Genomic DNA, 57,671 nt, shown 5'->3' on the forward strand with positions numbered 1-57,671 from the left:
CGAGGGACATGCGTGGTGCCTTCCAGAATGCGGTGGATCAAGCGATGACCTCACCGTAGAACAGCTTTAGGTTAAGTTTCAACTAATCGCCGGTGATCGTGGCGCGGGTCACACGGGGCGCCCGCGCCGCACCGGCCTCACGGGCTCTCAACGCTCCGAGGCCCCTTCCCCTTCCCGGTGGCCGAGGCGTACGTCTCCCAGACGCCCTGCGCGAGGGCGTTGCCGTTCTCCGCGGCGGGGCCGCCCACGTTCCGCATCGGCAGCAACTGCGGCACGTCGGGCTTGGTGCGGAAGGCGGTGACGGCGGTGGTCTGGTCGCCCGCCCGGCCGACGAACCACGCCGACTGCATGTTGTCGTCCTTGGCGGTACGGCCCACCGCGACGGGACCGAGCGCCTGCCGCTCCGCAGGCGTCAGCGAGGAGCGGGCCAGCGCGGCGCTGCCGATGTCGATCAGGGTGCTGTCCACCTCGCGGGCCAGCCGTGCGGCCAGGGCCGGGCGGCGTTCCGGTTTCCCGAAGCCGGGGATCTCGCGGCCGTCCCGCTCGACCCTGGTGACCGAGTACGGCTCGATGCTCTGCCCGTCGTTGCCGAAGGTGGTGTACGCGGACGCCATCCGGATGGCGCTGGGCGTGGACGTACCGCGCGGGAAGTCCGCCGCCTCGGGGTGCGGCATGCTCGCCTCGTGCAGACCGACGGCGACCGCCGTCTCCTTGATCTTCCCCGGCCCGATGTCCTTGCCGAGACGGGTGTACGTGACGTTGCCGCCGCCCTTGACGAGGGCGTCCCGCAGGGAGGTGCGGTCGGCCCGGTCGAGCGTCGCCCCGGGATCCAGCCTGAGCTGGGCCGGCAGCATGGGGTCGTCCGGATTGCGGATGCCGCTCTTGTCGTAGTAGCTGCTCGTGGTGATCACGTAGCCCTTGGCCGTGCCGTGCTTGAGGGCCGCGGCCAGCACGAACGGCTTGAAGGCGGAGCCCGCCGCGACGCCCGCCGTGTCGGCGTTGTTGCTGAAGCGCCGGACCGCGTCCTCACCGCCGTACGCCGCGGTCAGCGCCCCGTCGCTGGGCCGCACGGAGGCGGCGCCCAGTTCCACGTGCTGGTCCTGCGTCCGCTTCTTCAGGTCCAGGCTGCGGGCCCGTGCCTTCTTCACCGCCTTCTCCAACTCCCGCACCTTGTCCTTCTCGAAGGTGGTGCGGATGCGGTAGCCGCCGCGGGAGAGGTCCTTGTCGGTCAGCCCCGACGCCTTCTTGATGTGCTTGTTGGCGATGTCGACCAGATAGCCGGTCTGCCCGCCGAGACTGGTCGGCCTGGTCCGCTTCACCGGCTCGGGGAAGATCGTGTACGTGGCCCGCTGCGCCTGCGGCATCTTCCCGGTCTCCACCTGCCGGTCCAGGATCCACGCCCAGCGCTGCACGGCCCGCTCGTGGTTCTTGCCGCTGCCGGCCGGGTCGTACTCCTCGGCGCCCTTGAGCAGCGCGGCGAGCAGCGCGGCCTGGCTCGGGTCGAGGTCCTTGGCCGGAATCCCGTAGTAGGCACGGGCCGCGGCCTGGATCCCGTACGCGCCCCGCCCGAAGTAACTGGTGTTCAGATACCCCTGGAGGATCTCGTCCTTGCTCTTCTCCCTGCTCACCTTGATGGAGATGAAGAACTCCTTGGCCTTGCGGGTGAGCGTCTGCTCCTGGGAGAGATAGGTGTTCTTCACGTACTGCTGGGTGATGGTGGACCCGCCCTGCACCTCACCGCCGCTGACGGCGGCCGACAGGGCGCGGAAGACTCCGGCGACGGAGATGCCCAGGTCGTCGTAGAAGCTGTCGTTCTCGGCCGCGACGACGGCGTGCTCGACGGAGTCGGGAACCTCCGCGAGCGACACGTCGCGCCGGTGGATCGCCCCGACGCTGACCATGTGGCTTCCGTCGGCCCAGTAGTAGTCGGTCGACTGCTGCCGCGCCTCCGCGTTCTCCAGCGGAATGTCCACGCTCATATACCCGTACACGAACACGGCCACCAGCAGCGCGACCCCGCCCGCCCCCGCACCGAGCACCACCCGCCACGACGGCACCAACCGCCGCCACCCCACCCGCCCCACCCGCTTCCGCCGGCCACCCCGCCGCCCCGGCTCGGCCTTCCTCCGACGCAGGGAGACAACACGACGCACACGCCTGTGGGTGGGGGGAACCATGCTCCGGCGACTCCTCGTTCACGGCCCGCGACGCCGTGACGCGGCCATCTGAGGGGAGGTGTCGAAACGGTCTACAGGTTGTCTCGGGGAGGTCTCGAATCCTCATGGGAACCAAATATTCACAACGAAAACCGTGGCAGAGCGGTCAAGTTGAGGACATTTCGAACAGTGCTTTGCTCTGTCTGCGGAAGTTGGTCGTGATGGTGTAACAACTCTCAGGCAACGCAGCCCTGTTGTCGGATATGCTGGTGCGGCACCACCTGTCCCTTTTGGGAAGCGTGCGCGACGTAGGGTGCGGAGAGGCAAGCCTTTTCGGTTCGGTGAGGCGAATTCACGGTGTGTTCCCGGCGGGAGCCAACCGGCGCCGTCACCGGTTACAACCGAAGGGGACACATTCCTGTGACTGCTGTCGAGTACACGCCCAAGCGCCGCACGTGGGTCCGTGATGTCCTGGTGGGTGTCGCGGCGGGCTTCGGCTCGAACCTGATGTGGGCGTTGGCGCAGGTTGTGGTGCACTGCCTCGGCTGAGCTGGGGCGGGGGCGGGCCTCCAGGGGTCCGCCCCATCACGTTGTGGTCCGGGTTAATCTACGGATCGTCATTGCGGCCCGACGGGCTTCCGCTCCACTGTCGTGGAGTAACGAAGGACATGCCCCCACCCGCACGAATCTTTTCGTGCCTGGGGAATCTTCGTGCTTCTGCAACTGTCCGCAGCCGAAATCGGCCCCCTCGTTGTCGCCCAGGCGGGAGCGGTGCAACTTCCGCTCACCGCACTGCTCATGGAGCGGCATGTCGAGATCAAGGGCAGGGCTGCCGACCAAGGTGATGTCGCGGCGTGGAACAACAGCATCCCTGTAGTGGTCAATGCCTTGTTGGATCGGGGCCTCGGCGCAGTGGAGGTGCTGGTTGAAGTCGATCTGCCGCACACCAACTCGGCAGTCGATCTGGTGCTGTGCGGCCAGCACCCGGGGGTGGTGGAACAAAGGCATTCGTACCTCGCGGTTGAGCTGAAGCAGGTACGGCACGCCACTGTGGACCCCGAGTGCCCTGTAGCCGTTGATCTCGGCTTCGGGGACGGGAAGAACAAGCTGCATCCAGTGCGGCAGATCCAGCGCTATTGCGAGTACATGATGCGCTACCTGTCCCCTCTGCGTGAGATCGAGGACCAGTTGACCGGTGTTGCACTGCTCCACAACGCACGTGATGCGGATGTCGAGGCGCTGTTTGCGCTGCCGGAGACAGAGCACGGATTTCTCTACACGCTTGACGACTTGGAACGGTTCAGAAGAGCACTCACCGCGAAATTCTCGGCCGAGGTATCTGGTAAGGCCGCTGCCGCGGCCTTGGAGAAGGCGAATCAGGAACCCCTGCTCAAGGTCACCGATGTGGCTCGGCAACGGTCCGTTGTCGGCGGTGGCCTCGTCCTTCTCGACGAACAGTACATCGCGTTCGACCGGATCACCCGGCGGTTGGAGAAGGCCACACCCCGCACGGCCATGGACGTCGGCCTCTTCTACGATTCTGCTCACGCCACGGTTCACGATCACGGTGCCAAGCGCGTCTACATCCTGCGGGGCGGCCCCGGTAGTGGGAAAAGTGCAGTGGCCCTGGAACTGCAGCGCACGCTTTGCGTCGGTTCGCGCGAAGCTGTGCTGGCCAGCGGATCGCATGCCTACACGGAGACCCTGCGCGAGATCATGCGCAGCACCGCGCGTCCGGGGCAGGTGACGGACAAGAAGAGGGCGGCTGAAAAGCTCTACCGATATTTCAACAGCTTCAGCGACACCCCCGAGAATGATATCGACGTTCTCATCTGCGATGAGGCCCACCGGATGAGGCGTAGCTCGACCCACCGCTGGATGCCGAAGGAACTGCGGGACGACGACCGGCCACAAGCAGCCGAATTGATCCGCGCGGCGAAGGTGCCGATCTTCCTACTCGACGACCACCAGTCGATTCGCCCGGACGAGGTGGGCACCGCTGCCTACCTGGAGGAGCTTGCCAAGGAGAGCGGCTGCGAGGTCGAAGTATCGGAACTCGAGGGACTGTTCCGGTCGGGCGGCAGTACGCGGTACCAGCGTTGGGTGCAGCAACTACTGGGGCTGGGAGTCTCTGATCCGGTGGGCTGGAGACCGGACGGGCGGATGACACTCACAGTTGCCGACTCACCTGCCCAGATGGACGAGTTCATCCAGGAGCGTGCCAGGTTGGGTGCCACGGCACGTATCACGGCGGGTTTTTGCTGGCCGTGGAGCAATCCGGACTCGGGCCGACTGGTCGACGACGTGAGAATTGGGGAATGGTGCCGACCATGGAACGTGAAACCCGAACACAGTGTTCCGCACGCACCGAAGTCGGACTTCTGGTCCACCGATTCACGGGGTATCGGGCAGATCGGCTGCGTTTACACGGCGCAGACATTTGAGTACGACTGGAACGCCGTGATTATCGGCCCGGACCTGCTCTTCCGCGAGGGGAAATTCAAGGTCGACCGGGCCGCCTCCTGCGACCCTGCCTTCGATGCGAAGGTTGACGACGCGGTCGTTGACCGGTGTATCCGCAATGCGTACCACGTGCTCTTTACCCGCGGAGTCGTCGGCACTGTTGTATACGCCGTCGACCCGGCCACGCACAACGAACTCCGCAGGCTCATTCCCGGTTCCATCGGAATGCAGCACTTCGACGGTGCCCAACCGCAGCTCACCGCAGAAGGGCCACAACTGCCCCCTGCCCATCGCAGGCACCACGGGTAGCCTGGGCTCGTCGTAGTTGCGGCCCGCCGGGCTTCCACTCCGCCTGGCGGAGAGACCAAGGGACATGCCCCTACCCGCACGAGTTCCTTCGTGCTGCCCGGGAGCATTTCTTGTTGTTCCGCGACTCCGCTGCTGCGGTCGCCGCCGAGTGTCTGTCCGGCGCTCTTTTCTTCCGTCTGACGGAGCAGTTCGTGCACGTGCACGGCCACAGGCCGGGTTCGTCCGAGGTCCGTTCCTGGGAGCGGAGCATTCCGGTCCTGGCGAACGCGCTCAACGACGCGGGACTCGGCCAGGTGGAGATGCTGCTGGAGTACGGCCTGCCGCTGAACAGCAGGCGCGCGGACGCTGTGCTGACAGGGGTTCACCCCGAGACCGGTCTGCCTTCGTACGTCGTCGTGGAGCTGAAGCAGTGGAGTAGCGCCGAGCCTGACGACGACGACCCGTCTCTGTGCCGCATCGATGCGTACCCACGAGCCGTTCTGAACCCTGTCAACCAGGTCCGTGGCTACTGCGAGTACCTGATCTCCTTCAACGGCGCACTGGCTGAGTACCCTGAGCGTGTCAGTGGCGCCGCGTATCTGCACAACGCCACTGAGTTCGGTGTCAGCGGGCTTTTCGAGGCTGAGCAGGACCAGCACGGTCAGCTTTTCATCGGGTCCCGGCGGGGGGAGTTCATTGATTTCCTGCGCACGCGGCTGGCGCCGGTGGCCGGCGCCTCGGCTGCGGACGAACTCATCAGCGGCAAGATCGGCCCGTCCAGGCAACTGATGGCGGTGGCTGCTCGCGAGGTGCGCGAGAGGGAGCAGTTCGTGCTGCTGGACGCGCAACAGGTCGCATACCGGACGGTCCTCAACGCAGTCCGTCGCGCCAAGCGGGCCGACCACAAGGAGGTCGTGATCATCACCGGCGGGCCGGGCACCGGCAAGAGCGTCATTGCCCTGTCGCTCCTGGGGGAGATGTACAGGCAAGGGGCCACCGCGCTGCACGCGACGGGTTCCAGTTCGTTTACGACCACGATGCGTAAGGTTGCCGGTGCTCGCAAGCGTGAAGTGAAGGAACTCTTCAAGTACTTCAACGGGTTTATGACCGCTGAGCGAAATGCTCTTGACGTTCTGATCTGTGATGAAGCTCATCGCATGAGGGAGACCTCGGCCAACCGCTACACGCGGGCTGCGAACCGCACCGGAAAGCCCCAGGTCGAGGAGCTCATTGATGCGGCGAGGGTCCCGGTCTTCCTCTTGGACGAGCATCAGGTTGTTCGGCCCGGCGAAATGGGAACGGTGGCAGAGATCGAAGCGGCTGCCGCCCAGAAGGGCCTCAGCTGTCAGGTGGTGCCGCTAGACAGCCAGTTCCGATGCGGGGGCAGCGACGCCTATCTGCGCTGGGTGGTAAGGCTCCTGGGGCTGGAATCGGGTGGTCCCGAAGTGTGGGAACCCGATGACAAAATGCAACTCCTGCTCGCGGGCAGTCCGCAGGAGATGGAGGCTTTCCTCGAAGGCCGCCGAGCGGAGCATTACAGCGCGCGCATCTCTGCTGGCTATTGCTGGAAGTGGTCGAAGAAGGTGACACCAGGGCAGGCGCTGCCTGCAGACGTCGTTGTCGGAGAGTGGGAACGGCCTTGGAACGTGTTCGGTGACCGCGCCGTCGATGGTGCGCCTCCCTCCGCCCTGTGGGCAACCGACCCGGCCGGTTTCGGGCAGGTGGGCTGTGTGTACACGGCGCAGGGCTTCGAGTACGACTGGAGTGGCGTCATCATCGGGCCTGACCTGGTGTGGCGCAGAGACCGCTGGGTCACTGACCGGGCCGCTTCCAAGGACCCGGTCTTCAAGAAGTCGACCCCGGACGCCGATGTGGACCGGTTGATCCGGAATACCTACAAGGTGCTGCTGACACGGGGAATGATTGGCACTGTTGTCTACTCGACCGACGCGGAGACGCGAGAGAAGCTGCGGGAGCTCACTGGTGCTGTCAAGAGCTTCGCGGCCGTGTGACCCGTCGGCCGTACTCGCTGGTGGACGTCTGACCCGGCATCCCCAGGCTGTCCAAAGGTGCAAGGTCGTGGCACCGCTTCGGTGAGCGCTGTCGCACGAATGGACGTGGGGCCGACTTCCGTAGAAATCCGCCCCACGCCACCTCCGAACCAGACAGTGACTGTCCCGCTACACGTTGAAGCGGAACTCCACCACGTCCCCGTCCTGCATGACGTACTCCTTGCCCTCCATGCGGGCCTTGCCCTTGGCGCGGGCTTCGGCGACGGAGCCGGTTTCCACCAGGTCGGCGAAGGAGATGACCTCGGCCTTGATGAAGCCCTTCTGGAAGTCCGTGTGGATCACGCCGGCCGCCTCGGGGGCCGTGGCGCCCTTGGGGATGGTCCAGGCGCGGGTTTCCTTGGGGCCTGCCGTCAGGTAGGTCTGGAGGCCGAGGGTGTCGAAGCCGACGCGGCCCAGGGTGGCCAGGCCGGGCTCCTCCTGGCCCATGGACTGGAGGAGTTCGAGGGCCTCGTCGTCGTCGAGCTCGATGAGCTCCGACTCGATCTTGGCGTTGAGGAAGATCGCCTCGGCGGGGGCGACGATCGCGCGCTGCTCGTTCTTGAAGTCCTCGTCGACCAGCTCGTCCTCGTCCACGTTGAAGACGTAGAGGAACGGCTTGGTGGTGAGGAGGTGCAGCTCGTGGAGGAGGTCGCCCTGCTCCGTGCCCTTGGTGATGCCGGCGGAGAAGAGGGTCTGGCCGGTTTCGAGGATGGCCTTGGCCTTCTCGACGGCGGCGAGGACCGCGACCTTCTCCTTCTGGAGGCGGGACTCCTTCGTGAGGCGCGGCACCGCCTTCTCGACGGACTGGAGGTCGGCGAGGATCAGCTCGGTGTTGATCGTCTCGATGTCGTCCTTGGGGGACACCTTGCCGTCCACGTGGACGACGTTCTCGTCCTTGAAGGCCCGGATGACCTGGCAGATCGCGTCCGACTCGCGGATGTTCGCGAGGAACTTGTTGCCGAGGCCCTCGCCCTCCGAGGCGCCGCGGACGATGCCCGCGATGTCCACGAAGTCGACCGTGGCCGGGAGGATCTTCTGCGAGTCGAAGATCCCGGCCAGCACGGCGAGGCGGGGGTCCGGGACACCCACGACGCCCACGTTCGGCTCGATGGTGGCGAACGGGTAGTTGGCCGCCAGCACGTCGTTCTTGGTCAGGGCGTTGAACAGGGTCGACTTGCCGACATTCGGCAGACCGACGATTCCGATCGTGAGCGACACGTTGGCGACTTCCCGTAGCGGAGAGGGGGTGGGAACCGGCCCCGAGTGGACCGGCCGATCCCCCAGTTTACGGGCGGGCCGTGGGGGTGTCGTACGGGGCGGAGGGGGAGCGGCCCCCGGTGCCGTCCGGCGGCTCCGGGCGGGTTCTCGCCCGTACAGCGTCGAACTCAAGCCCAAGCTCGGCCAAAGGGCGTGTCCAAGCCCGGAATTCGTCCATCCGGCGGCCTACGTTGGTCCGGTGGAGCAACCCAGGACCCGTCCCCGCCCCCCGCAGCGCAGCTCGCACCACGTCGCCGCGCAAGGGGTCACCGCTGCGACCGTCGACCGGGCGGGTGTCCGGCCGGGGCGGCAGGTGGCACCCGTGGTGCTCGCCCTGCGGCGGCTGCCCAACCCCCGGCTGACCGGCCTCGGCAGCGGGCTGTTCGCCGCGGTCACCATGTTCCTGCTGGCCTGCCTGGACCAGTTGCTGTTCGACGGGTCGCCGGTCGTGTACGGCGTGCTGTTCCTGCCGGTGAGCCTGCTGACCGCGCTGTGGGTGCGGCCCGCCGACCTGGTGACCGCCCCGATCAGCGTGCCGATCGCCTTCGCCTGCGGACTGCTGCCCATCGCGGGCGGCAGCGACGGGATCGGCAGCCGGTTCATGGCCGTGGTCACCGCCCTCGCCGTGCAGGCCGGGTGGCTGTACGGGGGCACGCTGATCGCCGGGCTGATCGCGAGCGTACGGAAGATCCGGCAGATGGGGCGCAAGCGGCAGGCCATGGCGATGGCCCCGGCCGCCCCTGCCCCCGCCGCCGTACGCAGGCAGCGCCCGCAGAGTCAGTGAGGGAGTAGAGGGAGAGGGGGGTGGGGGCGGGCCTGTGCGTCCGTACCGCCTTCGCCCCCCGGCCCCGTACCGCCTCCGTCGCGGCTACTGCTTCGCCGCCGCCATCGCCGCGCCCACGATGCCCGCGTTGTTCTGCAGCTGGGCCGGGACGATCTCCGCGCGGATGCCCTTGATCAGCGGGATGAACTTCTCCGCCTTGCGGCTGACACCGCCGCCGATGATGAACAGGGACGGGGAGAAGAGCATCTCCACGTGCGCCAGGTACTTCGTGACGCGCTTGGCCCAGTGCTCCCAGCTCAGGTCCTCGTCCTCCTTGGCCTTCGTGGAGGCGTGCTTCTCGGCGTCGTGACCGTGCAGCTCCAGGTGGCCCAGCTCGGTGTTGGGGACCAGCTTGCCGTCCAGGAAGAGGGCGCTGCCGATCCCCGTACCGAAGGTGAGCAGGAAGACGGTGCCCCGGCGGCCCGCGCCCGCGCCGAACGTCATCTCGGCGACGCCCGCCGCGTCCGCGTCGTTGAGCACGGTGACCGGCAGGTCCAGCCGCTTGCCCAGCAGCTCCCGGGCGTCCAGGTCCACCCAGCCCTTGTCGACATTGGCGGCGGTACGGGTGATGCCGTCCGTGACCACGCCGGGGAAGGTGATGCCGACCGGGCCCGACCAGCCGAAGTGGTCGACGACCTCCTTCACGCCGTCGATCACGCTGTCCGGCGTGGCCGGGTGCGGGGTCAGTACCTTGTGCCTCGGTTCGGCAAGGTCGCCCCGCTCCAGGTCCACGGGAGCGCCCTTGATGCCGGAACCGCCGATGTCCACTCCGAACACGTTCATGGACCCCACGTTACGTCGGACCACCGACAACCACCGGGGAAGTGGTTCACAAGGGTCAGCAGGGTCCCGCGAAGCACCTGAAGAACACGAATCCCCGAAGCACCCGAGGCCCCCGAAGTGCCGTGGCCGCCTGCGGCCCCGGGCCCCGGCGGGGCCCGGCGCGTCCTACTTGCTGCCGAGCGCCGCCGCCTCCGCGCGCAGGTCGCGGCGCAGCTCCTTGGGGAGCGAGAAGGTGATCGACTCGTCGGCCGTCTTCACGGTCTCGACGTCGCCGTAGCCGCGCTCGGAGAGCCACTCCAGCACGCCGTCGACCAGCACGTCCGGGACGGAGGCGCCCGAGGTCAGGCCGACCGTGGTGACGCCCTCCAGCCAGGTCTCGTCGATCTCGCTCGCGAAGTCCACCAGGTGTGCGGCGGGGGCGCCGGCGTCCAGGGCGACCTCGACCATGCGGATGGAGTTCGAGGAGTTCTTGGAGCCGACGACGATGACCAGCTCGGCGTCCTCGGCCAGCTTCTTCACCGCGATCTGGCGGTTCTGGGTGGCGTAGCAGATGTCGTCGCTGGGCGGCGAGAGCAGGTTCGGGAACTTGCTCTTCAGGGCGTCGACCGTCTCCATCGTCTCGTCGACGGAGAGCGTGGTCTGGGAGAGCCAGACGACCTTCGACTCGTCGCGGACGGTGACGTTCGCGACGTCCTCGGGGCCGTCGACCAGGGTGATGTGGTCGGGGGCCTCGCCGGAGGTGCCGATGACCTCCTCGTGGCCCTCGTGGCCGATCAGGAGGATGTCGTAGTCGTCCTTGGCGTACCGGACGGCCTCCTTGTGCACCTTGGTGACCAGGGGGCAGGTCGCGTCGATCGTGGCGAGGTTCCGCTCGGCGGCCTCGGCGTGGACGGTCGGGGCGACGCCGTGCGCCGAGAACATCACGATGGAGCCCTCGGGGACCTCCGCCGTCTGCTCGACGAAGATCGCGCCCTTCTTCTCCAGGGTCTGTACGACGTACTTGTTGTGGACGATCTCGTGCCGTACGTAGATCGGCGCACCGTACTGCTCAAGGGCCTTCTCCACGGCGATGACGGCGCGGTCCACGCCCGCGCAGTAGCCGCGGGGGGCGGCCAGCAGCACTCGCTTGGCAGACGGGCGGGCAGGCGTAGAAGTCATGCCTCCCATCGTAAGGCCGTGCCCGACAGGCCAAAGATCGTGTACGGGGCAAGACTGGACGGACAGTCGACGAACGTGCGGAGGAACGATGGCCGGGACGGCTGACGGGACGGCGGGGGCCGGAGGCGCGAGCGGGGCGGGCGGAGCGGGTGCGACGGGCGGCGGCGCCGGCGGGGCGGGCGGCGCGGGAGGCCCGGCCGGGACGGGTGCGAGCGCCGCGGCTCCCGGGCTCAGGAGGAGTCTGGGCTTCCGGGACCTGGTCGTCTACGGGCTGCTGTTCATCGCGCCCATGGCGCCCGTCGGCGTCTTCGGCACCCTCGACGCCAAGTCGCACGGCGCCGTCGCACTCGTCTACCTGGTCGCCACGGTCGCGATGGCGTTCACCGCATTCAGCTACGCCCAGATGGTGCGGGTCGTCCCGCAGGCGGGCTCCGTCTTCGCCTACGCGCGCGTGGGGCTGGGCGAGGGGCCGGGCTTCGTCGCCGGGTGGATGGCGATGCTCGACTACCTGCTGATCCCGGCCGTCGCGTACCTCTTCTCCGGGATCGCCCTGCACGCGCTGATGCCGGCCCTGTCGCAGTGGGTGTGGACGGCCATCGCGGTCGTCGTGACCACCGCGCTCAACATGTGGGGAGTGCGGGCCGCCGCCCGCGTCGGCTTCGCGGTGCTCGCGCTGGAGATCGTCGTACTGGTGGTGTTCGTGGTCGCGGCGGTGGTGGTGCTGGCGCGCGACGGAGCCACCCGGGACTGGCTGTCGCCGCTGTCGGGCGACGGGTCGATGGGGTCGTTCTCGCTGGCCGCCGTGCTCGGCGCGGTCTCGGTGGCGGTGCTCTCCTACCTCGGGTTCGACGCCATCGCCTCCTTCGCCGAGGAGGTCACCGGCGGTTCCGCGAAGGTCGCCAGGGCGGTGCTGATCTGCCTCGCTCTGGTCGGTGTGCTCTTCGTCGTACAGACGTACCTGGTGGCGCTGCTCTCGCCCGGGTCGGCGGCCGATCTCGCCGCCGACCCGTCGAAGCAGGGGACCGCCTTCTACGACGCCGTGGACGGGGCCGTCGGGGACTGGCTGCACGACCTGGTGGCGGTGAGCAAGGCGATCGGCGCGGCCTTCGCGGCGCTGGCCGGGCAGGCGGCGGCGGGCCGGCTGCTGTTCGCGATGGCGCGCGAGCGGAGGCTGCCGAAGGTGCTGTCCAGGGTGGACGCGAGGTCCGGGGTGCCGAGGCTGGCGCTGGGGCTCGCGGCGCTGGTGACGCTGGTGGCGGCGGTCTGGGCGGCGCGCCGCGGCGACGGCATGGACCACCTGGTGTCCGTCGTCGACATCGGCGCGCTGACCGCGTTCGTGCTGCTGCACGCGTCGGTGGTCGGCTGGTTCGCGGTACGCCGCCGGGAGGGGCCGCCGGTGTGGTGGCGGCACGTACTGGTGCCGGTGATCGGCGCGGCCGTCGCGCTCGCGGTGATCTGGGAGGCGAGCCGGAGCGCGCAGGTGGTCGGAGCGGTGTGGCTGGTGGTGGGGCTGGCCGTGCTGTTCGCCCAGCGCGGGCGGCGGGGCCTGCCGGGCGGGGGAGCGGGCGGCAGTGCTGCCGCCGGGGCGGCCGGTGCCGGGGGCGGTGCGACCGGGGGCGGTGTCGGAGGGCGCGGCTAGCCTTCTCGCATGGCTCTCAACGCGACGTCAGCGGATGCTCCCCTGCCCGTCGGGCAGGTCTCACGGATGATCGGCGGGTGGATCGACAGGCTCGGCGCGATCTGGGTCGAGGGACAGATCACCCAGCTGTCGCGGCGGCCCGGGGCCGGTGTGGTCTTCCTGACGCTGCGCGACCCCTCGCACGACATCTCGGTGTCCGTGACCTGCTACCGGCAGGTCTTCGACGCGGTGGCCGACGTGGTCTCCGAGGGCGCGCGCGTCGTCGTCCACGCGAAGCCCGAGTGGTACGCGCCCCGGGGCCAGCTGTCGCTGCGGGCCGCCGAGATCAAGCCGGTGGGCATCGGTGAACTGCTCGCACGGCTGGAGCAGCTGAAGAAGTCGCTGGCCGCCGAGGGGCTCTTCGCGCTGGACCGCAAGCGGCAGCTGCCGTTCCTGCCGCAGCTCGTCGGCCTGGTCACCGGGCGGGCCTCCGCCGCCGAACGGGACGTCCTGGAGAACGCGCGCCGCCGCTGGCCCGCCGTCCGCTTCGAGGTGCGCAACGTGGCCGTCCAGGGCGTGCACGCGGTGCCGCAGGTCGTCCAGGCCGTGAAGGAACTGGACGCGCTGCCCGAGGTCGACGTGATCGTAGTGGCCCGCGGCGGGGGCAGCGTCGAGGACCTGCTGCCGTTCTCCGACGAGGAGCTGGTACGGGCCGTGGCGGCGGCCCGCACCCCCGTCGTCTCGGCGATCGGGCACGAGCCGGACTCGCCGCTGCTGGACCTCGTCGCCGACCTGCGGGCCTCGACACCCACCGACGCGGCCAAGAAGGTCGTGCCCGACGTGGGCGAGGAACTGGACCGGGTGCGGGGGCTGCGCGACCGGGCGCTGCGTACGGTACGGGCCCTGCTCGACCGGGAGGAGAGGGGGCTGGCCTCCGCGCTGGCCAGGCCGGTCATGGAGCGCCCGCAGCGGATGGTCGAGGAGCGGGAGGCGGAGGTGGACGCGCTCGTGGCGCGGAGCCGGCGCACGCTGGGGCACCTGCTGGACCGGGCCGACTCGGAGCTGTCGCACACCCGTGCGCGGGTGGTGGCGCTCTCGCCGGCGGCGACCCTGGAGCGGGGGTACGCGGTGCTCCAGAAGGAGGACGGCGCGGTGGTGCGGGCGGCGGACGAGGTGGCCGGCGGCGAGGAGCTGAGGGCGAGGGTGGCGGAGGGGGAGTTCGTGGTGCGGGTGGGGGAGTGAGCACGGCGGCGCGTCGGCCTCCCGGGAGTTCCGGGGCCCCGTGCCGGTGCTTTTCTGCAGGTGCTGTCGGACCTCGAACTTAAGGTGAATCGCATGGCCAAGACGGATGAAGCCGCCGGGACCGAAGTCGGTTACGAGCAGGCGCGGGACGAGTTGATCGAGGTCGTACGGCGGCTCGAAATGGGCGGTACGACGCTGGAGGAGTCGCTGGCCCTGTGGGAGCGGGGCGAGGAACTGGCGAAGGTGTGCCGGCGGTGGCTGGAGGGGGCCAGGGAACGGTTGAACGCGGCGCTGGACGAGGGGGCGGAGGAGGAGAGGGAGGAGTAGGGGCCGGGGGGTCGCGTGCCGCTCCCCGCCCCTTCCCTGAACCGCTCGCCGCGGGGCCGGGGCCTTTGCCGTGGGTCTGTGGTGGGTTGCTCGCCCAGTTCCCCCCCCCGCCCCTGACGGGGCCGGTCCCCGCGCCTCCGACGGGGCTTCTCAAGTTCGTCGCGTGATTTTTGTTATGTCCTTCTCCACGCCCGGTCTCCCATGTGGTGGAGCAAGATGCCGTACGGACCGAGCAGGCGGAGAAGGGGCGGGAGACCGTGAACAGGGAACACGGAGTCGCGACGATCTTGGCGGCGCAGAGCGGTGATCCGCAGGCACAGGACGCGCTCGTGGCCGCCTATCTGCCGCTCGTCTACAACATCGTCGGCCGCGCGCTCAACGGGCACGCCGATGTGGACGACGTCGTCCAGGACACCATGCTCCGGGCCCTCGACGGGCTCCCCGCCCTGCGGATACCGGAGAGCTTCCGGTCCTGGCTGGTGGCCATCGCCATGAACGAGGTGCGGCGGCACTGGCAGCGCGAGCAGCAGCCGCTCGGCGCGCCCATGCCGTCCGAGGGGCGCGAGGTCGCCGACCCCGACGCGGACTTCGTCGGGCTGACCATCGTCCGGATGGGGCTCTCCGGGCAGCGCAAGGAGACCGTCGAGGCGACCCGCTGGCTCGACGCCGACGACCGGGCCCTGCTGTCCCTGTGGTGGCTGGAGGCCGCCGGGGAGCTGACCCGGGCCGAGGTGGCCACCGCGCTGGAACTGGCGCCCGACCACACCGCCGTACGTGTGCAGCGCATGAAGTCGCAGCTGGAGGCCGCGCGGGTGGTGGTCAGGGCGCTGGCCGCGGTGCCGCTGTGCGGGCAGCTGCGGGAGGTGCTCGCCCCGTGGGACGGGGCGCCCTCCGCGCTCTGGCGGAAGCGAATATCGCGGCACGCCAAGGAGTGCGCGGTCTGCTCGGGTCACCGCAGCGGCCTGGTCCCGGCCGAGGGGCTGCTGGCCGGGTTCGGGCTGGTGCCGGTCGCGGGCCTGCTCGTGGAACTGGTGCGGCAGGCGGTACGGCAGGGGCCGGAGATGACCAGCACCGGGGCGACCGGGACCGTCTCCCACCCGCAGTTTCCCGCGGACGCCCACGGCGGGGTGCCCGCACACGACCACGGCACCGCCGCGCACCTCGCCGCGTCGTCCGGCCGTCCCACCCGTACCGACCTGCGCCGGCAGCGCGCCCGGCGGCGGCGCCAGGTCGTCGGCGGGGCCGCGGTGCTGCTGCTCGTCGGCGGCGGGATCGGCGCCGTGCAGCTGTTCTCCGGCGGCAAGGACGAGGCGCCCAGCACGTCGGTGGCCGACGCGGCCCGGACCAGCGGGCCCGTGCTGCCCTCCGCGAGCGACAGCCCCAGCCCCACGCCCTCGGCCACCACCGCGTCGCCCACCAGGAAGCCCACCCCGAGCGCCACCGCCACCCGCACGACCCCGGCGCCCACCAGGTCCGCCTCGCGGCCCGCACCGCCGCCGGCCCCCAAGCCGACCCGTACCAAGAAGCCCACCCGCCCGGCTCCGCCCGCGCCGCCCGCCGGGCCCGCCGCGGAGGTCGTGTCGCTGCTCAACTCCGAGCGGGCGAAGGCGGGCTGCTCCCCGGTGACCAGCAACAGCCTGCTGCGTACGGCCGCCCAGCGGCACTCCGAGGACATGGTGGCGCGCGGCTACTTCGACCACACCAGCCCCGACGGCGACGGCCCCGGCGAGCGGGTCACCGCAGCCGGGTACAAGTGGAGCACCTACGGCGAGAACATCGCCGCGGGCCAGTCCGGGCCCGCCAGCGTGATGGAGTCCTGGATGAACAGCCCGGGGCACCGCGCCAACATCCTCAACTGCGCCTTCAAGGAGGTCGGCATCGGCATCGCCGGACCCTCCGGCGGCCCGACCTGGACGCAGGTGTTCGGCGCCCGCTAGGCCCCCGGGGCAGGGGGCAGGGGGCCGCGGGGGGGGGCGGGTCAGCGCGCGAAGAGCGCGTTGAGGTCGTTGTGCGGCAGCGCGTCCGCCACCGCCCCGTACGTCCCCGACGTCAGCAGCTCCTCGGTGGCCCGGCGGGCCACCGCGTACGCCGCGCCCGCCACCGCCCCGCCCAGGCTGATCCGCGCCACGCCCAGCCCGGCCAGCTCCGCCGCGCTGGGCGCGCCCGGCTTCACCAGGACGTTCAGCGGTACGTCGACGGCCGAGGCCAGCGCGGCGATGGTCGCGGGGTCGGTCACTCCGGGGACGAAGACGCCGCTGGCGCCCGCCCCGACGTAGGCGTGCATTCGTCCGACGGTCTCCTGGAATCGGTCCGACTCCTCGCCGAGGCCGAAGAGGTAGGTGTCGATCCTGGCGTTGAGGTAGAGCGGGACGCCGGACTTGTCGGCGGCGGCCCGCGCGGCGGCGATCCGGCCGGTCTGCTCCATCGGCGAGCGCGTGCCGTCCTCCAGGTTGACGCCGACCGCGCCCGCGGCGATCACCGCGGCCACCGTCTCGCCCACGCCCTCGGCGGTGTCCGCGAAGCCGCCCTCGATGTCGGCGGTCACCGGGACCCGCACGGCCGCCGCGATCCGGGCGATCAGCTCGACCGCCCGGTCCCGGTCGAGGACGTCGCCGTCCGGTACGCCCAGGCTCCAGGCGACGCCCGCGCTGCTGGTGGCAACCGCGGCGGCCCCGGCCTGCTCGACGACCAGGGCGCTGGCCACGTCCCAGGCGTTGGGCAGCAGCAGCGGGGCACCGGGCGTGCGGTGCAGGGAGTGGAGGAGGGTGGCCTTGGCGTGCTGGGTGGTCTGCGAAGTCATGGGGACAGTCCAGCAGTTCGGGGCGCCGGGGGCAGGCGGTTTTCCGACATCACCCCCCGGGCCGGGGTCCGGTGCCGCGTCCGCGCGTACCGGGCGCAACGGTCCGGCCCGCCTCCTGTCGTATCCGGCACGTACGATCTGCGCGGCACCCCCCCGCACCGCGCCGACGAGGAGCACCGTACTGATGGCGATACCCCCGCCGCCCCCCGAGCAGCCCTGGAACGAGCCGCAGCAGCCCACCCCGCCGTCCGCGCCGCACCAGGGGTACGGCGCTCCGTACGGGCAGTCCCCGTACGGCGCGCAGCCCTACGGGGCGCAGCCGTACGGCGCTCCGCCGCCCTTCGGCATGCCGCCCGTCGCGCCGAGGACCAACGGACTGGCCATCGCCTCCCTGGTCACCGGCATCGTCTGCTGCGTGCCGCCGCTCGGGCTGATCCTCGGTCTGGTCGCCCTGTCGCAGATCAAGAAGCGCGGGGACGCGGGCAAGGGCATGGCGGTCGCGGGCATCGTGCTGTCCTCGCTCAGCGTCGTCCTGGTCCTGGTGAGCATCCTCACCGGTGGGCTGGCCGCGTTCCGCGAAGGCTTCGAGCGGGGGCTGAACAGCAGCGCGCAGTCGGTGGAGGACCTGCGGACCGGACAGTGCTTCGACACTCCCGACGGGTCGCTGGAGGGCACCACGTACGACGTGGAGGTGGTCGACTGCTCCCGGCCGCACGACGGCGAGGTGTTCGGCACCTTCGACCTGGCCGACTCCGCCGACTACCCCGGCGACGAGAAGATCGGCACCATCGCCGACAGCAAGTGCGCCACCGCGCAGGAGAGCTACACGGGCGGCGACTCCGGCACGGCGGACTCGTACTACCTGATGCCGGACCGCGACGGCTGGCGGCTGGGCGACCGGGGGGTCACCTGCGTCTTCGGCGACGAGGCCGGCGGCAAGCTCACGGGTTCGCTGCGCGGCGACGGCGGTGACACCGGTGACACCGGGGGGTCGGGCGGGACCGGTGGGTCCGGCGGGGACACCGGTGGCTCCGAGGGCGATGTGGCGGGAGCGGGCGAAGAGGTCTAACCCGACAGGCCCATTACCCGGGGGAACATGCCTGCGTAAAGGCGAATCATCACATCGAGTGAAACCCTGGCCTCTGCTTGTGTTGAACAACCGACGGTTGCCACGCTGTTGCTGTCTGTCAACCTGATGGGAGTGGCCAGTGACATTCGGTGAGCAGCCGGCATATCTGCGCGTGGCGAAGGACCTCCGGCAGCAGATCGCCGACGGGAAGCTGCCGCCGCACACCCGGCTCCCCTCGCAGGCACGTATCCGCGAGGTCTACGGCGTCTCGGACACCGTGGCCCTGGAGGCGCGGAAGGTGCTGATGGCGGAGGGCCTGGTCGAGGGCCGCTCGGGCTCGGGGACCTACGTACGGGAGCGCCCGGTGCCGCGCAGTGTGGCCCGCACCGCCTACCGGGGCACCGGCCCCACCACGCCCTTCCGGCAGGAGCAGGCGGCCGAGGGGGCGCGCGGCACCTGGGACTCGCGCAGCGAGCAGACCGAGGCGCCCCCGGAGATCGCCGCCCGCCTCGGCGTCGAGCCCGGCGACCGTGTGATGCGTACGCGGTACGTCTTCCGGGACGCGGGGGAGCCGATGATGCTCTCCACCTCCTGGGAGCCCCTGGCGGTCACCGGGCGCACGCCGGTGATGCTGCCCGAGGAGGGGCCGCTGGGCGGCTGCGGGGTGGTCGAGCGGATGGCCGCCATCGACGTCGTCGTGGACAACGTGGCGGAGGAGGTCGGTGCCCGGCCCGGACTGGCCGACGAGCTCGCCGAGTTGGGCGGGGTGCCGGGACACGTGGTGCTGGTCGTCGCGCGGACCTACTACGCGTCGGGACGGGCCGTCGAGACGGCGGACCTGGTCGTGCCGGCGGACAGGTACCGCATCTCGTACCACCTGCCGGTCAAGTGAGCGGGGCCGTTGCCCGCGGGCGCCCGGGGTGAGACAGGCGCGCTGAACAGCGCGTCAACCGGGCGTGTGCGGAGCTGAGTTGAAGTCCCCAGGGGGCGCATCCACCAGGATGCGCCCCTTCTTTTTCCGTCATGGGTTCGTCAACCGGACTGCGTTTCTTGGCCAGATCGGTGTCTCTTTGTGAAAAGCCATATCCGGTGAGTAAAGGTCAGGCGTACGCTCGGGCATATGCGTACTGAGGTTTCCTGGGGATCCTTGACGGCGTGTACGCCGGCGAACGGAGGCGCGCGATGACTGACGGCGGTGACCGGCTTCCGTGGTTGGTGGTGCGGCAGGACGACAACGGCAACCGCTACCGCGTGGGTGCCTACGCCACGCGTGCGGAGGCCGAGCAGCGGGCCGATCAGCTCGACAACCGCGGACACAAGCAGCTCTACCTGATCGAACAGGCCGCGACGAAGCGGTCGTAGGCGCTTCGGGGCCGCCGGGGGGCGGCCACGGACACCTTTTGGGGCGGCGCCGGCCGTCCCCTTAGGCTCCGCCCATGACGGAACGACTGGTCGTGGGCGGAGCCCTCTTTCATCACGGGCGGCTGCTGGCCGCCCGGCGCAGCGCCCCGCCCGAGCTGGCCGGCCGCTGGGAGCTGCCCGGCGGCAAGTGCGAGCCGGGCGAGAGCCCCGAACAGGCGCTGGTGCGCGAACTGCGCGAGGAACTGGGCGTGGAGACCGAGGCCGTCGAGCGCATCCCCGGCGAGTGGCCGCTGAAGCCCGGTTACGTGCTCCAGGTGTGGACCGCCCGGCTGCTCGCCGGTGAACCCCGCCCGCTGGAGGACCACGACGAACTGCGCTGGCTCGGCCCCGAGGAGAGCGACGCGGTGGACTGGCTGGACCAGGACCGCCCCGCGGTCGCGGAGGCGGTACGGCGGCTGCGCGCGGACGTGTGAGCCGTACGGGGTCCGCGGGGGCCCGTGGGGCATGGGGGGCCGCGAAGGCCGCCCCGCCCCCTGTGAGGGGGCTGAACGGGGCAATGGGGGCGCGGCGCACGGGCGAGTCCGTACGCCGTTCGTGCCACAGTGCGCCCACTGCGGGGATAGCCGGGCTCCGATATCGGGTATGTGCTGATTAACCCCCCGAAATTGGACGTTCCTCTTTGGGGTCCGCTGCTGCTGCTCTGGGATGTGGTCGGCGTGCTCGACACTGACGGCGCCTGCGCCGAGTGGACCTTTCCGGCCGAACCCAACGCGGTCCGCACCGCACGGCACGCCGTGGGCGACACCCTGCACGACTGGGGCCTCGACGAACTGTGCGACGTGAGTGTGCTGCTGGTCAGCGAGCTGGTGACCAATTCCCTGCGGTACGCGTCCGGACCGATCGGTGTTCGGTTGGTGAGGCTCGACACCAGGGCGCGCGACACCGGAACCGCCGGCACCGCGGCTGCCGTCCTGCGGGTGGAGGTCTCAGATCCGCTTCCGGATCCGCCCCGCGAGCGGGCGGCGGGGCCGGACGACGAGGGAGGGCGCGGAATACAGCTGGTGGCCTGCTCGGCACAGCGCTGGGGGACCCGGCGCGGAAAGACCGGTAAGACGGTGTGGTTCGAGCTGGCTCTGCCCGGTTAGAAGTGTGGAGGGACTGACACGATCACGACGGCGCCCGGCAGGACGTCGGTCAGGCGACGAACCAGGCCGAAAAGGGCCCAGTGGACGCCGGGAGGACGTCGCGATCGTGAACGCCGTGCCAGCTGGGGCCGTAGTGCTGAATACTGCGGTCAAGGCCGGTTCCGGTGAGGTGAGCTGGAGGGGACGGTCGTGTGAACGAGATACCAGCGGAGAGGCGGCGGCCCGGAGCCGACGCCTTCGGTGCTTCCCGTGCGAACGGTGCCGGGGACGTCGAGGGCGTGGCCGGCGGCCCGGCCGCTGCCGGTGCTTCCGGCGCTCCGGACGTGGCGCGGGGCGGTGACCCGGCGGGTCTTCCGCGCGCCACCGCCACCCCGCGTGCCGCCGCCCCGGGCGCCGCGCACACCCCGGGCGGCGGAGCCGAAGGGGCCGGTGCCACCGGCCCGGACCGGGACCCGGCGACGGGCCCGGCGGCGGGCACGCCGCACCCGGCCGGCCGCCCCGGGGCGGCCTCGCCGGGCACCACGGGTGCCGCGGGGCGGACCCCCGGCCTGCCGCCGCAGGGCCGTGCCCTGTGGCAAAGCAGTCCGCCCGGCTCCGTTTACGACTACATCCGGCTGGCGTCCTTCTCGCTCGGCGCCGACGGTCTGGTCGAGCAGTGGAGCAGGCGGGCCGAGGAACTGTTCGGCATCTGCGCGCGGGACGTCGTGGGCCGCGACCCGGTCCAGGTCTTCCTGCCCGAGCACCACCGCGCGCGCGGCCACCACGAGGTGGCCGAGATCCTGGACGGCAAGGAGTGGACGGGCCTCGTCCCGTTCCGGATGCCGGATTCGGCCGCCGGTGCCGGTGGTGCCGAGGGGATGGCCGAGATCTATGTGATGCCGAGCGAGACCGCGACCGGCGAGCGCGGCGCGCTCTGTCTCGTGGTCGACGTCACCGCACTGCGCCGGATCGAAACCGACCTGGCCGCTTCGCAGGCCATTTTCGGACAATCCCCCTTCGGGTTCCTGCTCTTCGGCACCGACCTCACGGTCCAGCGCACCAACCGGCGCTTCGCCACCGTCTTCGGCGGCGCCGCCGAGGACCACCGGGGCCGTACGGTGCACGACTACCTGGCCAGGCCGGAGGCCGACCGGGTGGCCGACGCGCTGGCCCGGGTACTGGCCACCGGCGAGTCCATCACCGACATACAGATCACCGGCACCGAACCCGGCTCCACCGAGCGCCGCCACTGGTCGGTCAACCTCTACCGGGTGCACAGCGGCTCCGGCCGCCCCGTCGGGGTCGCGGGCCTGGCCACCGACGTCACCCGCCGCCACCGGGCCGCCCGCGAGGCCGCCGACGCCCGGCGCAACCTCGCCCTGCTGAACGAGGCGGGCGCCCGCATAGGGAACTCCCTCGACCTGGAGACCACCGCCCGCGAACTCCTCGACGTCGCCGTCCCCGGCTTCTGCGACCTCGCCTCCGTCGACCTCTACCAGGGGCTGCTGACCGGCGACGAGGCCCCGCCCGGCGTCACCGACGGCAGCGCCGAGCTGCGTCGGGTCGCCTTCGCCAGCGCCGTGTCCGACGCACCGCTGGCCGCACCCGGCTGCGTGGGGCCCGGCGAGGACCCGGCGGAGGTCACGGTCGGCTCCGTCCACCGCTACCCCTTTGGCACCCCCTGCGCGAAGGCGCTGCGCACCGGACGGGCCAGGGCGGTGCACGCTGACGACGGCGAACTGGTGCACTCCACGCTCGCCGTGCCGATGGTCGCCCACGACACCGTCATCGGGCTCGTCCAGTTCTCCCGCACCAAGGGCAGCGAGTCCTTCGGCGAACGGGACCGGGCGCTGGCCACCGAACTGGCGTCCCGGGCCGCCGTCTGCATGGACAACGCCCGCCTCTACCGCCGCGAGCACGAGCGCGCGCTGATCCTCCAGCGCAGTCTGCTGCCGCCCGGCGACCCGGAGGCGGCGGGCCTCGACATCGCCTGCCGCTACCTCCCCGGCAACACCGCCACCGAGGTCGGCGGCGACTGGTTCGACGTCATCGAACTGCCCGGCCACCGCACCGCGCTGGTCGTCGGCGACGTCATGGGGCGCGGACTGCGCGCCGCCGTCGCCATGGGCGAACTGCGCACCGCCGTACGCACCCTGGCCCTGCTCGACCTCGAACCGGCCGAGGTGCTCTCCGCGCTGGACGAGATCGCCCGGGGCCTGGGCACCCCGAGCGGCGCCCAGCACGCCTCCCGGGCCGCCCACAAGTCCCGCGACGCCGACCTCTCCGAGGTGTACCTCGCGACCTGCGTCTACGCCGTCTACGACCCGGTCACCCGCCGATGTACGTTCGCCAACGCGGGCCACCTGCCGCCGATAGTGGTCGAGCCGGGGGAGGAGCCGCTGCTCCTCGACGTACCGCCCGGGATGCCGCTCGGGGTGGGAGGCGAGCCCTTCGAGGAGGTCGAGGTCGAGCTGTCCGAGGGTTCGCTCCTCGCGCTCTACACCGACGGCCTGGTCGAGTCGCGCGAACACCCGCTGGACGAGGGACTGCACGATCTGCGCACGGCGATGAGCGGCCCGGTGCGCCCCCTGGAGGACGTCTGCGACCACGTCCTGACCACGCTCGACACCCGGCACGGCGAGGACGACATCGCCCTGCTGATGGCCCGCATCCAGGGGCTGCCCGCCGAGGCCGTCGGCGACTGGCGGCTGCCGCGCGAGCCGCGCTCGGTGGGCCGGGCCCGCGAACTGGCCCGCGCCCAGCTGGTCTCCTGGGACCTCGAAGACCTGGTCGACACCACGGAACTGCTGGTCAGCGAGCTGGTGACGAACGCGCTGCGGTACGGCGAGGGCGAGATCAGACTCCGGCTGCTGCGCGACCGCACCCTGGTCTGCGAGGTGTGGGACGCCGGACTCGTCCAGCCGAGGCGGCGCCGCGCCCGCGACACCGACGAGGGCGGCCGGGGACTCCAGCTGGTCGGGCTGCTCAGCGCGGCCTGGGGCGCCAGGCGCACCCCCCGGGGCAAGACGGTGTGGTTCGAACTGCCCCTGCCCGACGGCGAGTCCCGGACCCCGGCCGAGCTGAGCGTGGAGCAGCTGCTGAGCATGTACTGAGCGGCCGTGCCCTCCCGGGCGGCCCGACGAGCCCTGCTCGGGCCGGGGCGCCCGGGGTGCTGCGGGCCGAACCGAGCAGGGCCACCGGGCCCCGCTCGGCCGCTCAGCTGTTCTTCAGCGCGGCCAGTCTGGCCTCGATCTCCGCGGCGTCGCCCAGGCTGTCCAGCTCCTCGAACTGGGCGTCCAGCGACGAGGCGGCCAGCTCCTGCTTGCCCATCGCCCGTGCCTCCTCGCGCCGTACCTTCTCCTCGAAGCGGCTCAGCTCGCTGGTCGGGTCGAGGACGTCGATGTTCTTGACGGCGTCGCTCATGGTGTTCTGCGCGCGGGCCGAGCCGGCGCGGGCCACCAGTTCGTCCCGCTTGGCGGTCAGTTCGGTCAGCTTGGTCCGCATCTTGGCCAGGCCGTCCTTGAGCCCCGCGACCACCTCGGTCTGCGCGGCGATCGTCGGTTCGGCGGTCCGGGCCTCCTTCTCCGCCCGCAGCTGCCGTTGCAGCGCCACCTTGGCGAGGGAGTCGAACCGGTCGGCCTCCTCGGCGGAGCTGCCCGCCCGCAGCTCGTCGGCCTTCCGGCTGGCGGCGACCGCCTTCGCGCCCCACTCGCGGGCGGCGTCCACGTCCTCGCGGTGGTCCTGCTCCAGGAGGCGCAGATTGCCGATGGTGCCGGCCACGGCCTCCTCGGCCTCGGCGATGTTGCCCGAGTAGTCGCGGATCAGCTGGTCGAGCATCTTCTGCGGGTCCTCGGCCTGGTCGATGAGGGCGTTGATGTTGGCCCTGGCGAGCTGGGTGACGCGGCCGAGGACGGACTGCTTGGACATCGCGGTCTCCTTGAGGGGGTCGTGGTGAGGGTGGGGCGGTCGATCGGTGTCCGGTACGTGGCTAGAAGCGGCCCCCGCCGCCCCGGCGGCCCCGGGTACCGCCGCCGCCGAAACTGCCGGGGCCGCCGCCGAAGCCGCCCCCGCCTCCTCCGCCGAAGCCTCCGCCGCCGTAACCGCCGCTGCCACGGCCGCCGTTGAGGATGCCGCCGAGGATGATGCCGCCGAGGACCGCGCCGCCCTGGCCGCCGCCCCGGCTGCCGCCGAAGCCGCCGGGACCGGACGGGCCGCCGTAGCCGCGTACGTCCTGCTGGGCCAGGTCCTGGGCCTGGCGTGCCAGGGAGTCCGCCTGCTGGGCCTCGGCGAGCGCGCCGGAGGCGTCGTCGCTCCCGGCCAGGGCGGCGGACCGTTCCAGGTGCCGCTGGGCCTCGGCGAGGCGGGTGCGGGCCTGGCTGCCGACGGCGCCGCGGTGGGTGGTGATGTAGTCGGCGGCGGCACCGATGGCGGCGCGGGCGGTCAGGGTGGCCTGCCCGAGCAGGTCCCGGGCGCGGCGGGCCGCGCTCTCCTGCTCGCGCGTCCCGGCCAGGGCCTCGTCGAGCGCCGCGTCCGCCTCCTCGACCCGGCGCAGCGCGTCGATCGGGTCGTACCGCCCCGCCCCCACCTCTTCCCGTACGTCGCGCACGACGGCCTCCGCGCGGGCGATCCGGCCCCGCAGGTCCCCGGTGCCGGTGCCCGGCGACGTACCGCCGAGCAGTCCCCGGGCATCGGCGAGGTCGGTCTCGGTCTCGGTCAGCGCCCCCTCCAGCTGGCCGGCGGCCTGCGCCAGTTCCAGGGCTCGGCGCTCCACCGCGTCGACCAGGGTGGCCGCCTGGTCGACGGCGCCCTCGGTGGCGCGCACGAAGACGGCGGCCCCGCTGTTGTCGCCGGCCACGAGGGCCTGCCTGGCGGTGTTGAGGCTGGTGGTCGCGAAGACGAGGCGGTCCTTGGCCTGCTCGACGTGCCCGGCCACGGGGGCCGCGGCGGAGTCGGCGTACCGGCCGGTCATCGCGGTGAGGGTGGCCTCGGCGGTCGCGGTGCGGCCGGTCAGGGCGCGGAAGGAGGACTCGACGGCGTCCAGCGCGGCGGGCGCGTTGCGCTCCAGCTCGCGCAGCCGGTCGAAGGCGGCGGACTCGGCGTCCAGCCGGCGGTTGGCCTCGGCGCACCGGGCGAGGATCTCCTCCAGCATCCGCCGCTTGGCCGGATCGTCCTCGGGCGTGGCGTCGTCGAGCTGCTGCCGGATCCGGAACGCGGCGGTCAGCTCGCCCTTCGCGTGCGTGAGCGCGTCGCTGAACGGGCGGGCTGCCTCCTCGCCGAACTCGGCGGTGGCGAAGCCGAGTTCCTCCTCGCTGGTGCGGACGGCGTCGTCGGTGGCGACGAGGGCCTGCTTGGCGAGGCGGTCCAGTTCGGGGAGGGGAGTGGGGGCGGGGCCGGGCTGCCGGGCCGCCGCGCCCCCGGCCCGCCCGGTGCCCGCCGGGCCGCCGTCGCGCGGTCGCCTGCGCCGTCGGTAGGCGTACGCGGCGAGCGCGCCCGCACCGCCGATCGCGACGACCGGCAGCACCAGGTCGCCCGCCCCGCCGCCGTCGGCCCCGGAGTCCGGGTCGCGGGGGCCGGGGGTGAGGGTGGGGGTGGGGACGGGGGTGCCGGAGAGCACGGCGGCGTACCCGTTCGCGGCACCGATGGCGGCGCCGGCCCAGTCGTTCTGCCGCAGGGCGGGCTTGACGGCGGTGCCGGAGACCTCGGCGAGCTGCGCGTCGGTGAGGCGGGACTCGTTGTCGACGGAGTAGGCGAACTGCCGGTCGTGGGTGGCGACGGCGAGCAGCACGTCGTCGCGGCCGAGGCCGTTGCGGGTGGCGGTGGCGTCGGCCCAGCTCTGGGCGGGGCGGCCGGAGAAGTCACGGACGTAGACGACGAAGAGCTGGAGACGGTGGGTGGTGTAGAGCTGTTCGAGTGCCGTGGCGACGGCTCCGCGCGAGTTGCCGAGGGCGCCGGCCCGGTCGGTGATCTGGCCGTCGGTGGAGAGGGGGCCGGGGTCTTCGGCGGGGAGGGTGCGGGGGTGGTGGGGCGTGGAGTGCGTGGCATGCCCGCCTGGGCCGGCCTGCGCCTTCTGCACCGCGAGCGCGTCCGGAGTTCCGGTGAGGCACCAGGCGGTGGCCGTCGCGCAGAGGGCTGCCGCGAGGGCGCCGGGTATCCGGGTACGACTCTGGGGAGGCGTCACACGGGGAGGCTATGCCGGGGGTGTGGGGGCCGCGACCTGGGCGGGGAGGGGTCCGCTGCGCGGGGCCTTCCCCCACCCCGCCCCTTCCCGAAACCGGTGCTCCGCCCCGGACCCCGTGCGGCGGGCCCTCCGGGGCCGGGTGCCCGTCCGCGGCTCGTACGTGCCCGCTCGCGCAGTTCCCCGCGCCCCTGAAGGCGGTCCCCGGTCCGGGATTACGCGCAGCCGCAGCTGCCCCGGTGTGCCGTCCTCACCGGCAGCATCAGCGACCTCGGTTCCAGGTCCGGTTCCGCCAGGCGTCTGACCAGGAGTTCCACCGCCTCCTCGCCCAGGCGCCGCATCGGCTGGCGCACCGTGGTGAGGGAGGGGCGGACCGCGCGGCCCAGCGGGATGCCGTCGAAGCCGGTGACGGCGATGTCCTCGGGGACGCGGATGCCCCGGCGTTCCAGGGCGTGCAGCGCGCCCACCGCCATCTGGTCGTTGGCGAAGAGCATCGCCTGCGGCGGTGCCGTCCCGGCCGCCGCCGCCCGGTCGAGGAGCGCGTCGGCCGCGCGCGAGCCTTCCGCCAGGGTCATGTCGCCCCGCGCGTCCGGCTCCGCCGGGACCGGCAGTCCCGCTTCCCGGCAGGCCCGCCGGTACCCCCGGAAGCGGGCTTCCGCGTCCGGGGAGCCGGGCTCGCCGCCGACGAAGGCGAGCCGGGTCAGACCGTGGCCGGTGACGAGGTGGCGGGTCAGCTCGCGCAGCCCGTCCTCGTTGGCGACCTCTATGTGGTCGAAGTGGTCCCGCTCGCGGGGGCCCGCCAGCATGACGATCGGCAGCCGTCTGCCGATCAGCTCCAGGTCCTCCGTCGGCACGGTCCGCGCGAGGACCGCGAAGCCGTCCACCCGGCCCGCCACCTGCGCGACCAGGCTCTGCGGGCCGTCCTCCAAGGAGGCGGCGATCAGCAGCGCGTACCCGTGCCGGCGGGCGGCCCGCTCCATGCCCCGGATGACCTGGTCGCTGTAGAGCGTGGCGGCGGCGTCGTCCTCGTCCGGGCCCTCGCCCTCCCGGTAGCCCTCCTCGACGGCGGGGTCCGCGTGGTCCGGGAAGCACAGGCCGAGGACGCCCGTCGTACGGCTGGCGAGGCCGCGGGCGCTTCCGCTCGGTACGTAGCCCAGCGCGCGCGCCGCCTCCACGACCCGCTCGCGGGTCCGCTCCCGCACCGCCTCGGGGCTGCGGTAGACCCGCGACACCGTGGCGATCGACACGCCCGCCTTCTCCGCGACGTCGTACACCGTGGGGACACGCACCCGGACCGTCCGCTCGTTCAGGGCCCGCGCCCACCGGCGCAGGAGCATGCGGGATGACGAGGCGGGCTCGTCGTGGGCGGCGAAGCTGTCAGGAAGTCGAGAGCTTGTCGATCAGCAGCTTCGCCTCCTGCTCACTCTGCTCGATGCCGAAGACCTCTGCCAAGACCCCGGGCACCTCGCCCGGCGTCAGCTCGCGGGTCTCCGGCGGGAGCGCGGAGCCGGGGCGGGTCGTGGTGAGGGTGAGCCGGTCCAGGACGTGCTTGCGGTCCGTGTGGGTGCGCTGCACGTACAGCCGGGTGGTGAAGGGCGAGTGGGGGCTGGTGGCGACGAAGTGGTTCGCGGTGCGGAAGTCGACCGGGTACTGCGGGGTGAGGGTCGTGGTGTGCCGGACCATCCAGCCGTTCCCCTCGCGGTCGGTCTCCGGGCCCGTCGCCGGCTGGTGCAGCGCCCAGCCCAAGGCGCCCGGGGTGACCTCCTGGTGGCGCAGCCAGTACCGCCAGCCGTCCTGCTGGACCTCGACGCCCGCCGGGTCCTCCACCATCTCGACCGGCTCCAGCATGCTCGTACCGAAGCCGACGTCGCACAGCCACCGCCGGCCGTCCTCGAACTCCACCACCAGCATCGCGTGCGTCTGGGGCAGCAGCTTGTCCGCGGGGGCGCCCATCACCACCCGGCCCTGCACGGCGACGAAGCGGTAGCCGAAGGACTCCAGGAGCGCCGCGAAGAGGGTCACGTGCTCGTAGCAGTAGCCGCCGCCCCGGCCGGTGATCATCCTTTCCTGGAGCGTGCCGAGGTCGAGGGGGGCCTCGCCGTACAGGTACGAGGAGAGGTTGTGCCAGCCCAGCGACAGGACGTGTCCCCGGTGCAGGGACCGCAGGTTGTCCAGGGTGGGGGTGCGGTCCCCCGCGTACCCGATCCGGGCGAGGTAGCTGTCGACGTCGAGTTCTGCGCTGCTCCACATGGTCATGCTGGATGCAGCGCGCGGTGCGCCGGGGCTATTCCGGCCCCGGCCGGCGCCCGCGCCCCGTTCCGCCCGGCCGCCCCGGCTACTCCGTGCGCCGCCGGATCTTGTTGCCGAGCCACACCAGCGGGTCGTACTTGCGGTCAACCGCCCTCTCCTTCAAGGGGATCAGCGCGTTGTCGGTGATCCGGATGTGCTCCGGGCACACCTCCGTGCAGCACTTGGTGATGTTGCAGTAGCCGAGCCCGTGGTCCTCCTGGGCCGACCTCTTGCGGTCCAGGCCGGACTCGGCGGCGGCGTCCAGCGGGTGCATGTCCAGCTCCGCGACCCGCATCAGGAAACGCGGTCCGGCGAAGGACGCCTTGTTGTCCTCGTGGTCGCGCACCACATGGCAGGTGTCCTGGCACAGAAAGCACTCGATGCACTTGCGGAACTCCTGCGACCGTTCCACGTCCACCTGCTGCATCCGGTACTCGCCCGCCGCGACGCCCTCCGGCGGCACGAAGGCGGGCACCTCCCGCGCCTTCGTGTAGTTGAAGGACACGTCCGTCACCAGGTCCCGTACGACCGGGAAGGCGCGCAGCGGGGTGACGGTGATGGTCTCGGACGGGGAGAAGGTCGACATGCGGGTCATGCACAGCAGCCGTGGCCGGCCGTTGATCTCCGCGCTGCACGAACCGCACTTGCCCGCCTTGCAGTTCCAGCGGACGGCGAGGTCGGGCGCCTGGGTGGCCTGGAGGCGGTGCACGATGTCGAGGACGACCTCGCCCTCGTTCACCGCCACCTGGTAGTCCGCCAGGCCGCCGCCCTCGGGATCCCCGCGCCAGACGCGGAAGTGGGCGACGTACTTGGCGGACGGCGACGTGGTCACTCGTACAGCTCCTCTTCGGCGAGGTACTTGACCAGCTCCTCCTTCTCGAAGAGGGCGAGCAGGTCCGGGCGGATGGGTTCGGCCGTCGTCCGTACGAGCTCGATCTGGCCCCGCACCGGATCGGTGGCGGCAAGGCCGCCGGTCGGGTCGGCCGGGCGGCAGAGCAGGTTCACCGGGCGCCAGGCGGAGTCCATGGCGGGGAAGTCCTCGCGGGTGTGACCGCCGCGGCTCTCGGTGCGCTCCAGGGCGGCGCGGGCGATGCACTCGCTGACCAGCAGCATGTTCCGCAGGTCCAGGGCGAGGTGCCAGCCGGGATTGAACTGCCGGTGGCCCTCCACCCCGGCGCGGCGCGCCCGTACCCGCAGCTCGGCCAGCTTCTCCAGGGCCTGCGTCATCTCGGCCTCGCGGCGGATGATGCCGACCAGGTCGTTCATGGTCTGCTGGAGCTCCTGGTGCAGGGTGTACGGGTTCTCCGGCGGGCGGCCCGGCACGCCCGCCTCCTGCCGGGCGTCCCGCGCCCCGGCCGGGCCCTCCGCGCTGAACGGGCGCAGCGCCTCCGCCGCCGCCGCGTCCACCTGGGCCTCCTCGACCCGCGGCCTGAGCTCCCCGGCGTGCTCGGCGGCGTACTGGGCGGCGTGCAGCCCGGCGCGGCGGCCGAAGACCAGCAGGTCGGAGAGGGAGTTCCCGCCGAGCCGGTTGGAGCCGTGCATCCCGCCGGCCACCTCGCCCGCCGCGTACAGGCCCGGCACCCCGCGGGTGGCCGCGGTGTCCGAGTCGACGGCGATGCCGCCCATCACGTAGTGGCAGGTCGGGCCGACCTCCATGGCCTCCGCCGTGATGTCGACGTCCGCCAGCTCCTTGAACTGGTGGTACATCGACGGCAGCCGCCGCCGGATGGTCTCGGCGGGCATCCGGGTGGAGACGTCCAGGTAGACGCCGCCGTGCGGGGTGCCCCGACCGGCCTTGACCTCGGAGTTGATGGCGCGGGCCACCTCGTCGCGGGGCAGCAGTTCGGGGGGCCGGCGGTTGTTGTCCGGGTCCTCGTACCAGCGGTCGCCCTCGGCCTCGGACTCCGCGTACTTCTCCTTGAAGACGTCCGGGACGTAGTCGAACATGAACCGCTTGCCGTCGGAGTTGCGCAGCACGCCGCCGTCGCCCCGGACGGACTCGGTGACCAGGATGCCCTTCACCGAGGGCGGCCAGACCATCCCGGTCGGGTGGAACTGCACGAACTCCATGTTGAGCAGCGGCGCCCCGGCGAGCAGGGCCAGCGCGTGGCCGTCTCCGGTGTACTCCCACGAGTTCGACGTCACCTTGAAGGACTTGCCGATGCCGCCGGTGGCGAGGACCACGCTGGGGGCCCGCAGGACGAAGAAGCGCCCCGACTCGCGCTCGTAGCAGAAGGTCCCCGAGACCCGTCCGCCGGCCGTACCGGAGTCCTCCGCCTCCTCGGTCAACACCCTTGTGACGGTGCATTCCTGAAAGACCTTCAGCCGAGCTTCGTAGTCGCCCGTGAGCGCGAAGTCCTCCTGCTGGAGCTGGACGATCTTCTGCTGGAGGGTGCGGATCAGCTCCAGGCCCGTACGGTCGCCGACGTGCGCGAGGCGCGGGTACTCGTGGCCGCCGAAGTTGCGCTGCGAGATCCGGCCGTCCGGGGTGCGGTCGAAGAGGGCGCCCCAGGTCTCCAGCTCCCACACCCGGTCGGGGGCCTCGCGGGCGTGCAGCTCCGCCATCCGCCACTGGTTGAGGAACTTCCCCCCGCGCATGGTGTCGCGGAAGTGCACCTGCCAGTTGTCGCCCGCGTTGACGTTGCCCATGGAGGCGGCGATGCCGCCCTCCGCCATCACCGTGTGCGCCTTGCCGAACAGCGACTTGCAGATCACGGCGGTACGGGCGCCCTGCTCGCGGGCCTCGATCGCCGCGCGCAGTCCGGCGCCGCCCGCGCCGACCACGACGACGTCCCAGTCCTGGTGTTCCGGTTGCGTCATCAGAAGAACCTCGGGTCGTCGAAAGCGCCGGACGCGATCAGGTACACGTAGAAGTCGGCGAGCGCGACGCTGATCAACGACGCCCAGGCGAGCTGCATATGACGGCCGTTCAGCTTTCCGACCCAGCCCCAGAGCCGGTAGCGCACCGGGTGCTTGGAGAAGTGCTTGAGCCGGCCGCCGATGATGTGCCGGCAGGAGTGGCAGGAGACGGTGTACGCCCAGATCAGGACGATGTTCACCAGGAAGACCAGGGTGCCGAGGCCCATGTGGCCCCACTCGTAGTTCTCGTCGCGGAACGACAGGACCGTGTCGTACGTGAGGATCCCGGCGACCAGCAGCGCCGCGTAGAAGAAGTAGCGGTGCATGTTCTGCAGGACCAGCGGGAAGCGGGTCTCGCCGCTGTACTTCTTGTGCGGTTCGGCGACCGCGCAGGCCGGGGGCGACGCCCAGAAGCCCCGGTAGTAGGCCTTGCGGTAGTAGTAGCAGGTCAGCCGGAAGCCGAGCGGGAAGATCAGGATCAGCAGGGCGGGGGAGAGCCCCCACCAGCTGCCGAAGATCTCCCAGTTGGGGCCGCCCTTCATCGGTACGCAGTTCTCCGCGAGGCACGGGGAGTAGAAGGGCGAGACGTACGGGGCGGCGTAGTAGTCCGCGTTGGCGAAGGCGCGCCACGTCGAGTAGACGACGAAGGCGAGGAGCCCGGCGGCGGTCAGCGCGGGGGAGAGCCACCAGCGGTCGGTGCGCAGGTGGCGGGCGGATATGGCCGCCCGGGTCGCGCCGTGCACGCCGGTGCCGGGGGGCCCGGAGGTGCCCTGTGCGGGCGGGCGGGTGCCGGTGGCTCGGGGGGTGGGGTCGGTGCCTGTGGCCAACTTGGGCTCCAGCGGGGCGGGGGTTGGAGGGGGTGTTCGGGGCGGGGGGGGGTGATGCGGCTTCGGCGGGGGTGAACGGGGCGACCGGGGCGTCCGGGCCGGGGCGGGGGTGCGGGGCCGCCGGGCCGGGGCGGGGTGAGGGTGCGGGTCCGCCGGGGCCGGGGCCGGGTTGTGCGGCTCCGCCGGGGGCCGCCCCCTTGCCCGCCCGTTCCGCCCCCGGGGGGCGGCCCCGCCGCCCAAGGGGGCGGGGGCGAGAGGGCGGGCCCTGCGCCCAAGGGGGCTCGGCGGGGGCGAGAGGTGCGGCTCCGGCGCGCAAGGGGTGGGGTCAGGGGGCGTGGCGGTTTCGGGCGCCGAGGCCCTCGTCGTCGGAGTCGGTCCACAGCGCGCTGTCGTACGGCGCGTCCGGGATGGTGATCAGGTCGGGCCGTGCGGGCGCGGGCGGTGCCGCCCGGCCCGGTTCGCCCAGCAGCGCCACGCTCTCGCGCAGATGTGCCGCGTCGGTGCGCACCCGCCGGATCTCCAGGCCGTCGCCGGTCTCCTCGGCCAGCCGCAGGACCGCCCGGTCGAGCCGGTCCAGACACTGTGAGATGTCCGTCAACTCATCGTGCAGGGACATGAATTGGCCTCACTTCCGCGATGCGGTCCACAGTCCCTCTGCGGCTGCGAGTGTCGCGCGTCACATCCCCTGTTGTGAAGGGTGCGTGCAGCGGTACGCGAAGTGCGACGGGTCCGCGCGCCCCCCGCCCGTCCCCGTTGGGCCGCACGGGTGGGCTTCCCCGGATGCCCGACGTGTCGGCGCCGCCTCCCGCGCGAGGTCCCTTTCAGTGGGCCAGCAGCACCGACAAGTGTGATCAGCTCAATAAACCCCCAAAAGTGAACTTAACGGCCCACTCCGTTGGGGAGGGGGCCGGGTCAGCCTGGAGGTCCAGCCATGTCCGACGTCTCTCCGCGCGCCCGTCGCGGTGTCGCGCTCGTCGCCACCGGTGTGCTCGCACTCCCGGTGCTGACGGGGTGCGGCGGAAGTGAGGACGAGGGGGCCGTGGGGGCCACGCCGGTCGCGGCGGACCTCGCCGTCACGGACCGCGAGCGGGTCGCCGACGGCGGCACCCTGAACTGGGCCGTCGACTCGGTGCCCGCCACCTTCAACGCCTTCCAGGCGGACGCCGACGCCACCACCGCACGCGTCGCGGGCGCGGTGCTGCCCGCCCTGTTCGTCACCGACGAGAAGGGCGAGCCGCAGCGCAACCCGGACTTCCTGGAGGACGCCAAGGTCGTCGAGCGCGAGCCCAAGCAGGTCGTCCTCTACAAGATCAACCAGCAGGCGGTGTGGAGCGACGGCCGGGAGATCGGCGCCGCCGACTTCGTCGCCCAGTGGCGGGCGCTGCGCGGCAAGGACTCCGCGTACTGGACCGCCCGCAACGCCGGCTACGAGCGCATCGAGAAGATCGAGAAGGGTGACAACGACCTGGAGGTCAAGGTCACCTACGCCAAGCCGTACGCCGACTGGCGCTCCCTGTTCACCCCCCTGTACCCCAAGGAGGTGATGGGCACCCCCGACGCCTTCAACGACGGCGCCCGGACGAAGCTGAAGTCGACGGCGGGCCCCTTCCGCCCGGTGAAGGTGGACCGCGAGGACGGCTCCGTCGTCCTGGACCGCAACCCGCGCTGGTGGGGCAAGCCCGCCAAGCTCGACAAGCTGGTGCTGCGCGCCGTCCCCCGCGACGAGCGGGCCGCCGCGCTCGCCGCCGGCAAGGTGGACCTCGCCGAGGTCGACAGCGGCGCGGTGGAGCGCATCGCCCGTGCCGCCAAGGACAGCGGCAAGGGCCCGCTCACCCACGGCCCCGGCTCCACCACCACCGCCGCCCAGGCGATGCGCTCCTGGGCGCGCGCCCACGGCGCCGTCGAGGACGAGGAAGTGGCGGAGGCGGAGCTGAACTCCCGCGCGAAGGCCCGCGAGCAGGTCCAGAAGTACGCCTCCGAGCAGCGGGCCCTGCGCGGCTTCACCGTCCGCAGGTCCCTGGAGCCCGCCTACACCCAGCTCGCCCTGAACGGCGCCTCCGGACCGCTGTCCGACGAGCGGGTGCGCCGCGCGGTGGCCCGCGCACTCAACCGGCAGGAGCTGGCCGACGCCGTACTGAAGCCGCTCGGACTGCCCGCCGCCCCGCTCGGCAGCCACCTCGCGCTCGCCGGACAGCAGGGCTACGCCGACGGCAGCGAGGTGCTCGGCGGCCAGGACGCCCAGGCGGCCCAGACCCTCCTGGCCGAGGCCGGCTGGAAGCCCGGCGGCGCCGACGCCCGCAAGGACGGCACCAGCGCGGGCAGCCGCTCGGACGCGGAGCGCAAGAAGCGCGAACAGGCCCGGAAGAAGAAGGAGGAGAGCGAGGAGGGCGCCTCCGACGAGGGGATGTACATCGTCGGCGACGACAAGCCCGGCGACGGCAACGACGCCAAGCCCCTCGACAACAGCCACAACGCCTTCCGCACCGACGGCGGCACCCACGTCCTGGCCCCCGCCGTCGGCCCCCGCTCCGTCACCCTCGCCCACGACGGCCTGCCGCGGATGTACCGGGAGCGCGCGGACGGCGAGCGGGACAGCGCGGACGGCAAGACCGAGGCCCAGGAGAAGAAGAAGGGCGGCATGGCCGGTGCCTACGCCCCGCGCGGCACCGCCGCCCCGGCCGCCCGCGCGGCGGCCAGGGCGACCGGGGCGTCCCGGATGGTCGGCAAGGACGGCAAGCCGCTGACCCTGCGCTTCGTCCTGCCCGCCGACCCCGAGTCGGCCCCGCTGCGCACCGTGGGTGCCCGGATCTCCCGGATGCTGGAGGCCATCGGCGTACGCACCGAGACCACCAAGGTCGAGGACGCGAGCTACTTCAAGGACCACATCGCCTCCGGCGACTACGACCTGGCGCTCTACTCCTGGCCCGGCACCGCCTACCCGGCCACCGACGGGCGGCCGATCTTCGCCAAGCCCGAGCCCGCCGCCGACGGCTCGCTGCTCGTCGAGCAGAACTACACCCGGGTCGGTACCGACCACATCGACCAGCTCTTCGACCAGGCCGCCGCCGAGCTCGACGACGAGGCCGCCCGCGAGCTGCTGAGGAAGGCCGACGCCCGGATCTGGGCGGCGGCCGGCTCCATCCCGCTCTACCAGCGCCCCGAGCTGGTCGCGGTGAAGCCGACGGTGGTGAACGCGGGCGCCTTCGGGTTCACCGCACCCCGCTACCAGGACATCGGATTCAAGAAGTCCGATACCGCCAAGGATGACCGCAAGTAACGCCACATAAGGGCTGCGCCGCAGGTCAGAGGCCGTCTCGCGATCTGAGAAACAGCTCAGAAACAGCTCAATTTCCTTGCCCGCCGGACTTCCGGCGGGCAAGGTCGTGCGGGACTCCTTGACCCGGAGCTCAGCATTTCCCCCCCACCCCCGCGCAGTCCCCGCTGCGCCCCCGCGCGGGCCCCGTATCCGGGGCCCGCGACCGCTTGCCGATCGGCCCGGGAAGCCCGTCCCGCGTCCGCCACGTACCATGGGGTAAGCCGTGGCGCGTCCGCCCGGTGGGCGTACGAGGAACGAGACGCCGCATCCCACGATCGAGAGAAGCGTTAAGCAACCCATGCCCACGCGCCACGACATCCGTAACGTCGCCATCGTCGCTCACGTCGACCATGGCAAGACGACCATCGTCGACGCGATGCTCAAGCAGGCCGGCGCCTTCGCCGCGCACGCCGCCGAAAGCCTCGACGACCGCATGATGGACTCGAACGACCTGGAGCGTGAGAAGGGCATCACGATCCTCGCCAAGAACACGGCGGTGAAGTACCACCCCAAGGGCGGCGGGGACCCGATCACGATCAACATCATCGACACCCCCGGCCACGCCGACTTCGGTGGTGAGGTCGAGCGCGGCCTGTCGATGGTCGACGCGGTCGTCCTGCTGGTCGACGCCTCCGAGGGCCCGCTGCCGCAGACCCGCTTCGTGCTCCGCAAGGCCCTCCAGCAGCGCCTGCCGGTCATCCTGTGCATCAACAAGACGGACCGCCCGGACTCCCGGATCGACGAGGTCGTCAACGAGACCTACGACCTGTTCCTGGACCTGGACGCGGACGAGGACCAGATCGAGTTCCCGATCGTCTACGCCTGCGGCCGTGACGGCATCGCCTCGCTGACCAAGCCGGCGGACGGCACCGTCCCCGCCGACAGCGACAGCCTGGAGCCGTTCTTCTCCACCATCCTGGAGCACGTCCCGGCCCCGGCCTACGACGACGCCGCCCCCCTCCAGGCGCACGTCACCAACCTGGACGCCGACAACTTCCTCGGCCGCATCGCGCTGCTCCGCGTCGAGCAGGGCGAGCTGCGCAAGGGCCAGACGGTCGCCTGGATCAAGCGCGACGGCTCGATCTCCAACGTCCGCATCTCCGAGCTGATGATGACCGAGGCGCTCACCCGCAAGCCCGCCGAGGTCGCGGGCCCCGGTGACATCTGCGCCGTCGCCGGTATCCCGGACATCATGATCGGCGAGACGCTGGCCGACCCGGAGAACCCGATCGCGCTCCCGCTGATCACGGTCGACGAGCCCGCCATCTCCATGACCATCGGCACCAACACCTCGCCGATGGTCGGCCGCGGCGGCACCGGCAAGGGCGCGGACGCCAAGGCCGCGGTCAAGGACCGCAAGGTCACCGCCCGCCAGGTCAAGGACCGCCTGGACCGCGAGCTGATCGGTAACGTCTCGCTGCGCGTCCTGGACACCGAGCGCCCCGACGCCTGGGAGGTGCAGGGCCGCGGTGAGCTGGCGCTGGCCATCCTGGTCGAGCAGATGCGCCGCGAGGGCTTCGAGCTGACCATCGGCAAGCCGCAGGTCGTCACGCAGACGATCGACGGCAAGGTGCACGAGCCGGTCGAGCGCATGACGGTCGACGTCCCCGAGGAGCACATGGGCGCGGTCACGCAGCTCATGGGCGTCCGCAAGGGCCGGATGGACAACATGTCCAACCACGGCTCGGGCTGGGTCCGCATGGAGTTCGTCGTCCCGTCCCGCGGCCTCATCGGCTTCCGTACGGAGTTCCTGACCAACACCCGCGGCACCGGTATCGCCCACTCGATCCACGAGGGCCTGGAGCCGTGGTTCGGCCAGCTGGTGACCCGTAACAACGGCTCCCTGGTCGCCGACCGCTCGGGTACGGTCACGCCGTTCGCGATGATCAACCTCCAGGAGCGCGGTGTCCTGTTCACCGACCCCGGCACCGAGGTGTACGAGGGCATGATCGTCGGCGAGAACTCGCGCGCCGACGACATGGACGTGAACATCACCAAGGAGAAGAAGCTCACCAACATGCGTGCCGCTTCCGCCGACACCACGGAGAACGTGGTGCCGCCGCGCAAGCTGTCGCTGGAGCAGTCCCTGGAGTTCTGCCGCGACGACGAGTGCGTCGAGGTGACCCCGGAGGCCGTGCGCATCCGCAAGGTCGTCCTGGACGCCAAGGAGCGCGGCCGTACCGCGTCGCGCGCCAAGCGCTAGTCAACCGGCTTTTGCAGTACGCCTGTTGACCGAAGGCCCGGCACCCCGCATGATCGCGGGGGTGCCGGGCCTTCGGCGTGTGCCACTTCACACGCCGCACCGCGGGCCGCACCGCTCACGCTCGGTCACCGCCTCCGGTGCGACGGAGCCGGGCGGTACCCGGTCAAGATCCAACTGCCTTCCCGGCGACGCCCGGTCAAGTCCTTTTCCTGCGCCGTGTGTCCGGATATCGATCAACACTCTCCGGAAGTTGCGTTAACAGTCCGTTTCGGGGGTGTCTGTCTGGGCTCATTTTGTCCGGATTTCGGTCATCGCGGGGTAAGTGATGTTGTCAAAACGAGACCCTTTAAGTGTGGTTTACGGTCCAGGCGTACTTAATAGTTGGCTCCATTGAGCTCGGGTCAATGGGTCACGCGCTGTGGGGAGCGCCGACTCACGAGCACACTGGGGCACCAGAACTTCTCGCCGTCAGGGGTGTCGGCGAGCGCACCTGTGCCCCCTCTTGCAGTTAACAAGTGGACTCATGAGGAGGAACCCCATGCGTGGTGCCAAGAGCGCCAAGTGGGTCGCCATAGCAGGTGTCGTCGCGCTCGCGACGACGGCTTGTGGCGGCGGCAAGGACAGTGGGAACGACAACGCCAACCGCACGGTCGACCCCAAGGGCATCGTCAGCTACGCCAATGGTGAGCCGCAGAACCTTCTGCAGCCGGCGAACACCATGGAGGCGTACGGCAGCGTCGTCATCAACTCCCTCTTCACGGGTCTGGTCAGCTACGACAAGGCCGGAAACATCGTCATGGAGAACGCGGAGTCGGTCACCCCCGACGCCGCGAACAAGGTGTGGACGGTCAAGCTCAAGGCGGGCTGGAAGTTCCACAACGGCGACGCCGTGACCGCCAAGTCGTACGTCGACGCCTGGAACTGGGCCGCGAACCCGGAGAACGGGCAGCAGAACAGCGCCTGGTACCGCGACATCGTCGGTTACGAGAAGGTGCACCCCGAGAAGGGCAAGGGCTCCGCCAAGGAGATGTCCGGCCTGAAGGTCGTCGACGAGAACACCTTCACCATCACGCTGGCCAACGGCATCCCGTACTACGCCTACAAGCTGGTGTACGCGCCGTTCTACCCGATGCCCGCCGCGGCGCTGAAGGACCCGAAGACCTACGGCGAGAAGCCGGTCGGCAACGGTCCCTACAAGTTCACCTCCTGGCAGCGCAAGAAGTCGATCAAGGTCGCCGCCTGGGACGGCTACCAGGGTGCCAAGAAGCCGAAGAACGGCGGCATCGACTTCAAGGCGTACTCCTCGCCGACCGCCGCGTACAACGACCTGCGCTCGGACAACGTCGACACCATGCCGACGATCCCGGACCAGGAACTCGCCAACTACAAGCAGGACTTCGGCAAGCGCGCCATCACGTCCGAGTACTCGGCGATCAACACGATCAACCCGGCGTTCTACACGGACCAGTGGAAGAACACCAACATCAAGGTCATCCAGGGCCTCTCGATGGCGATCGACCGCGCCACGATCGCCAAGACCACCTTCTACGGCAACCGCCAGCCGGCCACCGGCTGGGTCGCCAAGGGTGTGAAGGGCTACCAGGAGAACGCGTGCGGTGAGTACTGCACGTTCAACCCGACCAAGGCCAAGCAGCTCATCACCGAGGGCGGCGGCGTCCCCGGCGGCAAGATCAGCATCCAGTACAACGCCGACCAGCCGCACAAGGGCTGGGTCACGGCCGTCTGCAACGACATCGTCAAGAACACCGGTGTGCAGTGCGTGGGCGACCCGGTGACGGACTTCCAGGCCGACACCGAGATCCGTGACCAGAAGAAGGTCAAGTCGATCTACCGCTCCGGCTGGGTGCTCGACTACCCGTTCAACGGCAACTTCCTCGCCGACCTGTACGGCACGGGCGTCGACGGCAACAAGGGCGGCTTCTCGGACAAGAAGTTCGACGAGCTGACCAAGAAGGCCGACCAGGCCAAGACGATCGAGGACTCGGCGAAGCTCTACCAGGAGGCCGAGAAGCAGCTGCAGAACAGCTTCCCGAGCATCCCGCTGTTCTACAACCAGACGAACTCCGCCCACTCGAACAACGTGAAGGGGATGGAGTTCGACCAGGCCGGCGACCCGATCCTCACGGACGTCGAAGTTTTCAAGAAGAAGTAGTCGCCGGAGTTCGTTCCCGAAGCGGTGCCCGGCGATCCCGGGCGCCGCTTCGGGCGGCTCCGTAATGGACGGAGGCACCAATGGGGCGCTACGTCGCTAGGCGACTGCTCCAGATGATCCCGGTCTTTCTCGGGACAACCCTGCTGATCTTCCTCATGGTCAATGTGCTCCCCGGCGACCCGGTTGCGGCGCTGTGGGGGGACAAGCCGCCGGACCCGGCGCAGGTCGCGCAGATCCGGCACGACCGTGGCCTGGACCTTCCGCTGTGGCAGCAGTACTTCCACTACATCGGCGGTCTGTTCCAGGGAGACTTCGGCAAGACGATCGCGGGTGGCAGGCCCGTGCTCGACGACATCACGCTGGCCTTCCCGGTCACCATCCGGCTCGCCGCCATGGCGTGGACCTTCGAGCTCGTCGTCGGCATCACCCTCGGTGTGATCGCCGGTATCCGCCGAGGAAAGATCATCGACACCGGCGTGACGCTGTTCACGCTCGTGGTGATCTCCGTCCCGATCTTCGTAGTCGGCCTGGGCTTCCAGCTGTACTTCGGTAACGAGCTGGGCTGGATCACGCCGACGGTGCAGGACTCCGAGAGCTTCAGCCAGCTGATCGTCCCGGCCCTCGTGCTGGGTCTGGTCGGACTGGCGTACGTGGCACGGCTGACCCGCACGTCGATCGCCGAGAACAAGTCGGCGGACTACATGCGCACCGCCGTCGCCAAGGGTCTGCCCAAGCAGCGGATCGTCACCCGGCACCTGCTGCGCAACTCGCTGATCCCCGTGGTCACCTACCTGGGCACCGACATCGGCACCCTGATGGGCGGCGCGGTCATCACCGAGGGCATCTTCAACGTGACGGGCATCGGCGACCTCCTCTACGAGGCCATCGCCCGCCGCGAGGGCACGGTCATCGTCGGTGTCGTCACCGTCCTGGTGCTCGTGTACCTCCTCGCCAGCCTGCTCGTCGACCTGCTTTACGCGGTCCTGGACCCGAGGATCCGTTATGCCTGACATGACCAAGACCGCACATGAGGACGCGGCCAACGTGGTCGCGGGCACCCCGGTGGCCACGGACTCCGGCCCCGCGCCGGAGAAGCCGCGCAGTCTCGGTGCCGACGCCTGGCGCGACCTGCGGCGCAACCCGCTGTTCCTGGTCTCCGCGGCCCTCATCCTGCTGCTGCTCCTGGTGTCGGTGTGGCCCTCGCTGTTCACCGGCGAGAACCCGAACATCGGCGACCAGGCCAAGCACTTCCTGGGCAAGCCGGAACTGGGGCACGTCTTCCAGGCCGACTGGTGGGGCTTCGACCGCACGGGCCGCAGCATCTACGCCCGGACGATCTACGGCACCCGCAACTCCATCCTGGTCGGCGTCGGTGTCACCGTCCTGGTCACCCTGCTCGGTGGTCTGCTGGGCATGCTCGCCGGATACTTCGGCGGTTTCTGGGACAGCCTCATCTCCCGGCTGACCGACATCTTCTTCGGCATCCCGTTCCTGCTCGGCGCCATGGTCGTGCTCAACGCCTTCACCGACCGCACCGTCTGGGTCGTCATGGGCGCTCTGGCCTTCCTCGGCTGGACGCAGATCGCCCGCGTCATGCGCGGCGCGGTCATCACGACCAAGCACGCCGACTACGTGGTGGCTGCCAAGGCGCTCGGTGCCGGCACCAAGCGGATCCTGTTCCGGCACATCCTGCCGAACGCGATCGCGCCGGTGATCGTCGTCGCGACCATCGTCCTGGGCTCGTACATCGTCGCCGAGTCGACGCTGTCCTTCCTGGGTCTGGGTCTGGGCGGCGACTCCATCTCCTGGGGCGGCGACATCTCCGACGCCATCCAGGACATCCGCAACAACCCGCACACCCTGATCTTCCCGGCCGGACTGCTGAGCATCACCGTGCTGGCGTTCATCATGATGGGTGACGCGGTACGCGAAGCCCTCGACCCGAAGCTGCGCTGAGGGAGGCGTACGTGACCATCATGGACAAACCTGCGAACGTGCCCGTCCTCGGCGAGGACGGGGAGAACAACGGCACCCTGCTCGATGTGCGCGACCTGCACGTCGAGTTCCACACCCGCGACGGCGTGGCCAAGGCCGTCAACGGCGTGAACTACAGCGTCAAGGCGGGCGAGACGCTGGCCGTGCTCGGCGAGTCGGGCTCCGGCAAGTCGGTCACCGCTCAGGCGATCATGGGCATCCTCGACATGCCGCCGGGGAAGATCCCGCAGGGCGAGATCCTCTTCCACGGCCAGGACATGCTCAAGATGTCCAACGAGGAGCGCCGCAAGATCCGTGGCCGGAAGATCGCGATGATCTTCCAGGACGCGCTGTCCTCGCTCAACCCCGTGCTCTCGGTGGGCTACCAGCTCGGCGAGATGTACCGGGTGCACGAGGGGCTCAGCCGCAAGGAAGCCAAGGCCAAGGCCATCGAACTGATGGAGAAGGTCAAGATCCCGGCGGCCAGGGAGCGGGTCAACGACTACCCGCACCAGTTCTCCGGCGGTATGCGCCAGCGCATCATGATCGCGATGGCGCTCGCCCTGGAGCCGGAGCTGATCATCGCGGACGAGCCGACCACGGCTCTCGACGTGACCGTCCAGGCCCAGGTGATGGACCTCCTCGCGGAGCTCCAGAGCGAGTACAACATGGGTCTGATCCTGATCACCCACGACCTCGGCGTCGTCGCCGACGTCGCGGACAAGATCGCGGTGATGTACGCGGGCCGGATCGTCGAGACCGCGCCGGTCCACGAGATCTACAAGCGCCCGGCGCACCCGTACACCAAGGGCCTCCTCGATTCGATCCCGCGCCTGGACCAGAAGGGCCAGGAGCTGTACGCGATCAAGGGCCTGCCGCCCAACCTGCTCAAGATCCCGAGCGGTTGCGCGTTCAACCCGCGCTGCCCCAAGGCGCAGGACATCTGCCGCACCGAGGTGCCGCCGCTGGTCCAGGTGACCGAGCGGGACGGCGCCGACCTGACCGGTCGCGGCAGCGCGTGCCACTTCTGGAAGGAGACGATCCATGGCTGAGCCCACCAAGAGCACCGAGCCGGTGGACGCCACCCCGAACGTCTCCGAGGTCGAGGTCGTCGAGGCGTCGTCCGAGACGCAGGCCGTCGCGGCGCTGGACAAGACCGTCGAGCGCGGCGAGCCGATCCTCCAGGTCCGCAACCTGGTGAAGCACTTCCCGCTCACCCAGGGCGTCCTGGTCAAGAAGCAGGTCGGCGCGGTCAAGGCCGTCGACGGCATCTCCTTCGACCTGTACCAGGGCGAGACCCTCGGCATCGTGGGCGAGTCCGGCTGTGGCAAGTCCACGGTCGCCAAGCTCCTGATGACGCTGGAGACGGCGACGGCCGGCGAGGTCTTCTACAAGGGCCAGGACATCACCAAGCTGTCCGGGCGTGCGCTGAAGGCGGTCCGCCGCAACATCCAGATGGTGTTCCAGGACCCGTACACCTCGCTGAACCCGCGCATGACGGTCGGCGACATCATCCAGGAGCCCTTCGAGATCCACCCCGAGGTGGCTCCCAAGGGCGACCGGCGCCGCAAGGTGCAGGACCTGCTGGACGTGGTGGGTCTGAACCCGGAGTACATCAACCGCTACCCGCACCAGTTCTCCGGCGGCCAGCGCCAGCGCATCGGCATCGCCCGCGGCCTCGCGCTCAACCCGGAGATCATCATCTGCGACGAGCCCGTCTCGGCCCTGGACGTCTCCGTCCAGGCGCAGGTCATCAACCTGATGGAGAAGCTCCAGGACGAGTTCAACCTGTCCTACCTCTTCATCGCGCACGACCTGTCCATCGTCCGGCACATCTCCGACCGGGTCGGCGTGATGTACCTGGGCAAGATGGCCGAGATCGGTACGGACGCGGCGATCTACGAGCACCCGACGCATCCCTACACCCAGGCGCTGCTGTCGGCCGTTCCGGTCCCCGACCCGACCGCCCGCGAGCACCGCGAGCGGATCATTCTCACCGGCGACGTGCCCTCGCCGGCCAACCCGCCGTCGGGCTGCCGCTTCCGCACCCGCTGCTGGAAGGCCGAGGACAAGTGCGCCAAGGAGGAACCGCTGCTGGCGATTCCGACCCGGTTCGCCGGTTCGGACTCCCCGGCGGCACACGAATCGGCGTGCCACTTCGCCGAGGAGAAGGACGTGGTGGGCGCGGCCTGACCCTCCGCGCCCGTGAGCCCGCTTTTTCCGGCCGCCGCCCCCGTCCCGATTCCTCGGGGCGGGGGCGGCGGTCGTTTTCGCCGCGTGCGTACACGTGGTGTGCGTACGAGAGGCGTGCGTACGAGTCGCGTACGTACGAGAAGCACAAGGAGCAGTCGTGACACAGGACGCCGAACGGACACTGGTCTTCACCGAACTCGTCGGGTACGGGCTGCGGTTGCGGGCCTGGGGCAAGGAGGACGTGCCGGCGGTGATCCGCGGGCTGAACGATCCGGAGTTCCGGCGCTGGGAGTGGTCCGAGCACGAACCGGTCGACGAGGAAGGGGCGTTGGAGTTCGTGCGGGCGCGGTCCCGGGGGTGGGAGCGGGGCGACCTCGCCCAGTTCTGCGTCGAGGACGCGGACAGCGGTGAGGTGCTGGGGTCGATCGGACTGCACAAGATCGAGTTCGCCCGGGGCGTCGCGGGCATCGGCTACTGGCTGCTGCCCGAGGCGCGGGGCAGGGGAGTGGTCACCCGGGCGGTGGAGCTGTGCACCCGGTGGGGGTTCTCCGGACTCGGGCTGCACCGGATCGAGCTGGGGCACGCGGTGAGCAACGAGCCGTCCTGCCGGGTCGCCGAACGCTGCGGCTACCTCTTCGAGGGCGTCGCCAGGGGCGGCCTGCCCGCGCTGGCGCCGGACACCTTCCACGACATGCACAGCCATGCCCGCCTCGCCACCGACCCGGCCCCTCGGCTGCCCTGACGGGAGCGCGGCGCGGTCGCGGGGGTGCCGGCGCGGTCCCGGGGCGGTGGTGCGGCCCCACGGGTGACGGTGCGTTCCTAACGGACGCGGTGGAGATGCAGGTCCGCAACGTATGGGGTGATATGGGTCCCTAAGTCATCTTTGGGACTCTAGGAGGCACTCCATGCGTGGAGCCAGGCACGCCAAGTGGGCCGCGACCGCGGCAGCCGTCGCTCTCGCCGCGACCGCCTGCGGCGGCGGGGGAAGCGGCAGCGGCGAGACAGGCGTGCTCAGTGCGTCCTGGGGCGACCCCCAGAACCCCCTGGAGCCCGCCAACACCAACGAGGTCCAGGGCGGCAAGGTCCTGGAGATGCTCTTCCGGGGCCTCAAGCGCTACAACCCGAAGACCGGCGCGGCCGAGGACATGCTCGCCGCGAAGATCGACACCACCGACTCGCAGAACTTCACCGTCACCCTCAAGGACTGGAAGTTCAGCAACGGCGAGAAGGTCACCGCCAAGTCCTTCGTCGACGCCTGGAACTACGGCGCGCACCTGAAGAACAAGCAGAAGAACGCCCCCTTCTTCGGCTACATCGAGGGCTACGACAAGGTCCACCCGGAGAGCGGCCAGGCCACCGCCGAGACCATGTCCGGCCTGAAGGTCAAGGACGACAAGACCTTCACGGTCAAGCTCACCCAGAAGTTCTCCACCTGGCCCGAGACGCTCGGCTACGCCGCGTTCGCCCCGCTGCCGAAGATCTTCTTCGACGACCACGACGCGTTCCTGAAGACACCGGTCGGCAACGGCCCGTACACCGTCAAGCAGTACGACAAGGGCTCGGTGATGAGCCTGCGCAAGTGGGGCGACTACCCGGGCGACGACAAGGCGCAGAACGAGGGCGTGGACCTCAAGGTCTACACCGACTACGGCACCGCCTACACCGACCTGACGGCCGGCAACCTCGACCTGCTGGACGACGTGCCCGCCGCCCAGCTCAAGAACGTCAAGAACGACCTGGGCGACCGGTACCTCAACACTCCGGCCGGCATCATCCAGACCCTGTCCTTCCCGTTCTACGACAAGGACTGGAACAAGCCCGGCTCGGAGAAGCTCCGCAAGGGCCTGTCCATGGCCATCAACCGGGCCCAGATCACCGACACGATCTTCCAGAAGACCCGCACCCCCGCCACCGACTGGACCTCCCCGGTGCTCGGCGAGAAGGGCGGCTACAAGGCCGGGCTGTGCGGCGCCTCCTGCGAGTACAACGCGGCCGAGGCGAAGAAGCTGGTCACCGAGGGCGGCGGCATCCCCGGCGGCCAGATGAAGATCACGTACAACGCGGACACCGGCTCCCACAAGGAGTGGGTCGACGCCGTCTGCAACAGCATCAACAACGCCCTCGGCGACAACAAGGCCTGCGTCGGCAACCCGGTCGGCACCTTCGCCGACTTCCGCAACCAGGTCACCCAGTCCAAGCTGGACGGCCCCTTCCGGGCCGGCTGGCAGATGGACTACCCGCTGATCCAGAACTTCCTGGAGCCGCTGTACGCCACCGGAGCCTCCTCCAACGACGGCAAGTGGTCCAACAAGGAGTTCGACGCACTGCTCAAGAAGGCCAACGCCGAGGCCGACACCGCGAAGGCCATCGCCACCTTCCAGGACGCCGAGAAGGTCGTCGCCGACCAGATGGCCGCCATCCCGCTCTGGTACCAGAACGGCTCCGCCGCCTACTCCGAGCGCACCTCGAACGTGGCACTGAACCCGTTCAGCATCCCGGTCTACAACGAGATGAAGGTCAGCTGACGCCCGCAGGGGACCAACCCAGTCACGACCACCACGGGAGCCCTCCATGGGACGTTATGTGATCCGGCGTCTGCTCCAGATGATCCCGGTCTTCTTCGGTGCCACGCTGCTGATCTTCCTGATGGTCAACGTGATGGGCGACCCCATCGCGGGGCTGTGCGGCGACCGCCAGTGCGACGCGGCGACCGCCGCACAGCTCAAGTCGGACTTCGGCCTCGACCAGCCGGTCTGGCAGCAGTACCTGACCTACATGGGCAACCTGTTCACCGGTGACTTCGGCAAGGCCTTCAACGGCCAGAAGGTCACCGAGCTGATGGGCACCGCCTTCCCGGTCACCGCCCGGCTCACCCTGGTGGCGATCGTCTTCGAGATCGTCATCGGCATCAGCCTCGGCGTCCTGACCGGACTGCGCCGGGGCAGGCCGATCGACACCGGCGTCCTGCTGCTCACCCTCGTCGTCATCTCCATCCCCACCTTCGTCACCGGCCTGCTGCTCCAGCTGCTGCTCGGCGTGAAGTGGGGCTGGATCAAACCGGCCGTCTCCCCGGCCGCGACCGTCGACGAACTCCTCGTCCCCGGACTGGTGCTGGCGTCCGTCTCGCTGGCGTACGTCACCCGCCTCACCCGTACCTCCGTCGCCGAGAACGCCCGCGCCGACTACGTCCGTACCGCCGTCGCCAAGGGACTGCCGCGCCGCCGGATCATCTCCCGGCACCTGCTGCGCAACTCCCTGATCCCGGTGGTCACCTTCATCGGCACCGACATCGGCGCCCTGATGGGCGGCGCGATCGTCACCGAGCGCATCTTCAACATCCACGGCGTCGGCTACCAGCTCTACCAGGGCATCGTCCGGCAGAGCTCGCAGACCGTCGTCGGCTTCGTGACCGTCCTGGTGCTGGTCTTCCTGGTGGCGAACCTGATCGTCGACCTCTTGTACGCCGTTCTCGACCCGAGGATCCGGTATGCCTGAGCCCAAGACTCCGCAGAATCCGCAGGGGAAGAACCCGCACGACGAGGGCGCGATCTCCGCACTCGGCGGCTCCGGCGGGGCGATGGACCTCGCGGTCGCCGAGGGCGCCTCCCTCGAAAAGCCCCCCAAGCCCGGACAGAGCGGCGGCGACAAGGCCCGCAGCCTCTGGTCGGACGCCTGGCACGACCTGCGCCGCAACCCCGTCTTCATCGTCTCCGGCCTGATCATCGCCTTCCTGGTGTTCATCTCGCTGTGGCCGCACGTGCTCGCCTCCGGCGACCCGCTCGCCTGTGACCTCGGCAAGGCCCAGCAGGGCTCCCAGCCGGGCCACCCCTTCGGCTTCAACGGCCAGGGCTGCGACGTCTACACCCGCACCGTCTACGGCGCCCGCGCCTCGGTCACCGTCGGCGTCTGCGCCACCGTCGGCGTCGCCCTCCTCGGCTCCCTGCTCGGCGGGCTGGCCGGCTTCTTCGGCGGCTGGTTCGACGCGCTGCTCTCCCGCATCACCGACGTCTTCTTCGCCATCCCCGTCGTCCTCGGCGGCCTGGTCTTCCTCTCGGTCGTCCCCGGCACCACCGTCTGGCCGGTGATCACCTTCATCGTGCTGCTCGGCTGGCCGCAGATCGCCCGCATCGCCCGCGGCTCGGTCATCACCGCCAAGCAGAACGACTACGTCCAGGCGGCCCGCGCGCTCGGCGCGGGCAACTCGCGGATGCTGCTGCGCCACATCACCCCGAACGCCATCGCCCCGGTCATCGTCGTCGCGACCATCGCGCTCGGCACGTACATCGCCCTGGAGGCCACGCTCTCCTACCTCGGCGTCGGGCTGAAGGCCCCCACCGTCTCCTGGGGCATCGACATCTCCTCCGCCTCGGGGTACGTCCGCAACGCGCCCCACATGCTGCTGTGGCCGGCCGGCGCGCTCGCCGTCACGGTCCTCGCGTTCATCATGCTCGGCGACGCGGTGCGCGACGCCCTCGACCCCAAGCTGCGATAGAGGGTGCTGCTGCCATGCTGCTCGAAGTACGCGATCTGCACGTGGAGTTCAAGACTCGCGACGGCGTCGCCAAGGCCGTCAACGGGGTCAACTACAGCGTCGACGAGGGCGAGACGCTGGCCGTGCTCGGCGAGTCCGGCTCCGGCAAGTCGGTCACCGCGCAGGCCGTCATGGGCATCCTCGACATGCCGCCCGGCCGCATCCCCCAGGGCGAGATCCTCTTCGACGGCCAGGACGTGCTGAAACTGAAGGAGGACCAGCGCAGGAAGATCCGCGGCGCCGGAATGGCCATGATCTTCCAGGACGCGCTGTCCTCCCTCAACCCGGTCCTCTCGGTCGGCGAACAGCTCGGCGAGATGTTCGTCGTGCACCGCGGGATGTCCAGGAAGGACTCCCGGGCCAAGGCCGTCGAACTGATGGACCGGGTGCGCATCCCGGCCGCCAAGGAACGCGTCGGCCAGTACCCGCACCAGTTCTCCGGCGGTATGCGCCAGCGCATCATGATCGCGATGGCACTCGCGCTCGAACCGAGGCTGATCATCGCCGACGAGCCGACCACGGCCCTCGACGTCACCGTCCAGGCCCAGGTCATGGACCTCCTCGCGGAACTCCAGCGCGAACTGAACATGGGCCTGATCCTGATCACCCACGACCTCGGCGTCGTCGCCGACGTCGCGGACAAGATCGCGGTGATGTACGCCGGCCGGATCGTCGAGACCGCCCCGGTCCACGAGATCTACAAGAGCCCCGCCCACCCGTACACCAAGGGCCTCCTCGAATCGATCCCGCGCCTGGACCAGAAGGGCCAGGAGCTGTACGCGATCAAGGGCCTGCCGCCCAACCTGCTCCACATCCCGCCCGGCTGCGCCTTCAACCCGCGCTGCCCCCGGGCCAGGGACGTCTGCCGCACCGACGTGCCCCCGCTGTTCGACGTGGCCGAGGACCGCCAGAGCGCCTGCCACTTCTGGAAGGAGACGCTCGATGGCTGAACCCACCGAGAGCACCGGGACCACGGGCGCCACCGAGGCCGGGGCCTGGACCCCGCCCTCCTCCGGCGACGGCGGGGCCATCCTGGAGGTGCGGGACCTGGTCAAGCACTATCCGCTCACCCAGGGCATCATCCGCAGGAAGCAGGTCGGCGCGGTCAAGGCCGTCGACGGCGTCTCCTTCGACCTCCACGCGGGCGAGACCCTCGGCATCGTCGGCGAGTCCGGCTGCGGCAAGTCGACCGTCGCCAAGATGCTCGTCCAGCTGGAGCAGCCCACCGCGGGCGCCATCCGCTACAAGGGCGAGGACATCACCAAGCTGTCCGGGCGTGCGCTGAAGGCGGTCCGGCGCAACATCCAGATGGTGTTCCAGGACCCGTACACCTCGCTGAACCCGCGCATGACGGTCGGCGACATCATCGGGGAGCCGTACGAGATCCACCCCGAGGTGGCTCCCAAGGGCGACCGGCGCCGCAAGGTCCAGGACCTGCTGGACGTGGTGGGTCTGAACCCGGAGTACATCAACCGCTACCCGCACCAGTTCTCCGGCGGCCAGCGCCAGCGCATCGGCATCGCCCGCGGCCTGGCCCTCAACCCGGAGATCATCGTCGCCGACGAACCGGTCTCCGCCCTCGACGTCTCCGTCCAGGCACAGGTCATCAACCTGCTCGACAAGCTCCAGCAGGAGTTCAACCTCTCCTACGTCTTCATCGCGCACGACCTCTCGATCGTCCGGCACATCTCCGACCGGGTCGGCGTGATGTACCTCGGCCGGGTGGTCGAGATCGGCTCCGACGAGGAGATCTACGAACACCCCACGCATCCCTACACCCAGGCGCTGCTGTCCGCCGTTCCGGTGCCCGACCCGGAGGCCAGGGAGCACCGGGACCGGATCATCCTGGCGGGCGACGTGCCCTCGCCGGCCAACCCGCCCTCCGGCTGCCGCTTCCGCACCCGCTGCTGGAAGGCGCAGGAGCGGTGCGCCCAGGAGGTGCCGCTGCTGGCGGTCCCCGCGGTGTTCCGCGGTGCGGGGACGGCGACGGAGCACGACTCGGCGTGCCACTTCGCCGAGGAGCGCACCGTGGTCCCCAGCTGAGCCCGGCCCCCTCCGGGCACCGTCCCGGAGGGGGAGCGGGGCCTTCGCACGGCCCCGCCGCTTTTGCTTAAGCGACCGTGCACACGCCCACCTCTTGTTCAACTCCCTTACCAGGGTGGACCATTCACCCATGGGACCGACGGGGCAGCCTCAGTCACTCGCGCGCGGCGCACGGTTCACGGGGAGCGGAGTGTGTCTCCTCCTCGCCCTCCTGACGGCCCTGTGGATCGCCCGCGACCTCCGCCTCGTCGACGACCCGGACCGGCTCTGGTGGGCCTGGGCGGGCAGCGGACCGGACCGGTTCCTCACCGCCACCACCCTGTACGACCTCGTCCTGCTGTGCGTGTACGCCGTCGTCGCCCTCACCGCCCCGCGCTCCCGGGTGGCCGCGCCCGCCCTGGCGGTGACCGGGCTCGTCACGCTCGCGGTGCGCGCCCCCTCCCTGTGGGTCGAGGGATTCGCGGAGGTGTATCCGCACGGGCTGCGCATGTGGGCCATGGTGTCGACGTTCGTGGCGCTCGGCCTGGCCGCCGCCCTGCTGATCGTGGTGGCCGCGGGCCGCCGCCCCGTCCGCCCGTACGACAGCGGGCCCACCCGCCCCGGGCGCGGTGCGGGCATCACCGCGTTCCTGCTGCTCGGCGCGGCCGGGCTGATCACCGCGGCCTGGGAGGTGTACGCCTACACCCGCACCCCCGGCCCCTTCTCCCTGTACGCCGAACGCTTCACCGGCGGCGCGAGCGCCCTGCAACTGCTCGGGATGCCCGTCGGATGGGCCTCCCTGGTGATCACCGCGGTCGCGCTGACCGCCGCGGTCGGCGGACTCCTGCGCGCGGTGCACTCCCGGCCGCTGGGGCTGGTGGCGGCACTGCTGGTGGGTGTGGGCGGGGCGGCCGGGGTCTCGGCCGCGGTCCGCACCGACCTGTTCGCCCACTTCGGCGGCCTCGGGCCCGTCGAGCGGCTCACCGTCGCCTGGTGGGTGCTGGCGCTGCTGATCGGGGGAGTGGTCGCACTGGTGACGGGGCGCCGCGGCCGGCCCGTGGGCAGCGGTCCGCAATTGGCCCCCAACGTGTACGACGGCTACGGGTACGGCGTCGCCGGCGGACCGGCCGGCGGACCTCCCGGCGGGCCCGGCGGAGTGCCCGGCAGCGGCGGGATCGGCGGTTTTGGCCCGCCCCCGCCCTCCTCGCGCCCGCCCGGCTGGTGACCGGCCACCCCTCGCGGCCCGCTCAACTCCGCTCGCCAGGACGGCGATTTTTGGCCACATTCCTCAACTGGCCGCCCCCCGTGCGCCCCTCGTGCTGCCGTGCACCGATCAATGCGTGGATGCGGATAGTTATGATCCGTAGCGCTAGGTGGGTATAGACCTGCTGGCACCTGTCGTGCTGCCGTAGATCCAACCGTCGTCCGACCGTACTCAAGTGGAGGTGAACCGCCGTGGCACTCTCGATCTCCGTGGTGGTGCTGCTGGCGATCGTCGTCTTCCTGCTGGTCCGGAAATCCGGACTCAAGGCCGGACACGCGGTGGTCTGCATGCTGCTCGGGTTCTATCTCGCCAGCTCGTCCATCGCCCCCACGATCAAGAACGTCACCACGAACGTGGCCGGGGTGCTGGGCGGCTTCCACTTCTGACCGCGGCCCCGTGCCGTCCCGGGGAGCGACGGCGGCACCGCGGGCAACGGCCGCGGCACCGCGAGGAGCGGCGGCGGAGCCCCCACCTCGTACGCTGTCACCATGACCGAGCTCCCCACCCGTCGCCTGCTCCTGGTGCACGCGCACCCCGACGACGAGTCGATCAACAACGGCGCCACCATGGCGAAGTACGCCGCCGAAGGTGCGCGGGTCACCCTGGTGACCTGCACCCTGGGTGAGGAGGGCGAGATCATCCCGCCCTCCCTCGCGGGCCTCGCCGCCGACCGGGGCGACGCCCTGGGCCCGCACCGGGCCGTCGAACTGGCGTCCGCCATGAAGGAGCTGGGCGTCACCGACCACCGCTTCCTCGGCGGCCCCGGCCACTTCCGCGACTCCGGCATGACGGGCGCCCCGCAGAACCACCGCGAGGGCGCGTTCTGGCACGCCGAGATCGATTCCGCCGCCCCCTACCTCGTCGAGGTGATCCGGGAGACGCGCCCCCAGGTACTGATCACCTACGACCCGGACGGCGGCTACGGCCACCCCGACCACATCCAGGCGCACCGGGTCGCCATGCGCGCCGCCGAACTCGCCGCCGAGCCCACCTACCGGCCGGATTTCGGTGTTCCGCACACGGTGGAAAAGGTGTATTGGAACCGGGTGCCGCGCCCCGTCGCCGAGGCCGCCTTCGCCCGGCTGCGCGCGGAGGACCCGGGCTTCCCCGGCATCGCCTCCGTCGACGACGTCCCCGGCGTGGTCGACGAGGAGCACATCACCACCGAGATCGACGGCTCCGCGTACGGCCCGGCCAAGACCGCCGCGATGCGGGCGCACGCCACCCAGATCACCGTCCACGAGCCGTGGTTCCTGCTCTCCAACGAGCTGGCCCAGCCGCTGTTCACCACCGAGTACTACGAGCGGGTGCACCCGCCGCGTACGCAGGAGGAGGCCGCGGAGGGCCCGGAGACCGACCTCTTCGACGGGACCACGGGGGCGCGGGCATGACCGTGGACATCAACTGGAAGCGCCTGCCCCTCTACGTCGCCCTGTTCGTGGTCGGCGCCGTCACCGGCATCGCGGGCGCCCTCGTCTCCGGCCTCCTGGTGCCGCTCGGGCTGCTCCTCGCGCTGCTCGCCGCGGGCTGCCTCTTCTACGGGGGTACGTACGCGCTGGGCACCCGCACCGGTGCGCTGGCCCCCGGACTGGGCTGGACCGCCGCCGTACTGCTGGGCACCACCGGCCGTACCGAGGGGGACGCTCTGGTCGGTGGCGGCACCGGGTCGAGCGTCTTCCTGCTCGGTGGCATCGCACTGGCTGTGATCTGTGCCACCATGCCGCAGTTGCCGCAACCAGGCACCTCCGCCGCCCGACTTGGCAAGTGACGTACCACTTCCTTCTGTGATGTCCGCCGGGATCCGTCCGCGGACCCCGACCGCCGACCGCGTCCCCGCGACGGCCGCGGGGCTGCGGCCCGGCGGCGGACAGTATGGTGGTGCGCGCCGCCGAGCCGCCCGCAGCACATGGTTAAGAGATCGGGCGGTGGAGCCAACCGGGAGAACCTGCCTTGAGTCGTGAAACTGACAGTTCGTCCTCCGGCGCGCAGGGGCGCGGCGGAACCGCGTACCCCTCCGGGTCGACCCCGTACGGGTCCGGCCCGTACCCCTCGCTCCAGCCCGACGGTCCAGGCGGCCCCGGTGCGGCCGCGAACGACGAGCCCGCGGACGCGCCGGAGTCGGACGAGCCCAAGACCGAGACGACGCTGACGACCCGTATCCGGATCAACATCCCCGGGTCGCGTCCCATCCCGCCCGTCGTCATGCGCAAGCCGATGGCCGGCGCGGACGGCGAGAGCGACGGCGCGGCCGGCGACGGGGCGCCGAACGCGGAGACCACCGGCGAGACGGCCTGGCCGCCGTCGGAGCCGCTGTCCGCGGCGCCCTCCGCCTCCTCGTCCTTCTCCTCCTCTTCCCCGAAGGGCGCGCCGTCGGCCCAGGCCCCGGCCGGTGCCGCGACGACCGCGTCCGGACAGCCGCCGCTGCCGACGCGGGTACAGGGGGCGACCGTGCGGGACAAGACGGCCGACGGAGCCGGTGGTTCGGGTTCCGCTTCGGGTTCCGCTTCCAGCGAGGAGAAGCCGACCAGCGACTGGTTCGCGCCCCGCAGGTCCCCCGTGACGCCGCAGCCCTCGCCCGCCGCCCAGCCCGGTGCGCCCGCCGGCCCGGCGGACGGTGGCACGCAGGGCGGCGGACAGCGGGACGGACTGCCCTACTTCACCGACGGCAAGGGCACGAACGCCGCACCCGCGGGCCCCGGCGGCCCGGCGGGTCCCGGTGGTCCGGCTGCGCCCACCGGGCCGACGACCGGCCCGGTCAGCGGGATCAGCGCGCTGGACTCCCTGACGTCGCGCCCGCCCGCCCCCGCGCCCGCCACCCCTTCCGGTCCTTCCGCTTCTGGTTCCGCTCCGAGCCCCTGGCCGGAGGTCCGGTCGCCGCAGGCGGGCGGTCCGGCGCCCCGGGGCGGGCCCGGCGGCCCGGCTCCGTTCGGCACGGACACCCCGATGAGCGGGACCGACGCTGCCGGTGCCATGACCGACGACACCGCCGTGCTCACCCCGCAGACCGACCCGCGCGACGACCTGCCGGGCGCCGCCCCCACGGGTCCGGGCACCGGCACTCCGGGGCCCGGCCCCATGACACCGCCCGGCTACGTCTCCGGCGACACCCTGACCAGCGGTGTTCCGGTGGTCCAGCCGGAGGGTCCGCGCCCGTCGTTCCCGAGCGGACCCAACCTCACGCCCCGGCTGCCCGACCCGCCGGGCGCCGCGGACTTCGGCCAGGGCGCCCCCGGCGGCCCCGCACGGAGCGAGCAGCCCGCCCCGCCGCCCGCGCCCAAGCCCGCAGCGCCCGCCAAGAAGGGCCGCTCCAAGCTGGTCCTGCTGGTGGCCGGTGTCGTCGTCCTCGCGGGCGGCGTCTACGGCGCCGGACTGCTGCTCAACCACTCCGACGTGCCCAAGGGGACCACGGTCCTCGGCGTCGACATCGGCGGCGGCACCCGCGACGAGGCGGTCGTCAAGCTGGACGCGGCTCTCGGCAAGCGGGCCGGGCTGCCGCTCCAGCTCACCGTCGACGGCCGCAGGACCCAACTCGCCCCCGGCAACGCGGGACTGTCCCTGGACAGCCAGGAGACCGTGCGCGGCGCCGCGGGCAGCGACTACAACCCGGTCTCCGTGGTCGGCTCGCTGTTCGGCGGCGAGCGCGTCGCGGAGCCGGTGATCCCGGTCGACGAGGAGAAGCTCAGCGTCGCGCTGACCACCCTCGCCGGTACGTCCGGCACCGCGTCCGAGGGGACCATCGCGTTCTCCCCGGGCAAGGTCGTGGCCGTACCCGGCAAGCCGGGCAAGGCCCTCGACGTGAAGGCGTCGATGCAGAAGGTGCGCGACGCGTACCGCGCCCAGGTGCAGAGCGGCAAGGCGGTTCCCGTCGAACTGCCCGTCGTCGCCAAGCAGCCCACCGTCACGCAGGCCGAACTCGACCGGGCCATGAACGAGTTCGCCAAGCCCGCCATGTCCGACCTGATCACGATCCGGGCCGGCGGCCAGAAGATCGACTTCGGGCCCGCGAAGTCGCTGCCGAAGATCCTGTCGATGAAGCCCATCAACGGGAAGCTGGTCGAGGTCTACGACCTGGCGGCGATGAAGGAACTCTGCGGCACCACCTTCGACAACGTCATGATCAGCAAGGCGGACGGCAAGAAGCACCCGGTCGCCATGGAGGACATCCGCAACGCGATGCGGCTCGCCCTGGTCGGCAAGACCCGGGCGGAGCGCACGCAGACGATCGACCTCAACCCCTCGTAACGGGGCGTCCGGACCCCGCGTCCGGCCCCTCGGGAAGTGCCGCCGGGCCCCCGCTCCCACCCCGGAGCGGGGGCCCCGTCGTGTCCGCCCCATGACATCTGTCATGCGGAAGTCCGGACGCCCGTCTCTGCCGCGCGGGGTGCCCGCCCGCGAGGCTTGAGGCATGAAAACCACAGCGGTCCACTTCGACCAGGTGACCAAGACCTACGGCGGGGTGCGGGCCGTCGCCGGCCTCTCCCTCGACCTCCACCCGGGCGAGACCGTCGCCCTGCTCGGCCCCAACGGCGCGGGCAAGTCCACCACCCTGGACCTGCTGCTGGGTCTCAAGCGGCCGGACTCCGGCACGGTCGCCCTGTTCGGCGGCCCGCCCCGGCAGGCCGTCGAGACCGGCAAGGTGGGCGCGATGCTGCAGAGCGGCGGCCTGATGGAGGAGGTACGGGTCCGCGAACTGGTCGCCCTGGCCTGCGCGTTGCACCCCCGCCCCTACGCCGTCGCCGACGTGATGGCCCGCGCGGGCGTGACCGCCATCGCCGACCGGATGGTCAACAAGCTCTCCGGCGGCCAGGAACAGCGCGTACGGTTCGCCCTCGCCACCGCCGGCGCCAGCGACCTGATCGTCCTCGACGAGCCCACCACCGGCATGGACGTCACCTCCCGGAACGCCTTCTGGGCGACCATGCGCGAGGAGGCCGACCAGGGCCGCGCGGTGCTGTTCGCCACGCACTACCTGGAAGAGGCGGACGCCGTCGCCGACCGGGTGCTGGTGCTGCACCGGGGCCGCCTCCTCGCGGACGGCACCGCGTCCGAGATCAAGGCACGGGCGGGGGCCCGGCGGGTCACCTTCGACCTGGACACCGGACCGCTGGACGCGGCACGCGCGGCCACCGGGCCGCGGGAGGCCACGGACCTCGACGAGGCGGCCCTGCGCGCGCTGCCCGCCCTGCGCGACCTGCCCGCGCTGGCCCGTATCGACGTCTCGGGACGCACGGTCCGCATCCAGTCCCACGACGCGGACGCCACGGTCCACGCCGTCTACGCCCGCGGCCTCTACCCCCGCAACCTCGAAGTCTCCGGGCTCGGCC

Annotated in this window: 47 protein-coding genes (2 of these 47 cut by a window edge); 33 read left to right on the plus strand and 14 right to left on the minus strand. The window is 70.9% G+C overall.

Annotation, left to right across the window (positions count from 1 at the left end):
• Together ACFYVL_RS13220 and ACFYVL_RS13225 are read right to left on the minus strand one after the other, a co-directional pair.
• Positions 1–10: the 5' portion of a malonic semialdehyde reductase gene (locus tag ACFYVL_RS13220; protein WP_389243879.1), read on the minus strand. 581 nt of this gene lie to the left of the window's left edge; 10 of the gene's 591 nt are visible here — the first part of the coding sequence; the start codon lies at positions 8–10; its stop codon lies beyond the left edge, outside the window.
• 127 nt (positions 11–137) lie between these two features.
• Positions 138–2,057 carry a transglycosylase domain-containing protein gene (locus tag ACFYVL_RS13225; RefSeq protein ID WP_389243881.1) on the minus strand — a complete coding sequence of 640 codons (1,920 nt, stop codon included), beginning with the start codon at positions 2,055–2,057 and terminating at the stop codon, positions 138–140.
• Between the two features lie 519 nt (positions 2,058–2,576).
• On the opposite strand from ACFYVL_RS13225, the gene ACFYVL_RS13230 reads away from it, so the two are divergent.
• The 3 genes from ACFYVL_RS13230 to ACFYVL_RS13240 all read left to right on the plus strand — a co-directional run bounded on the left by ACFYVL_RS13230 (position 2,577) and on the right by ACFYVL_RS13240 (position 6,919).
• Complete coding sequence (locus ACFYVL_RS13230) at positions 2,577–2,705, plus strand: DUF6408 family protein (RefSeq protein ID WP_389243883.1); 129 nt, start codon at positions 2,577–2,579, stop codon at positions 2,703–2,705.
• 162 nt (positions 2,706–2,867) lie between these two features.
• The gene (locus ACFYVL_RS13235) at positions 2,868–4,928 is read left to right on the plus strand and encodes a DUF2075 domain-containing protein (RefSeq protein WP_389243885.1); all 2,061 of its coding nucleotides are present in this window, start codon (positions 2,868–2,870) and stop codon (positions 4,926–4,928) included.
• Positions 4,929–5,038: 110 nt separating this feature from the next.
• Positions 5,039–6,919, plus strand: coding sequence for a DNA/RNA helicase domain-containing protein (locus ACFYVL_RS13240; protein ID WP_389243887.1), 1,881 nt, complete (start codon positions 5,039–5,041; stop codon positions 6,917–6,919).
• A gap of 168 nt (positions 6,920–7,087) precedes the next feature.
• Here the strand turns inward: ACFYVL_RS13240 and ychF are convergent, their stop codons facing one another.
• Entirely contained in the window at positions 7,088–8,176 is a 1,089-nt protein-coding gene (ychF, locus tag ACFYVL_RS13245; protein WP_389243889.1) for a redox-regulated ATPase YchF, read from the minus strand.
• 352 nt (positions 8,177–8,528) lie between these two features.
• Between ychF and ACFYVL_RS13250 the strand changes: the two genes are divergently transcribed.
• Positions 8,529–8,999 (plus strand): DUF6542 domain-containing protein, encoded by a 471-nt coding sequence (locus ACFYVL_RS13250; RefSeq protein ID WP_389244209.1) that lies wholly within the window; start codon positions 8,529–8,531, stop codon positions 8,997–8,999.
• 84 nt (positions 9,000–9,083) lie between these two features.
• Here the strand turns inward: ACFYVL_RS13250 and ppgK are convergent, their stop codons facing one another.
• Both ppgK and ACFYVL_RS13260 read right to left on the minus strand, forming a co-directional pair.
• Positions 9,084–9,821 (minus strand): polyphosphate--glucose phosphotransferase, encoded by a 738-nt coding sequence (gene ppgK, locus ACFYVL_RS13255; protein WP_389243891.1) that lies wholly within the window; start codon positions 9,819–9,821, stop codon positions 9,084–9,086.
• A 165-nt stretch (positions 9,822–9,986) separates the two neighbouring features.
• On the minus strand, positions 9,987–10,988 hold the full coding sequence (locus ACFYVL_RS13260; RefSeq protein ID WP_389243893.1) for a 4-hydroxy-3-methylbut-2-enyl diphosphate reductase: 1,002 nt from the start codon (positions 10,986–10,988) through the stop codon (positions 9,987–9,989).
• Positions 10,989–11,067: 79 nt separating this feature from the next.
• Here ACFYVL_RS13260 and ACFYVL_RS13265 point away from each other — a divergent pair, with 79 nt between their 5' ends.
• The 4 genes from ACFYVL_RS13265 to ACFYVL_RS13280 all read left to right on the plus strand — a co-directional run bounded on the left by ACFYVL_RS13265 (position 11,068) and on the right by ACFYVL_RS13280 (position 16,103).
• Positions 11,068–12,618: an APC family permease gene (locus tag ACFYVL_RS13265; protein WP_389243895.1), complete on the plus strand. Its 1,551-nt coding sequence runs from the start codon at positions 11,068–11,070 to the stop codon at positions 12,616–12,618.
• A 9-nt stretch (positions 12,619–12,627) separates the two neighbouring features.
• A complete protein-coding gene (xseA, locus tag ACFYVL_RS13270) occupies positions 12,628–13,839 on the plus strand; it encodes an exodeoxyribonuclease VII large subunit (protein ID WP_389243897.1) in 1,212 nt (403 codons plus the stop codon).
• 93 nt (positions 13,840–13,932) lie between these two features.
• A complete protein-coding gene (locus ACFYVL_RS13275; RefSeq protein WP_389243899.1) occupies positions 13,933–14,166 on the plus strand; it encodes an exodeoxyribonuclease VII small subunit in 234 nt (77 codons plus the stop codon).
• A gap of 257 nt (positions 14,167–14,423) precedes the next feature.
• Entirely contained in the window at positions 14,424–16,103 is a 1,680-nt protein-coding gene (locus ACFYVL_RS13280; protein ID WP_389244211.1) for a sigma-70 family RNA polymerase sigma factor, read from the plus strand.
• 41 nt (positions 16,104–16,144) lie between these two features.
• Here the strand turns inward: ACFYVL_RS13280 and ACFYVL_RS13285 are convergent, their stop codons facing one another.
• The gene (locus ACFYVL_RS13285) at positions 16,145–16,966 is read right to left on the minus strand and encodes an isocitrate lyase/phosphoenolpyruvate mutase family protein (protein WP_389243901.1); all 822 of its coding nucleotides are present in this window, start codon (positions 16,964–16,966) and stop codon (positions 16,145–16,147) included.
• Between the two features lie 184 nt (positions 16,967–17,150).
• On the opposite strand from ACFYVL_RS13285, the gene ACFYVL_RS13290 reads away from it, so the two are divergent.
• From ACFYVL_RS13290 to ACFYVL_RS13315, 6 genes are all read left to right on the plus strand, one after another.
• Positions 17,151–18,035: a DUF4190 domain-containing protein gene (locus tag ACFYVL_RS13290; protein ID WP_389243903.1), complete on the plus strand. Its 885-nt coding sequence runs from the start codon at positions 17,151–17,153 to the stop codon at positions 18,033–18,035.
• 139 nt (positions 18,036–18,174) lie between these two features.
• The gene (locus tag ACFYVL_RS13295) at positions 18,175–18,927 is read left to right on the plus strand and encodes a GntR family transcriptional regulator (protein ID WP_389243905.1); all 753 of its coding nucleotides are present in this window, start codon (positions 18,175–18,177) and stop codon (positions 18,925–18,927) included.
• Between the two features lie 290 nt (positions 18,928–19,217).
• Complete coding sequence (locus ACFYVL_RS13300) at positions 19,218–19,397, plus strand: SPOR domain-containing protein (protein WP_389243907.1); 180 nt, start codon at positions 19,218–19,220, stop codon at positions 19,395–19,397.
• Between the two features lie 74 nt (positions 19,398–19,471).
• Positions 19,472–19,870: a (deoxy)nucleoside triphosphate pyrophosphohydrolase gene (locus tag ACFYVL_RS13305; protein WP_389243909.1), complete on the plus strand. Its 399-nt coding sequence runs from the start codon at positions 19,472–19,474 to the stop codon at positions 19,868–19,870.
• A gap of 234 nt (positions 19,871–20,104) precedes the next feature.
• A complete protein-coding gene (locus ACFYVL_RS13310) occupies positions 20,105–20,542 on the plus strand; it encodes an ATP-binding protein (protein WP_389244213.1) in 438 nt (145 codons plus the stop codon).
• Positions 20,543–21,111: 569 nt separating this feature from the next.
• The gene (locus tag ACFYVL_RS13315; RefSeq protein ID WP_389244215.1) at positions 21,112–23,634 is read left to right on the plus strand and encodes a SpoIIE family protein phosphatase; all 2,523 of its coding nucleotides are present in this window, start codon (positions 21,112–21,114) and stop codon (positions 23,632–23,634) included.
• A gap of 103 nt (positions 23,635–23,737) precedes the next feature.
• Here ACFYVL_RS13315 and ACFYVL_RS13320 read toward each other — a convergent pair whose 3' ends face one another.
• From ACFYVL_RS13320 to ACFYVL_RS13355, 8 genes are all read right to left on the minus strand, one after another.
• A complete protein-coding gene (locus ACFYVL_RS13320) occupies positions 23,738–24,448 on the minus strand; it encodes a PspA/IM30 family protein (protein WP_389243911.1) in 711 nt (236 codons plus the stop codon).
• A 61-nt stretch (positions 24,449–24,509) separates the two neighbouring features.
• Positions 24,510–26,699: a TPM domain-containing protein gene (locus ACFYVL_RS13325; RefSeq protein WP_389243913.1), complete on the minus strand. Its 2,190-nt coding sequence runs from the start codon at positions 26,697–26,699 to the stop codon at positions 24,510–24,512.
• Between the two features lie 212 nt (positions 26,700–26,911).
• Positions 26,912–28,033 (minus strand): LacI family DNA-binding transcriptional regulator, encoded by a 1,122-nt coding sequence (locus tag ACFYVL_RS13330; RefSeq protein ID WP_389243915.1) that lies wholly within the window; start codon positions 28,031–28,033, stop codon positions 26,912–26,914.
• A 40-nt stretch (positions 28,034–28,073) separates the two neighbouring features.
• On the minus strand, positions 28,074–28,946 hold the full coding sequence (locus ACFYVL_RS13335; RefSeq protein ID WP_389243917.1) for an arylamine N-acetyltransferase: 873 nt from the start codon (positions 28,944–28,946) through the stop codon (positions 28,074–28,076).
• An 85-nt stretch (positions 28,947–29,031) separates the two neighbouring features.
• Complete coding sequence (locus tag ACFYVL_RS13340) at positions 29,032–29,817, minus strand: succinate dehydrogenase/fumarate reductase iron-sulfur subunit (protein ID WP_389243919.1); 786 nt, start codon at positions 29,815–29,817, stop codon at positions 29,032–29,034.
• Positions 29,814–31,805 carry a fumarate reductase/succinate dehydrogenase flavoprotein subunit gene (locus tag ACFYVL_RS13345; protein WP_389243922.1) on the minus strand — a complete coding sequence of 664 codons (1,992 nt, stop codon included), beginning with the start codon at positions 31,803–31,805 and terminating at the stop codon, positions 29,814–29,816. The genes ACFYVL_RS13340 and ACFYVL_RS13345 overlap by 4 nt, the downstream gene beginning before the upstream one ends.
• Positions 31,805–32,671 carry a hypothetical protein gene (locus ACFYVL_RS13350; protein ID WP_389243924.1) on the minus strand — a complete coding sequence of 289 codons (867 nt, stop codon included), beginning with the start codon at positions 32,669–32,671 and terminating at the stop codon, positions 31,805–31,807. Before ACFYVL_RS13350 ends, ACFYVL_RS13345 begins: the two co-directional genes overlap by 1 nt.
• Before the next feature lie 325 nt (positions 32,672–32,996).
• Positions 32,997–33,287, minus strand: coding sequence for a hypothetical protein (locus tag ACFYVL_RS13355; protein ID WP_389243926.1), 291 nt, complete (start codon positions 33,285–33,287; stop codon positions 32,997–32,999).
• A gap of 315 nt (positions 33,288–33,602) precedes the next feature.
• Here ACFYVL_RS13355 and ACFYVL_RS13360 point away from each other — a divergent pair, with 315 nt between their 5' ends.
• From ACFYVL_RS13360 to ACFYVL_RS13450, 19 genes are all read left to right on the plus strand, one after another.
• Positions 33,603–35,948, plus strand: coding sequence for an ABC transporter family substrate-binding protein (locus tag ACFYVL_RS13360; RefSeq protein WP_389243928.1), 2,346 nt, complete (start codon positions 33,603–33,605; stop codon positions 35,946–35,948).
• 337 nt (positions 35,949–36,285) lie between these two features.
• Positions 36,286–38,190: a translational GTPase TypA gene (gene typA, locus ACFYVL_RS13365; protein ID WP_389243930.1), complete on the plus strand. Its 1,905-nt coding sequence runs from the start codon at positions 36,286–36,288 to the stop codon at positions 38,188–38,190.
• Between the two features lie 538 nt (positions 38,191–38,728).
• Positions 38,729–40,363 carry an ABC transporter substrate-binding protein gene (locus tag ACFYVL_RS13370; protein WP_389243932.1) on the plus strand — a complete coding sequence of 545 codons (1,635 nt, stop codon included), beginning with the start codon at positions 38,729–38,731 and terminating at the stop codon, positions 40,361–40,363.
• An 80-nt stretch (positions 40,364–40,443) separates the two neighbouring features.
• Positions 40,444–41,373 carry an ABC transporter permease gene (locus tag ACFYVL_RS13375; protein ID WP_389243934.1) on the plus strand — a complete coding sequence of 310 codons (930 nt, stop codon included), beginning with the start codon at positions 40,444–40,446 and terminating at the stop codon, positions 41,371–41,373.
• Positions 41,366–42,319, plus strand: coding sequence for an ABC transporter permease (locus ACFYVL_RS13380; RefSeq protein ID WP_389243936.1), 954 nt, complete (start codon positions 41,366–41,368; stop codon positions 42,317–42,319). The genes ACFYVL_RS13375 and ACFYVL_RS13380 overlap by 8 nt, the downstream gene beginning before the upstream one ends.
• A gap of 20 nt (positions 42,320–42,339) precedes the next feature.
• A complete protein-coding gene (locus ACFYVL_RS13385; RefSeq protein ID WP_389244216.1) occupies positions 42,340–43,389 on the plus strand; it encodes an ABC transporter ATP-binding protein in 1,050 nt (349 codons plus the stop codon).
• Positions 43,382–44,530: an ABC transporter ATP-binding protein gene (locus ACFYVL_RS13390; protein WP_389243938.1), complete on the plus strand. Its 1,149-nt coding sequence runs from the start codon at positions 43,382–43,384 to the stop codon at positions 44,528–44,530. The genes ACFYVL_RS13385 and ACFYVL_RS13390 overlap by 8 nt, the downstream gene beginning before the upstream one ends.
• 157 nt (positions 44,531–44,687) lie before the next feature.
• Positions 44,688–45,272 (plus strand): GNAT family N-acetyltransferase, encoded by a 585-nt coding sequence (locus ACFYVL_RS13395; protein WP_389243940.1) that lies wholly within the window; start codon positions 44,688–44,690, stop codon positions 45,270–45,272.
• Between the two features lie 163 nt (positions 45,273–45,435).
• On the plus strand, positions 45,436–47,055 hold the full coding sequence (locus ACFYVL_RS13400; protein ID WP_389243942.1) for an ABC transporter substrate-binding protein: 1,620 nt from the start codon (positions 45,436–45,438) through the stop codon (positions 47,053–47,055).
• 46 nt (positions 47,056–47,101) lie between these two features.
• The gene (locus ACFYVL_RS13405; RefSeq protein ID WP_389243944.1) at positions 47,102–48,025 is read left to right on the plus strand and encodes an ABC transporter permease; all 924 of its coding nucleotides are present in this window, start codon (positions 47,102–47,104) and stop codon (positions 48,023–48,025) included.
• Entirely contained in the window at positions 48,018–49,022 is a 1,005-nt protein-coding gene (locus tag ACFYVL_RS13410; RefSeq protein WP_389243946.1) for an ABC transporter permease, read from the plus strand. The genes ACFYVL_RS13405 and ACFYVL_RS13410 overlap by 8 nt, the downstream gene beginning before the upstream one ends.
• Before the next feature lie 14 nt (positions 49,023–49,036).
• A complete protein-coding gene (locus tag ACFYVL_RS13415) occupies positions 49,037–50,011 on the plus strand; it encodes an ABC transporter ATP-binding protein (RefSeq protein WP_389243948.1) in 975 nt (324 codons plus the stop codon).
• Positions 50,004–51,104 (plus strand): ABC transporter ATP-binding protein, encoded by a 1,101-nt coding sequence (locus tag ACFYVL_RS13420; protein WP_389243950.1) that lies wholly within the window; start codon positions 50,004–50,006, stop codon positions 51,102–51,104. The genes ACFYVL_RS13415 and ACFYVL_RS13420 overlap by 8 nt, the downstream gene beginning before the upstream one ends.
• Before the next feature lie 190 nt (positions 51,105–51,294).
• A complete protein-coding gene (locus ACFYVL_RS13425; protein WP_389243952.1) occupies positions 51,295–52,308 on the plus strand; it encodes a hypothetical protein in 1,014 nt (337 codons plus the stop codon).
• 230 nt (positions 52,309–52,538) lie between these two features.
• On the plus strand, positions 52,539–52,733 hold the full coding sequence (locus ACFYVL_RS13430) for a hypothetical protein (RefSeq protein WP_389243954.1): 195 nt from the start codon (positions 52,539–52,541) through the stop codon (positions 52,731–52,733).
• Positions 52,734–52,835: 102 nt separating this feature from the next.
• Positions 52,836–53,738 (plus strand): N-acetyl-1-D-myo-inositol-2-amino-2-deoxy-alpha-D-glucopyranoside deacetylase, encoded by a 903-nt coding sequence (gene mshB, locus ACFYVL_RS13435; RefSeq protein WP_389243956.1) that lies wholly within the window; start codon positions 52,836–52,838, stop codon positions 53,736–53,738.
• Complete coding sequence (locus ACFYVL_RS13440) at positions 53,735–54,115, plus strand: DUF6113 family protein (RefSeq protein WP_389243958.1); 381 nt, start codon at positions 53,735–53,737, stop codon at positions 54,113–54,115. Before mshB ends, ACFYVL_RS13440 begins: the two co-directional genes overlap by 4 nt.
• Positions 54,116–54,297: 182 nt before the next feature.
• The gene (locus tag ACFYVL_RS13445; protein WP_389243961.1) at positions 54,298–56,589 is read left to right on the plus strand and encodes a hypothetical protein; all 2,292 of its coding nucleotides are present in this window, start codon (positions 54,298–54,300) and stop codon (positions 56,587–56,589) included.
• A gap of 163 nt (positions 56,590–56,752) precedes the next feature.
• Positions 56,753–57,671 carry the 5' portion of an ABC transporter ATP-binding protein gene (locus tag ACFYVL_RS13450; RefSeq protein WP_389243963.1) on the plus strand. Its footprint extends 53 nt past the window's final position, so 919 of the gene's 972 nt are visible here — the first part of the coding sequence; it begins with the start codon at positions 56,753–56,755; its stop codon lies beyond the right edge, outside the window.

The organism is Streptomyces sp. NPDC004111 (genome assembly GCF_042874215.1).
GTDB lineage: Bacteria > Actinomycetota > Actinomycetes > Streptomycetales > Streptomycetaceae > Streptomyces.

Excerpts from the sequence above, each read along its gene's own strand:
- ACFYVL_RS13290 (WP_389243903.1), top strand. The coding sequence starts at position 17,151 with ATGGCGATACCCCCGCCGCCCCCCGAGCAGCCCTGGAACGAGCCGCAG.
- xseA (WP_389243897.1), top strand. The coding sequence starts at position 12,628 with ATGGCTCTCAACGCGACGTCAGCGGATGCTCCCCTGCCCGTCGGGCAG.
- ACFYVL_RS13380 (WP_389243936.1), top strand. The coding sequence starts at position 41,366 with ATGCCTGACATGACCAAGACCGCACATGAGGACGCGGCCAACGTGGTC.
- ACFYVL_RS13260 (WP_389243893.1), bottom strand. The coding sequence starts at position 10,988 with ATGGGAGGCATGACTTCTACGCCTGCCCGCCCGTCTGCCAAGCGAGTG.
- typA (WP_389243930.1), top strand. The coding sequence starts at position 36,286 with ATGCCCACGCGCCACGACATCCGTAACGTCGCCATCGTCGCTCACGTC.
- ACFYVL_RS13300 (WP_389243907.1), top strand. The coding sequence starts at position 19,218 with ATGACTGACGGCGGTGACCGGCTTCCGTGGTTGGTGGTGCGGCAGGAC.
- ACFYVL_RS13285 (WP_389243901.1), bottom strand. The coding sequence starts at position 16,966 with ATGACTTCGCAGACCACCCAGCACGCCAAGGCCACCCTCCTCCACTCC.
- ACFYVL_RS13405 (WP_389243944.1), top strand. The coding sequence starts at position 47,102 with ATGGGACGTTATGTGATCCGGCGTCTGCTCCAGATGATCCCGGTCTTC.
- ACFYVL_RS13410 (WP_389243946.1), top strand. The coding sequence starts at position 48,018 with ATGCCTGAGCCCAAGACTCCGCAGAATCCGCAGGGGAAGAACCCGCAC.
- ACFYVL_RS13360 (WP_389243928.1), top strand. The coding sequence starts at position 33,603 with ATGTCCGACGTCTCTCCGCGCGCCCGTCGCGGTGTCGCGCTCGTCGCC.
- ACFYVL_RS13385 (WP_389244216.1), top strand. The coding sequence starts at position 42,340 with ATGGACAAACCTGCGAACGTGCCCGTCCTCGGCGAGGACGGGGAGAAC.
- mshB (WP_389243956.1), top strand. The coding sequence starts at position 52,836 with ATGACCGAGCTCCCCACCCGTCGCCTGCTCCTGGTGCACGCGCACCCC.
- ACFYVL_RS13305 (WP_389243909.1), top strand. The coding sequence starts at position 19,472 with ATGACGGAACGACTGGTCGTGGGCGGAGCCCTCTTTCATCACGGGCGG.
- ACFYVL_RS13400 (WP_389243942.1), top strand. The coding sequence starts at position 45,436 with ATGCGTGGAGCCAGGCACGCCAAGTGGGCCGCGACCGCGGCAGCCGTC.
- ACFYVL_RS13390 (WP_389243938.1), top strand. The coding sequence starts at position 43,382 with ATGGCTGAGCCCACCAAGAGCACCGAGCCGGTGGACGCCACCCCGAAC.
- ACFYVL_RS13345 (WP_389243922.1), bottom strand. The coding sequence starts at position 31,805 with ATGACGCAACCGGAACACCAGGACTGGGACGTCGTCGTGGTCGGCGCG.
- ACFYVL_RS13420 (WP_389243950.1), top strand. The coding sequence starts at position 50,004 with ATGGCTGAACCCACCGAGAGCACCGGGACCACGGGCGCCACCGAGGCC.
- ACFYVL_RS13375 (WP_389243934.1), top strand. The coding sequence starts at position 40,444 with ATGGGGCGCTACGTCGCTAGGCGACTGCTCCAGATGATCCCGGTCTTT.
- ACFYVL_RS13265 (WP_389243895.1), top strand. The coding sequence starts at position 11,068 with ATGGCCGGGACGGCTGACGGGACGGCGGGGGCCGGAGGCGCGAGCGGG.
- ACFYVL_RS13275 (WP_389243899.1), top strand. The coding sequence starts at position 13,933 with ATGGCCAAGACGGATGAAGCCGCCGGGACCGAAGTCGGTTACGAGCAG.
- ACFYVL_RS13330 (WP_389243915.1), bottom strand. The coding sequence starts at position 28,033 with ATGCTCCTGCGCCGGTGGGCGCGGGCCCTGAACGAGCGGACGGTCCGG.
- ACFYVL_RS13370 (WP_389243932.1), top strand. The coding sequence starts at position 38,729 with ATGCGTGGTGCCAAGAGCGCCAAGTGGGTCGCCATAGCAGGTGTCGTC.
- ACFYVL_RS13355 (WP_389243926.1), bottom strand. The coding sequence starts at position 33,287 with ATGTCCCTGCACGATGAGTTGACGGACATCTCACAGTGTCTGGACCGG.
- ACFYVL_RS13440 (WP_389243958.1), top strand. The coding sequence starts at position 53,735 with ATGACCGTGGACATCAACTGGAAGCGCCTGCCCCTCTACGTCGCCCTG.
- ACFYVL_RS13320 (WP_389243911.1), bottom strand. The coding sequence starts at position 24,448 with ATGTCCAAGCAGTCCGTCCTCGGCCGCGTCACCCAGCTCGCCAGGGCC.
- ACFYVL_RS13335 (WP_389243917.1), bottom strand. The coding sequence starts at position 28,946 with ATGTGGAGCAGCGCAGAACTCGACGTCGACAGCTACCTCGCCCGGATC.
- ppgK (WP_389243891.1), bottom strand. The coding sequence starts at position 9,821 with ATGAACGTGTTCGGAGTGGACATCGGCGGTTCCGGCATCAAGGGCGCT.
- ACFYVL_RS13415 (WP_389243948.1), top strand. The coding sequence starts at position 49,037 with ATGCTGCTCGAAGTACGCGATCTGCACGTGGAGTTCAAGACTCGCGAC.